Source organism: Zobellella aerophila (genome assembly GCF_039539325.1).
GTDB classification, from domain to species: Bacteria; Pseudomonadota; Gammaproteobacteria; order Enterobacterales; family Aeromonadaceae; genus Oceanimonas; species Oceanimonas aerophila.
This window is the reverse complement of sequence record NZ_BAABCX010000002.1, coordinates 400218-456729: the sequence shown is the minus strand read 5'-3', so window position 1 is coordinate 456729 and position 56512 is coordinate 400218. Positions and strand designations below refer to the sequence as shown.

Here is a 56512-nt window from a genome sequence, read left to right as displayed (position 1 = left end):
CGGCGGCCATCACCCGGGCGGTGAGGCTGCCGAAGCTGTCGGCATTGAGCAGCATGCAGCCCAGCGGATCCATGGCGCTGGCATCATAGCCGCAGGCGACCAGGATCAGCTCCGGCTGGAAACGCTCCAGCGCCGGGATCACCAGCTGATCCATGGCCGCCAGGTAACAGCCGATGCCCGAGCCGGCAGGCAGGGGAATATTGAGGTTGTTGCCCCAGCCACTGCCTTCGCCGCGCTCCTCAATACCGCCCGAGTCCAGCGGATAATTGTTGTCGTGATGCAGCGAGATGGTGAGTACCTCGGCGTCGCTGTAAAACGCCTGCTGGGTGCCGTTGCCGTGGTGCACATCCCAGTCGATTACCGCCACCTTGCGTACCAGGCCCTTGGCCTGGGCGGCCTTGATGGCGATGGGAATATTGCCGAGCAGGCAGAAGCCCATGCCCCGATCGGCCTCCGCATGGTGCCCGGGGGGGCGTGACAGACAATAGCCGTTGTCGAGTTCTCCCCTGAGTACCGCCTCCACCGTGGCCATCGCCAGACCGGCCGACTGGCAGGCGATGGGGAAGGCGTCCTGGCGGAAGGGGGCATACTGGCCGGCATTGCCGAAGCCCCGTTCGCTCATGGCCTCGAAGGCGTTTATGTAGCGCTCGGTATGGAAACGCAGCAGATCATCCCGGGTCGCCGGCGCGCCCTTTACCGGTACCAGTTGCTCGTGCAGGCCGCTTACCTCCAGCAGGTTGCGCAGTCGGCGTTTGGTTTCCGGATGCTCGGCGGCGGCACCGGGCTGGATAAAGCCGCCGGGCTGATCAAAGACGGAGCAGGGGCCGGCATCGTGCCACATACAGTGTTCGTGGAAGGCAAATCCGGTGCGTTTCATGATGTTCTCCTTGTTAATGGGTTCAGGCCAGCAACCAGAGCAATAAGGTGGTGATCGCTGCCGCTATCAGGGTGTAGGGCAGTTGGGTCAGGGCATGTTGCATGGGGGTAATACCGCAGCCTTTGGCGGATATCACCGTGGAATCCCCGAAGAAGCAGGCGTGGCTGCCGAAGGCGCCGGCGGAGATCAGCGCGCCCAGGGTCAGCGCCATATCGGCATTCAGCGCCTGGGCCAGCGGCACCATGATCGGAAAGGCGATGGCGTAGACACCCCAGAAGGAGCCGGTGGCAAAGGTCAGTGCCGCCAGCACCAGGAAGCTTAGGGCCGGCAGCCACTGGGCATTCATATAGGGGGTGATGGTGTCTATCAGGTAAGGTGCCAGGCCCAGCTGTTCGTTGACCGTTTGCAGCACAAAGGCGGCGAAGACGATGCCCAGTGGCAGCAGCATGGTGCCGACCCCATGGATGATTTCATCGAACAGCCGGGGCAGGCTGGCCAGGCCCTGGACCCGGTACAGCACCAGGCTGACCACCAGGGCGCAACCCACGCCCATCAGTGCATCGATATCGAAATACCAGGTGGCCAGCAGCAGGGTCAGTACCGGCAGGATAAAGTTGATGAGCTGGGGCGGCTGTCGGGTGCCGTCATTGTCTTCCCGCAGGTGAGTTGCGGTACCGTTCGACGCCCGGGTTTCCGCCTGTTTCATGGCGCCAAACGTGGGCACCAGGCCGTAGGCCACGGCGGGTACCAGCAACAGCGCGACCCAGGGATAGATCAGGTAGGGCAGCAGGCCGAGGTAATAGTTGAAACCGGTACCTTCCGCCGCCAGGCCATTGGCTTCGATCAGCCCCGCCAGATAGATCACCCAGGTGGAGAAGGGCACGATCAGGCACACGGGTGCCGAGGTGGAGTCCACCACATAGGCCAGCATTTCCCGGGAGACTTTGAGCTGATCCGACAGCTTGCGCATGGCGGTACTGACCGTGAGTGCATTGAGATAATCATCGATAAAGATGGCGATGCCCAGCAGCCAGCTGGCCATCAGGGCGTGCGAACGGTGTTTGATGTAGCGGCCGAGCGCATCGCTGAACGCCAGGGTCGAGCCGGAAAATTGCAGCAGGGCGATCAGGCTGCCCAGCAGGCCGCAGACCAGGATCAGCCAGCCCATGATGGGCCCTTTCATCACCTCCAGCGAACTGGCGACAAAGTTTTGCAGGGCGTGGTCGGGAGCAACCATGACAAATCCGACCAGGGTACCGGCGAGCAGGGGCTCCAGGGTCCTGTGGGTGAGCAGTGCCAGGCCGAGCACCACCAGGGTGGGCAGCAGCGCGAACCAGCCAAAACCGGTATCACTTGCGCCGGTCTTGGCACCCAGCAGGGTGAGCAGCAGCAGGGCACCGCCAAATACTGCCAGCTTGAGCCAACCGATCGGCAGCCGATCTGTTTTGGGGGTAAGTATCTTTTCCATGTGGTTTCCTTGTCTTCCAGTGACGATTCATCATAGGTGCCGGCCGGTAGGCCGAACCATGTCCCCTAGGGGACATTCGTTGTGATGAAGGTCAAGGAAAGGGCAGGAAACCAGAGCGTACGGGTCAGGCGTCTTTATGGACGGTGCCGACAGGGCCGATTTCGGTCAGTTAACGGGATGGGTTGGCTTTTTAGCCGACCTTCTGCGCCATGGATGGCGCAGCAGAGTCCCCAGGGAGGGGGCTACGGCGTGTCGGTGGGAAGCCAGCTTATCCCGTTCGCTGCTGCTACTTAGCGGATAGGCATTGCCCATAGGGTGCGCCTTGCCGCGGCCACGCCAATATCGCCAGCCGATAAAGCCGGCACCCAGCGCCAGCGCATAGGCGGCTTCCAGCCCCAGCGACACGAATACTCCCAGGCACAGCAGGCTGCCGAGCAGCGCCAGCCCGCGGTAAACGCCGCTCAGCAGCCGGACACCGGCCAGCATCGCCAGCAGGTAAACCAGGATAAAGTTGCCGTTGGCGTAGCGGATCAGCACCTCCAGCGGCAACCGGAACAGCCAGGCGGCGAACACGCACAGGGCGCAGGCGCCAATCACCCAGGCCAGCGCGGCAAAAGGCGCGCCATGGCGGTTGCGTCGTGCCAGACCGGCCGGCAGCTTGCCTTCGTCCGCCAGGCTCCACAGCAGCCGGGCAAAGCCCTGGACATAGATATTGATGCTGGCAAAGCAGGCCAGATAGCCGACCAGCGCCGCGGCCCACCTGGCCTGCTCGCCGAGCAGCCCGGCCATCAGCACGGGAATGGAGGTGGTGTTGGTCAGTTCATCGCCGAATACGCCGAACTTGATCACCGCTAGGGCACAGCCCAGATAGACGAGCCCGGCCAGCAGCACCCCGAACAACAGCGCCAGAGGAAAGTCCCGCTGCGGATTCCTGAATTCCTCGCCCATATGGGCAAAGGCTTCCAGCCCCACATAGCACCAGAACATCACCGCCAGCGCCGCCGGAATCAGGCCCCATTGCACCCGGGGCAGGGTGGGAAAGGCGGGCATGGCGGGCAGCAGCTCGCCCGCCCACCAGATGGCCAGTAACAGCAGTATGATGGCCAGGGCGATCAGCAATTGTACCAGGCCCGAAGCGCTGGTCTTGCGGCTGCCGAGCAACAGGATGAGCCCGAGGGTGCCGACTTGTACCAGCAGATCCTGGGCATCCGACAGCGCGAACAGCGCATGCCAGAACCCGGCGGTCAGGGTCAGCGCGGCCGGCAGGCCCACCGGCAGCACGGCGAGAAACAGGAAGGCGGCCAGTTTTTCCATCGCCGGGCCGAGCGCCCGGCCGATCAGGTGCGGTGCACCGCCCGCGTGGGGATAGGTCTGGCCCAGGCGGGCAAAGGTGAAGGCCACCGGCAGCACCAGCACCATCAACAACAGCCAGGCCCACAGGGAGCTGGCTCCCGCTATGCTGGCGGCCACCGCCGGGACCACGAAGATCCCCGTGCCCAGCAGGGAGGTCGCCATCATGCCCGTGCCCTGCAGTAACCCCAGCTCCTTGTTCAAACGGCCCATTTTGTTTCGATTCCATGTCTGAGAATTCTGTTATATTAGCGCCAAACAATGTCAATTCAGCTTGGCAGAATGCCGCTTGAGCACGGCGATCCGTCGCTTTTTACCTGCGTTTGTCGGGTTTCCGGGAAGAGGGATAGGAGTGGATAAGTTCGACCAGAAGATCGTGTCCTTGCTGACAGAAAACGCCCGCATGGCGGTGGCCGGCATCGCCCGCGAGGTGAACCTGTCACGCTCGGCGGTGTCGGAGCGGATCAGGAGCCTGGAAGAAAGGGGGATCATCAGGGGCTACCACGCCCGCATCGGCAGCCCCAATGCGCCCATCCGGGCCTATCTGGAGCTTTACTACCATATTCATCGTTGCGAGCAATATGCGGCTATCCTGCGCACCATACCCGAAGTCAAACTCTGTTATAGCATCAGCGGCGATACCGACATGTTGGTCTATGTGGAGGCCGAGTCCATGTCCCGTCTGGATGCGGTGCGCCTGCAGATTGAACAGATGCCGAACATCAGGATGGTCAAAACCCATATGATTCTGGGCGAGCTGATCAACACCCTGATATGAGGCGGCATCATGCAGATCTACCGGGCCCACTGGCTGGCCCCCCTGTTTCATCACCCCTTCCTGGCCACCGAGTTGCGGACGGACGGCCTGCTGCTGCACCTCAAGGGTGAACGGCACCGCCTGGGCTGGGATGAGTTGACCGCGGCCCCGGTTTGGTTGACCGGCCCCCTGTTCTGCCGGTTGCGGCTGCATTGCACCCAGGGCGGGATAGAACTCGACTGGTTGCCCAAGCCGCAGTCGAAACGCCTGGCGCTGGCCATCACCCAGGGCTGGTACCGGCACCATCTGAGCCGGGTCGAGCCCCTGGCCGAGTCTTGTCTGGCATTGCTGGAACAGGGTTATCTGCGCCAATCCCGTTGGTTTAAGCTTAAGGCGCAGGCGGAAGCCGAACTGAGCCGCTGGCGGCGGCCGCCGGCCGAGGGCGTGCTGGAAGACAAGCAAAGGGCGGCGTTCGAGCTGATCTATACCCTGGCGCGGGCCGATGACGACTGGCGGCAGGCCCGTTTGCAAGAGTATACGGAACAGGCGCTGGCCCGTTTTTCAGGCTTGTTTGATAGCCTCGAAGCCCACCCCCTGACCGGGCGCCAGCGGCTGGCCTGCGTCACCGATGAGGATCACAACCTGGTGCTGGCCGGTGCCGGCTGCGGCAAGACCAGCGTCATGGTGGCGCGGGCCGCGTTTTTGCTGGCCTCGGCTCAGGCCGAGCCCGACCAGTTGCTGATGCTGGCCTTCGGCACCGAGGCGGCGGCGGAAATGAACGAGCGGCTGACGGCTCTGGCGGCCACCCGGGAGGTCAAGGTCAGCACCTTTCATGCCCTGGGGCTGATGATCGTTGCCCGTGTGGAAGGGCAGGCGCCCGCGCTCAGCCCGCTGGCCCAGGATGAGGCGCTCCGGCAGGCCCGCCTGGCCGGATGGCTGGCGGAGCTGTGTACTGATAAAGACTATCTCGAACGGCTGTTGAGCTGGCTCAGCCGGCAGCAGGGCAAACCGGTGTTGGCACCCGAACCGGGACAGCTGGCCCGGGAATGGGCGCCGCTGGTGGCGGCACTCAAGGTGTATGGCGAGCCCGAGCCGGGTAGGCTTACCCCGTCGCAGGCCGGCCAGCTCGGGCTGGTGCGGCCCTTGCTGGCCCGCTATCGGGAGGAATTGACGGCGGCCGGGCATATCGATTTCGATGACATGATAGCGCGTGCCACCGATTATGTGCAGGCCGGCCGTTTCGAGGTGCCCTGGCGGCATATCCTGGTCGATGAATTCCAGGATATCTCCCGGCCCCGGGCCGAGCTGCTGAAGGCCCTGCGCGATGCCGCCCCCGGGCTCTCGCTGTTCTGCGTGGGGGATGACTGGCAGGCTATCTACCGCTTCAGCGGCGCCGATGTCGGGCTGACCACAGGTTTTGCCGACTATTTCGGCGCCACCGCCATCACCTGCCTCGACAAGACCTTCCGCTTCAACAACCGCATCGAAGCGGTGGCCAGCCGGTTCGTCACCCGCAACCCGGCCCAGCTAGCCAAGCGGCTGAGTACCCACAGCCGTACCGAGGCGCCCTGTGTGCATGTGCTGCCCTGTGCCAACCGGCCGGAGGCACAACAGGCGCTGTTGCTGCGCCTGCTGGGACAAATCGCCAGCCGCTCGCCCGAGGCCCGGGTGTATCTGCTGGCCCGTTTTCGCTTCAGCCTGCCCGATCAACAGCGGCTGGCCGAACTGCGCCAGGCCTATCCCGGCTTGAGGCTGAGCGCCCTGACCCTGCATGGCGCCAAGGGCAAGGAGGCGGATGCGGTGGTGATCCTGGGATTGACCAGGGGCAGGTACGGTTTTCCGGCCGAGCAAGCCGGCCAGGAGCTGCTGGAGCTGTTGCTGCCGGAGAGCGAATCCTTCGCCCATGCGGAAGAGCGGCGGCTGTTGTATGTCGGCCTGACCCGGGCCCGGGAGCAGGTGTGCTTGCTGGCCGATGACCAGCAGCCCTCCGCTTTTGTGAACGAGTTGCTGGACGGCAGCTACCAGGGGATCAGCCGCTGGGGCTGAACGCTTGTTCTGGTCCCCCTGGTCAGCTTTTGTTAACATTATTCCCCATTAACAGCGGTGTTTTTTGGTGTGTTGGAGCGACCATTGTCAACTGCAAAGAAAAAGGAAATCCGTCGTATCGTCGCGGCGATAGGCCAAGCCATCCTGGAGCAACGGCTTGCCCCCGGCACTCGCCTGGTCGAACTCAAGCTCTCCGACGCCCTGAATGCCAACCGCAACCATGTACGCGCCGCCTTGCTGGAGCTCAGTCATCAGGGACTGGTGAGCATAGTGGTCAACAAGGGGGCCATGGTCGCCTGTCCCAGCCAGCAGGAAGCAGCCGAGGTATTCGTGGTGCGTCAGCTGCTGGAGGCGGAGGCGACGGCCTTGGCGGCGGGCCGGGCCAGTAAGGCCGATTTGGCCGTGCTCAAAAAGCTGATCGAAGACGAAAGACAGGCGGTGGAAGAGGGCAAGCGGCCCGTGGCGGTGCAGCTGGCGGCGCGTTTTCATATCGAGCTGGCGCGTATCGCGGGCAATCGGGTGTTATCCGAGATGCTGGAGCGGCTGGTGGCCAGGTGTTCGCTGATCGTCAGCATGTATCAGAAAGACAGCCGGGCCCATGAATGCCATTGTGAGGAGCACGGCCATCTGGTCGAGTTGCTGGCCGCGGGTGATGTCGAGGCGGCGGTGTTGTCGATGCGCCAGCATCTGGAGAACCTGGAGTCCAGCCTGGATTTGACCCAGGAAGAAGAACGAGTCACCGACTTTGTGGCCCTGTTTGCCGAACAGCGGACTGGCTGAGAACGACCTCGAACGAATGATCTTTCTGTAAACATGCCCCTGTCGGGGCATGTTTTTTCAGCCCCGGCTGGTCGGGAACGAGGGCGGGAAGATCTCCGCCAGCGGCGGGTGCTGGTGGCAACGCTCCGGGTAGCTGGCGATAAAGCCCTCGAACTGTTGCTGGGCCTGGTGATGCAGCTGCTGCAGATCCAGCCCGAGTTTCACCAGCTGGCCGTCCCACACCACCTTGTCGCCGTTGACGATCACCCCCTTGATATCCCGGCCGTTGCCGTTGATCACCAGGGTGGTGATGGGATCGAATACCTGGCCGGTGTGGATGCGGTCGAAGTCGAGCACCATGATGTCGGCCTTGGATCCCGGGCAGAGCCGGCCGATATCCTCCCGGCCCAGGGCCCGGGCCCCGCCCAGGGTGGCCATGTTGTAATAGTCCGCCGCCGAAGCCTCGGTGATATCGCCGCTGCTCACCCGGCTGAGCATGGCACCCACATGCATGTTCTGGATCATGTCCGGCGGGAAGGTATCGGTGCCCATACTGATGTTGATCCCCGCCTCCCGGAAGCGGCTGACGCCGTTGAAGTATTTGCCATGGCGGCCGGCCACCAGTGGGCAGATCACCGCACTGGCACCGCTCTGGCCTAGCAATTCCAGCTCCCGCTGGATTTTCTCCGGGGTGGCATGCTTGCCGCCCAGCAGCTGCAGGTGGGGCAGCAGCAGGCGGTGATCGAGCAGACCGTTTTCTGCCATCAGTTCCACCGACGACATGCCGTTGTGCAGTTGGTGTACCATCTCCAGTTCGAACTCACCCTGGCAGCTGTGCAGCCGGACAGGGCAATCCAGAGCGCGCATGGCCTTGGCGGTCTGGCGCAGCAACTCGGGGGTACAGCCTTCGATACGGTCCGGGGCCAGCATACCCTTGATGGTGTCGCCGTACTGGTGGAGCTGCTCGACATAGCGTATCGCCTCTTCCAGCCCCTTGAGCCCGCGTTGTTCGTCGAAGCACATGGCGAAGCTGGCATCCGGGTTGACCACGCCGTAACCGGACATATAGGCCGGGCCCAGGTAGGCGCGCACCCCCAGGTCGGCGGCGATGTCGGCGGCGCGGCGGAATTCGTCGGCGGTTTCGGCCCACTCCCGGTACAGTATGGAGGTGATGGGCGCGATGGTGGTGATGCCGTTCAGCAGCAGCTGGCTGAAGGCATAGCGTTTGTTGAAGTCCAGCTCGGCGTCGCTGTAGGTTTCGCGGCGTTGCCAGTCGCAGGCGGGCAGGCGACCTTTTTTCCAGCCGGGCTGGTGGTCGAAGGCGAGCACGGTGGAGTCCAGATCGGCGACCGCGTCCAGATCGATAAAGCCGGGGCCGACCAGGGCGTTGCCCATGTTGAGGGTTTCATCGACCGGTTCCTGATAGCCGTGGCCGACAAAGAGCACGCTGTCGCCGCGATAGACCAGCTCGCCCTGTTCATAAATATGGTGGCCGCCGTCCTTGAAACCGATAACGTACTTGGCGGTGATCTTGGTGGTTTTCATTAATTTGGGTTCCGTCAGTGTCTGGTGAGGGAGGATGGGGAGATCCTCTAAGCCGGCCGTTGGCGCCATGGATGGCGCCGTCGAGCCCCCAGGGAGGGGTTTACGGCGAGTCGGCGTGAGGACTCCCTATCCGCTCTTGCGCGCCATTAAATGGCATGGTGGCTAACGTATGAGTCTGCTCAAAACAGGCATTCGCCCCGGTCGGCGACCAGCCTGCCGGCCTTGAACACGGTGCGGGCCAAAGGCGGCTCGACGATGGCCTCGGCCGCGACCCTTGTATCCAGCAATACCAGATCCGCCTGACAGCCCACCGCCAGGCCGTAGTCGGTCAGCCCCATCACCTCGGCACCGCCATAGGTGATGGCGTGCAGCGCCTGGGTCAGTTCCTTGTCCTGGCGCCAGCGGTACTTGAGCCCCATCAGCATGGCCCGCTGCAGCATGTCCCCATTGCCGTACGGGCTCCAGGTGTCGCGGATGCCGTCGTTGCCGGCGGTGACCCTGATGCTGGCGGCGCGCAGTTTTTCATAGGGGGGCACGCTGCGGTTGGCCGGTGCTGTGGTGGCGATGGCGATATCCGCCCTGGCCAGCCCCTCGATCAGCCGATCCTGATAGGCGGGATCCACCTCGCCCAGGCAGAAGGCGTGGCTGATGGTCACTCTGCCCTGCAGGCCCAGGGCCAGGGTCCGTTCGATCATCAGCTCGACCGAGAAGGCGCCCAGCTCTCCGGCCTCATGCAGGTGCAGATCGACGCCTTTGCCGTATCTGGCGGCCAGCTCGAACACCGCATCGAGATGGGCCACAGGGTCGCGCTCGAAGGAGGAGGGGTCGATGCCGCCGACGTAGTCGGCGCCCAGCCTGACCGCCTCTTCCATCAGTGCCAGTGTGCCGGGGCGGCCTAGCATGCCGCTCTGGGGGAAACAGACCGTCTCTATGTAGAGCTGCTCGGCCAGCTTGTCCTTGGTGGCCAGTACGCCTTCCATATGCTTGAGACCAATTTCCGTATCCACATCGATATGGGTGCGGATATGGGTGGTGCCCTTGGCGATGGCCAGCCGGGCGATGCGCTCGGATTGTTGTTGGGAGTCGAAGTCATGGTGGCGGCGGAAGTTGCGCTCGTTTTCGATGATGGCGGGCAGCTCTCTGGGCACCTGATTTTCATACCAGTCCATGCCCCACAGGGATTTGTCGATATGGGCGTGACCATCGATAAACCCCGGCAGCGCCAGCCGGTGATGGCCTTCCCGCAGGGTGGCGCCGCTCGGTAGCGGAATATGCGGCTCGATACGGGCTATCTTGCCCTCTTCAATCAGGATATCCCGGCTTTCCTGGTCGCCGCTGAGACGAACCTGTCTGATCAGTGTGGCTGTCATACTTGCTCCCTGTTGGTCCTATAAACGCCGAACTGTCTATGCTCGACTGTCCTTGCCGATGAACTCACTAACATGTGGGTTGAATCTTACCGGGAGGAAAGGGGCTATTTTGGGATTGTTATCACAAATAAATTAAATCGTTAGCAATTTATCTTATTATTTGATCTCAATTGTAATATTAATGTTAACTGTAATTGCGACTGCAGGTTTAACCACCTGCTTTTCGATTGACGGCTGCACTGATGGGCCGTGATGTTTTCACTCAAAGGGATGATTGATGATGAAATTAAAGACGATTACCGCCTGCCTGCTGGCCGCCAGCTGCAGCCTGACCGCCCAACAGGCTCAGGCCGAGAATGTGGTACGCTGGGCCCAGCAGGGAGATATTCCCACCCTGGACCCCTATGCCTTTGCCTCCACTCCGGCGCTGGCGTTCCAGAACCATATCTATGAAGGCCTGGTGCAATGGAACGAGCAGCTGGAGATGTCACCGGCCTTGGCGACCCACTGGGAACAGCTGGACGATACCAGCATCCGTTTTTACCTGCGCGAAGGGGTGACCTTCCATAACGGCAACGGCTTCAATGCCGATGACGTGGTCGCTTCCATCGCCCGGGTCACCCATCCGGATTCGGGTATTCGCGGTAATGCTTCTTCCATCAGGGACGCCGTCAAGGTGGATGACTATACGGTCGACATTCGCCTCAGTGGCAAGTCACCCATCGCCCTGAACGAGCTGACCGGCATCCTGATGATGGACAAGGAATGGCTGGAAGAACACAAGGCGACCGCCCCCACCAGCATGAGCAAGGGCACCGAGGGTTATGCGACCAACCACACCAACGGCACCGGCCCCTTCATACTGGAAAGCCGGCGTCGTGATGCGGAAATGGTGCTGGTCAAGAACGGGGACTGGTGGCAGGCCGACCAGAGCAGTCATAACATCGACCGTATCGTGTTTAGTCCGGTTGCGTCCGAATCTACCCGCCTGGCGGGCATGCTGGCCGGTGAGTTCGATCTGGTCAGCGACATTCCCCTGCAGGATCTGCCCCGGCTGGAGCGGGAAAAGGGTATAGACGTCAAGGTCCGGCCTTCCCTGCGGGTCATGTTCCTTACCCTGAACATGAATGACGAGCTCAACGCGGGTAATGTGGACGGCAAAAACCCTTTGCAGGATCAGCGTGTGCGCCAGGCGTTGCATATGGCCATCGACCGGGAGGCCATCGTCAAGAAGATCATGCGCGGCATGACCGAGGTAGCCAACACCTATGTGGCGCCGGCCATTGCCGGCTATGACGCAGAACGGGCCATTGCGCATGGCTATGATCCCAAGCAGGCGAAGGCGCTGCTGACCGAAGCCGGCTATCCGAATGGTTTCAGGCTGGCGTTCGACTGTGAGCAGGGCTATTACCTGAATGCGGAACAGTGGTGTCAGGCGGTGCAGCGCTACTGGTCCAAGGTCGGTGTCGAGACCAACCTGAACATGCACACCCGCAGCGTCTATTCCCAGATCCGCGATAACGGCCGCACCGACGTAGGGGTGTTGGGCTGGGCCAACCTGCCGCTTTATGATGCCTACAGCATCAACCAACAGCTGCTCCATTCCAAGGATGGGGGCATCTACGGCGCCTTCAATATTCCCCGTTATCAGAATGACACCATCGACACGCTGATCGAGCAGTCTTCCTCGGAGCAGGATCAGCCGACCCGGACCAAGCAGATGGCGGATGTGCTGGCCATGGCACAGCAGGAACTGCCGTTCCTGCCCCTGCACTTCGAGCCCATGGCCTGGGCGACCTCCGACAAGCTGACCATCACCCAGAATCCCGACAACGTGGTACGGCTCTGGTACGCGAGCATCGAGGAGAGCTAAGTTTCCGCCGGCCCCCGAATCACGGGGGCCGGCAGTGAAAGTGGCTTTGCAATTGCGAATCAAAGGAGTGAGATGATGTTGGCTTTTATCATACAGCGGCTGCTTCAGGCCTGCGGGCTGATGCTGACGGTGGCGCTGATTGCGTTCACCATGTTTCAGTTTGTCGGGGATCCTATCGACGGCATGTTGCCCGAGAGCGCAACCCAGCTGGAACGGGATCAACTGCGAGAGGAGCTGGGCCTGAACGACAGCGTGATTACCCAGTACGGACGCTTTGTCGGTAATATCGCCCAGGGGGATTTCGGGATCTCCTACTACAACAAGATGGAGGTGCTCAACCTGATCCTCGAACGACTGCCCGCTACCCTGGAACTGGTGTTCGTGGCGGTGGTCATTTCGCTGGCGGTGGGCCTGCCGGCTGGGGTCTGGGTATCCCTGTCGCGCAACAAGTGGCTGACCAGCCTGGTGCAGACCATTTCCCTGATCGGCGTGTCCCTGCCCAGCTTTATCGCCGGTATTGTGCTGATCATCGTGTTCTCGGTCTGGCTGGGCTGGCTGCCTTCCCATGGCCGGGGCGACATAGTGGAGTTCGGCTGGTGGAGCAGCGGCCTGTTCAGCAAATCGGGCTGGGCGTCGATTATCCTGCCGGCATTGTCACTGGCGCTGTTCATGATCACCATGGTGATGCGTCTGGTGCGCAGCGAGATGAAAGAGGTGCTGCGCACCGACTACATCAAGTTTGCCAAGGCCAGGGGCATCAGGCAGCGCAGTATCAATTACACCCATGCCCTGCGCAATTCCCTGCTGCCGGTGATCACCATCATCGGCCTGCAGATTGGGGGTCTGATCGCCTTTGCCGTGGTGACCGAGACGGTGTTCCAGTGGCCGGGCATGGGGCTGTTGTTTATCCAGGCGGTGAACTATGTGGATATACCGGTGATCTCCGCCTATCTGGTGTTTATCTCCCTGATATTTATCTGCATCAATACCCTGGTCGATATTCTCTATCGGGTGATCGATCCGCGCCTGAAAACCGCTGACCGCTAAGCACAAGGACGAGGAAACCTATGGAAATCAACACCACCAAGGCGGCCCTGACCGGCCGCAACAGTTCCCGGCCTGGGGGGCTGCAAAAGATATGGCAACGACTGCTGGCGGCCTGGGACAGCGACATCGCCTATAACTTCAGGACTTCCCGGCTGACGGTGTTCGCCACCGGGGTGCTGGCACTGCTGCTGTTCGCCGGCATAGGCGCGTCCCTGCTGGCCCACTACGATCCCTTCGATATGGCGGCCTTCGACCTGATGGACTCCGAGCTGCCCCCTTCCTGGGTGGAAGGCGGTGAGGCCCGCTTCTGGTTGGGTACCGACATTCAAGGGAGAGACGTCTATTCACTGATCCTCCACGGTTTACAGGTGTCGCTGATCGTCGGCTTTATCAGTGTGCTCTGTGCCATGGCCCTGGGGGTGACCCTGGGCGTGGTCAGCGGCTACTTCGGGGGCATTATCGACGCCCTGATCATGCGCCTGGCCGACGCCATGCTCAGCTTTCCCACCATCATGTTCGCCCTGCTGGTGAGCGGCGCGGCGCGGGGCCTGCTGCCCCAGGAAATGCATGATCAGATGGCGGTGTACATCATCGTTATTTCCATCACCCTGACCGGCTGGATGCAGTATGCCCGTACCGTACGCGGTTGCACCCTGCTGGAAGGCAACAAGGAGTATGTGCAGGCCGCCAAGGTGATGGGCAGTAACAACATACGCATCATGTTTCAGCATATTTTGCCCAACGTGCTCAGTCCGGTCCTGGTGCTGGCCACCCTGCACCTGGCGCTGGCGGTGCTGACCGAGGCGACCCTGTCGTTCCTCGGGGTCGGCATGCCACCGCATCAGCCCTCGCTCGGCACCCTGATCAACGAAGGCAACAAATACCTGTTCTCCGGTCAGTGGTGGGTGGTGCTGTTCCCGTCCCTGGTGCTGGTGGTGCTGGCCCTGTCGGTCAACCTGGTGGGTGACTGGTTGCGTGACGCCCTCAATCCCAAGCTGCGTTAAGGAGCAAGACAATGGAAAATGCGAGCAATAAGCGCGGTGAGGTGATCCTGGAAGTCGATGATCTGTGCATCGAGTTCACCCATCGCAAGGGCAACTTGAAGGCGATACAGCATGTGTCGTTCGAGATGCGGCAGGGCGAGATCCTCGGGGTGGTGGGCGAGTCGGGGGCCGGCAAGTCGCTGACCGGCTCGGCGATTACCGGACTGCTGGAGGCGCCGGGACACATCGCCGGCGGCGAGATCCGCCTCCATGGCGAGCGCATCGACAACCTGGACGAAGATCGGCGGCGTCTGCTGCGCGGCAAGGAAATCGGCGCCATCTTCCAGGATCCCCTGACCAGCCTGAACCCGGTGCTGACGGTGGGCAAGCAATTGATCGAAACCATTCAGACCCACCTGCCCCTGTCTTATGAGCAGGCCAGGCAGAAGGCGCTGAACCTGATGAAGGAAGTGGGCATACCGGCGGCCGAACAGCGCATCGATCAGTATCCCCACCAGTTTTCCGGGGGCATGCGCCAGCGTATCGTGATTGCCCTGGCGCTCTGTGTCGAGCCCAGGGTCATTATTGCCGATGAGCCGACCACGGCGCTGGACGTGTCGGTGCAGGCCCAGGTACTGCAGCTGCTGCGCCGGCTGTGCAAGCAGCATCAGGCCTCGGTGATGCTGGTGACTCATGACATGGGGGTTATCGCCGAGATCTGTGACCGGGTGGCGGTGATGTATGCGGGCCGGCTGGTGGAGATAGGTCCGGTCGAGGCGGTGCTCAAGTCGCCCAGTCACCCCTATACGGTCGGGCTGATGGGCTCGATCCCGCGTATTGGCGTGCGTGAGCCGCGGCTGTCGCAGATCCCCGGGTCCATGCCCCGGCTCAATGCCATTCCCACTGGCTGCGCCTTCAATCCGCGCTGCCCCAACAGCAGTGCCGAATGCCGGCAGCATGAGCCGGCACTGAAAGCGGTGGGTGACTCCCGGGTTGCCTGTCTGAAAGTGATGGAAGAGGAGCTGGTGTGATGAGTGAGATTGTCGAGGAAAGAGGCCTGCTGGAGGTTCGCGACCTGCATATCAAGTTCGATATCTCCAAACCCCTTGTACACCGGCTGCTGAACCGGGCGGAAAAAACCTATGTGCACGCGGTGCGCGGCATCGACTTCAGCATCCGCAAGGGGGAGACCTTCAGCCTGGTGGGCGAGTCCGGTTGCGGCAAGTCGACGGTGGCCCGCCTGCTGTCGGGCTTGTACCAGCCGACCGACGGCGATATCAGCTATCAGGGCACCGTGCTGGCCGAGGCCAGCCGTGAGCAGCGGCAGTATATCCGCCGCCGCTGCCAGATGATCTTCCAGGATCCCTTCGCCAGCCTGAATCCGCGTTGGAAGGTGGAGCGCATCATTGCCGAGCCGCTGGTGCTGTTCGGCATGATAAAAAGCCGGGAAGAAGGTCGGCGGCGGGTGGGCCAGCTGCTGGAGCAGGTGGGTCTGGCGGCGTCGGATATGGACAAGTTTCCCCATGAGTTTTCGGGCGGCCAGCGTCAGCGTATCTCCATCGCCCGGGCGCTGGCCGGCGAGCCCGAGTTCCTGATCTGCGATGAACCGACCTCGGCGCTGGATGTCTCGGTGCAGGCGCAGGTGCTCAACCTGATGAAGGATCTGCAGGATGAGTTGGGGCTGACCTATCTGTTTATCAGCCATGATATGTCGGTGGTGTCCCACTTCTCCGATCGGGTGGGCATCATGTACCTGGGCCGGCTGGTGGAAGTGGGCACGGTGGAGGAGGTGTTCAACCGGCCCCGGCACCCCTACACCCGCATGCTGATGGACGCCATCCCCAGCATGGATGTGATCCACAAGGAGCGGACGCCGGTGACTGGCGAGGTGCCCAACCCGATCTCGCCGCCCTCCGGTTGTGCCTTTCACCCCCGATGCGCCTTTGCCACCGACCAGTGCAAACAGGCCACACCGGCGACGCAGGGTATCAGTGCCACCCAGCAGGTGGCCTGTCATTATCCCTTGTCTATCAGTTGAATAAGGGTGCCTGAACGCCGTTTTATCATCGGCATTTTTGGGTAGCATCCATCTTGAACATTTAAATATCTGTCGTCTCTTTGCCGATAATGGCGGAGAGACGACACCGCTTTCCTTCCTTTCTATCGCTGCAATGGCCCGCCCGGGCCCGGATGAAGGAGCCGACTGTTTCCCCTGGTACCCGAGTGGGCCGGTATGGCCGCCGGGTATTTCCCCGATACAGCCGATAAACGGGCAGGTTGAGGCACTTGCGCCGCTTTCCGCGTGTTTCTCGCGATACGGCCCCTAGATACGCAACATTCGCGCAAAACCATCAACTTATTAGTAACATATTGCAAACAAATTATGTTCTCCATGCTTTATGCTGTTTCCGTCTTGTAATTTGGCATGCAGATGGATGCCTTTGGCTATTACGGAGAATAATGATGATGACAGATACCCTGGTTCAGACAAAAACGGCTATATGGGATAACCCCTTGGGCACGGACGGATTCGAGTTCGTGGAGTACGCCTCTAACCAGCCGGAGCAGCTGGCGATACTGTTTGAACGCATGGGCTTTGTGGCCATCGCCAAACACAGGAGCAAGGATGTCACCCTGTATCGCCAAGGCGACGTCAACTTCATCCTCAATGCCGAGCCGAACAGCCAGGCCCACCGGTTTGCCGGTGCCCATGGTCCCTGCGCCAACGCTATGGCGTTTCGGGTCAAGGACGCGGCGGGCGCCATCAAGCGGCTGGCGGCCAACGGGGCCAAGGTGGTGGCCTCCGGCGCCGGCCCCATGGAGCTGCATATTCCGGCCATCGAGGGCATCGGCGGTTCGCTTATCTACCTGGTCGACCGCTACGGCGAGCAGAGCATCTATGACGTGGATTTCCGTCCCATCCCCGGTGTGGATCAGCATCCCCGGGGCGTGGGCCTGACCTATATCGATCACCTGACCCACAATGTGGCCATGGGCAACATGGATGTCTGGTCCGGCTTCTATGAAAAACATTTCAACTTCCGGGAAATCCGCTACTTCGATATAGAAGGCAAGCTCACCGGCCTGAGATCCCGGGCCATGACCAGCCCCTGCGGCAAGATCCGCATCCCGATCAACGAATCTGCCGATGAAAAGAGCCAGATCGAAGAGTTCCTGCAGCAATACAAGGGTGAGGGCATCCAGCATATCGCCCTGGGCACCCAGGATATCTATCGGACGGTGGAAACCCTGCGGGCCGGCGACATGAGCTTTATGGCCACTCCCGACACCTATTACGACAAGCTCGACGCCCGCCTGCCCGGTCACGGCGAGGATGTCGCCCGCCTGCGGCGGAACCATATCCTGATGGACGGCGCGCCGACCCAGGGCCAGGGACTGCTGCTGCAGATCTTCACCGATACCGTGATCGGCCCCATCTTCTTCGAGATCATCCAGCGCAAGGGCAACGAGGGTTTCGGCGAGGGTAACTTCCAGGCGCTTTTCGAGTCTATCGAGGAGGATCAGATCCTCCGCGGCGTGCTCAAGGCCGAATAAGCTCTTGTTTTGACCACAGCCACTTTTTCATGTTTGAAAACAGTGGCTAATCAGTGGGGCAGGAGAACGACCGCTTCCGGAATGTCAATCCGGGGCGGCGCCTGCCCCGGTACAGCGAAAAGGAGGATAAGCTGTGTCTGTGGTAGCAACGAATGTTCAGGGTAAAACACAAGCCGGGGCAAGCCCCGCATTATGGTCCGGCCGGTTCGCCTTTATCATGGCGGCAGTGGGGTCGGCGGTGGGACTCGGCAATATCTGGAAGTTTCCCTATATCACAGGCGAGAACGGCGGCGGCGCCTTCGTGCTGGTGTACCTGGCCTGTATCGCCGTGATCGGCCTGCCGATCATGATGTCCGAGGTGATGCTGGGGCGGCGGGGCGGCAAGAGCCCGATCGGCGCCATGGCGGCGGCGGCCGATGGTGAGGGCCGCAGCCGTGGCTGGGCGGGTATCGGCATCATGGCGACCCTGGCGGCATTTATCATCCTGTCCTTTTACAGCGTGATCGCCGGCTGGACCATGCCCTATATCGCCGAGGCGTTCGGCGGCGGCTTCGAGGGCATTGCCGCCGAGGATTCCGGGGCCCTGTTCGGCGGCCTGCTGGCCTCGCCGGGCCAGCTGTTGCTGTGGCACACGGTGTTTATGGGGCTGACGGTGCTGGTCTCCGCCGGCGGCGTACGGCACGGCCTGGAACGGGCGGTCACCTGGTTGATGCCAGCGCTGTTCGTGCTGTTGCTGATCCTGGTGGGCTATGCCATGACCACCGGCCATTTCGGCGCGGCGGTCGGCTTCCTGTTCAAACCCGACTTCTCCAGCCTGACCGCCGAGTCCATCCTGGTCGCGCTCGGCCATGCCTTTTTCACCCTGAGCCTGGCCAGTGGTGCCATGATGGCCTACGGCGCCTATCTGAAGAAAGATATCTCCATCGCCCGTACCTCGGTGACGGTGGCGGTGATGGACACGGGGGTGGCGTTGCTGGCGGGGCTGGCGATCTTCCCCATCGTGTTCGCCCATGGCCTGGAGCCGGGTGCGGGGCCGGGGCTGATCTTCGTCACCTTGCCGGTAGCCTTCGGGCAGATGCCGGGCGGCAGCTTCTTCGCCACCCTGTTCTTCGTGCTGCTGCTGTTCGCAGCCTGGACCTCGTCGATTTCCATGCTGGAGTCGCTGGTCAGCTACCTGAACGAAAAAGGCGTGAGCCGGGTCAAGGCCGCTGTGGGCGGCGGCATAGCCGCCTGGCTGGTGGGCATCACCACGGTGCTGTCGCTCAACCTATGGTCGGACCTGACCCCGCTGGATATGTGGGCGCAGTTCGAGGGCAAGACGCTGTTCGATATCTATGACTACCTGACCGCGAACATCATGATGCCGCTCGGCGCCCTGCTGACCGCCCTGTTCGTCGGCTGGAAGATGAAGCCGGTACACTCGGCTGCCGAGCTGGGCCGCTGGCACGCCGTCTGGTTCCCGGTGGTGCGCTATCTCTCGCCCATCGCGGTACTGATCGTGTTCTATTTCAACCTGAGCTGATCCTCAATGCCATTCATCCCGTTTACAGCTGACTGGCATCGGAACCTCTCTCCCTGTTGTTAATGACTCTTCGGGCCGCCCGGCGGCGGCCCCGCCTTTCCTTATACCCATTTTTGAGGTCGTCATGAAAACCTTGCTGAATCAGTTTGAACAGAAAAAGCCGGAAATCGTCTTCGAGTGGCACGACAGCGAAACCGAAGCCAAGGGCTGGGTGGTGATCAACTCGTTGCGCGGCGGCGCCGCCGGTGGCGGCACCCGCATGCGCAAGGGCCTGGATCGCCATGAAGTGGAATCCTTGGCGAAGACCATGGAAGTGAAGTTTGCGGTGTCCGGCCCGGCCATCGGCGGCGCCAAGTCGGGGATCGACTTCGATCCCCAGGATCCTCGCCGGGACGGGGTGCTGGACCGTTGGTTCAAGGCGGTGGCGCCCCTGCTCAAGGCCTATTACGGCACCGGTGGCGATCTCAATGTCTGTGAAGTGCAGGATGTGGTGCCCCTAACCGAGCGCTATGGCCTCTGGCATCCCCAGGAAGGGGTGGTCAACGGCCATTATCATCCGGGGGTAAGCGGGCAGATCCAGAAGCTGGGGCAGCTGCGCCTGGGGGTGGCCAAGATAGTGGAAGACGGCCGCTATACCCCCGAGCCCCAGCGCAAGTACAAGGTGGCCGATCTGATCACCGGCTGGGGGCTGGCCGAGTCGGTACGCCATTATTACGGTATCTATGGGGGCGAACTGGCCGGCAAGCGGGTGATAGTGCAGGGCTTTGGCAATGTGGGGGCGACGGCCGCCTATTACCTGGCCCGGGAAGGCGCCAGGGTGGTCGGCATCATCGACGCCACCGGCGGGGTGATCTGCCAGCAGGGATTAAGCTTCGAGCAGCTCAAGAGCCTGTATCTGAACAAGCAGGGCAACAAGCTGGTCGGACCCGAGGTGATCGGCTTCGAGCAGGCGCAGGACGCCCTGTGGCGGCTGCAGGCCGATATCTTCCTGCCGTGCGCCGCCTCCCGGCTGGTCAGCCAGGCACATCTGAATACCCTGATCGAAGGGGGGGTCGAGCTGATTTCATGCGGCGCCAATGTGCCTTTCCAGGATCAGGAGATCTTCTACGGTCCCGTATATCAGGATGCGGATGAACGGCTGAGCGTGATCCCCGATTTTATCGCCAACTGCGGCATGGCCCGCGCCTTTGCCTTCCTGATGCAGACGGACGGCGACATCACCGATGAGAGCATTTTCGAGGATGTCTCCAAACGCATCGGCGATGCCTTGCAGCGGGTACACAACAACAGCAGCAAGCGCACCCGTATCGCCGCCACCGCCTTTGAGGGCACCCTGCGGGAACTGGTGGACTAAGCCATCGGGAAGCGATTGTACTGCCGGGCTGGGTCAGACCCCTACCGGCAGCACGGTAGTGCATTTCAGCTGGTCCAGCAGGATATTGGAGCGGATGTTGGACACCATTTTCAGGTTCAACAGCTGGTACATCATGAAATCTGACAGGCTTTTCAAATCGGTGGCCACCACCTTCAGCACATAGTCCGCATCGCCGGTCACGCTCCAGCACTCCAGTACCTGGGGATAGTGCACTATGGTGTGGCGAAACTCTTCGGCGATACGCTCGCCGTGCCGGTCCAGGGTGATGTTGATCAGCGCGGTCACATGCAGGCCGATCTTTTCCGGGTCCAGGTGGGCGACATACTTCTGCACTACCCCCAGCTCTTCCAATTTTTGCCGCCGTCGCTGGCACTGGGACGGCGACAGATGCACCAGCTCGGACAGTTCCACGTTGCTGAGCCGGCCATTTTCCTGCAGTGCCTGCAGCAACCGGGCGTCCTGGCGATCCAGTTCTACTTCCTGCGAGTTTTTCACGATAAATCACACCTGTGCGCAACATACGTGCAAAAAACTAAACTTATGTATAGCAAGTTGCAAATAAATTATCCGTCCAGGCGTTGTGCTGCGACACGCAGATAGATGATTTTGGCTATGAAGGAGAATAATGATGATGACTGATCCCCATACTCCGGCAAAAGCGTCTATATGGGAGAATCCCATGGGTACCGACGGCTTTGAGTTCGTGGAGTACGCCTCCAACCAGCCGGAACAGCTGGCACAACTGTTTGAACGCCTGGGTTTTGTGGCCATCGCCAAACACCGGAGCAAGCAGGTGACCCTGTATCGTCAGGGCGACATCAACTTTATCCTTAATGCCGAGCCCAACAGTCAGGCTGAGCAGTTTGCCAGGGTGCACGGCCCCTGTGCCAACGCCATGGCGTTCCGGGTCAGGGATGCGGCCGGCGCCATCAAGCGGCTGGCGGCCGGGGGGGCCAAGGTGGTGGCCTCCGGCGCCGGCCCCATGGAACTGCAGATCCCGGCCATCGAGGGTATCGGCGGTTCGCTTATCTACCTGGTCGACCGCTACGGCGAGCAGAGCATCTATGATGTGGATTTCCGCCCCATCCTGGGGGTGGATCAGCACCCGTCAGGGGTGGGGCTGACCTATATCGATCACCTGACCCACAATGTGGCGATGGGCCATATGGATCTCTGGGCAGGCTTCTATGAACGGCATTTCAACTTCCGGGAAATCCGCTACTTCGATATCGAAGGCAAGCTCACCGGCCTGAGATCCCGGGCCATGACCAGCCCCTGCGGCAAGATCCGCATCCCGATCAACGAGTCCGCCGATGAAAAGAGCCAAATAGCCGAGTTCCTGCAGCAATACAAGGGGGAAGGCATCCAGCATATCGCCCTGGGTACCGACGATATTTATTGTACGGTGGAAACCCTGCGGGCCGGCGGCATGAATTTCATGAGCACGCCGGATACCTATTACGACAAGCTGGATGCCCGCCTGCCCGGCCATGGGGAGGATCTGGCCCGTCTGCGTAAAAATCGTATCCTGATGGACGGCGCACCGATCCAGGGCCAGGGGCTGCTGTTGCAGATCTTCACCGATACCGTGATCGGGCCCATCTTCTTCGAGATCATCCAGCGCAAGGGCAACGAGGGCTTCGGCGAGGGTAACTTTCAGGCGCTCTTTGAGTCTATCGAGGAGGATCAGATCCGCCGCGGTGTGCTTAAGCAGGGCGACCCCGGATAAAATTGGGTGATGAGACCGGCATAAATCTGATTTTTCCAGTGGTTGCCATTTTTTATTTTATCCATAAATGGCAAACTAGCAGGACATACTGTCAGCCATCCTTTACACCTGGTGCGAGGATGGCTGATATTTTTTGTGGCCAGTGACAGGAGTAGCAGTTTCCGTGGCGGAGAATAATCAGCGGGCGGGTAACCCGGCCCAGTGGTCCAGCCGTTTTGCCTTTATCATGGCGGCGGTCGGCTCGGCGGTCGGCCTGGGCAATATCTGGAAGTTTCCCTATATCACGGGTGAGAACGGCGGCGGCGCCTTCGTGCTGGTGTATCTGGCCTGTATCGCCGTGATCGGCCTGCCGATCATGGTCGCCGAGGTGATGCTGGGTCGCCGCGGCGGCAAGAGCCCGATCGGCACCATGGCGATGGTAGCCGGTAACGAGGGGCGTTCCCGGGGTTGGGCCGGGGTCGGCATCATGGCCACCCTGACCGCCTTTATCATACTGTCGTTCTACAGCGTGATCGCCGGCTGGACCATGCCCTATATCCTGGCGGCGGTCGGCGGCGATTTCAGCAACATAGCGGCGGAAGAGTCCGGCGCCCTGTTCGGCGGCCTGCTGGCCTCGCCGGGCCAGCTGTTGCTGTGGCATACGGTGTTTATGGGGCTGACGGTGCTGGTGTCCGCCGGTGGCGTACGGCACGGCCTGGAGCGGGCGGTCACCAAGCTGATGCCGGCCCTGTTCGTGCTGCTGCTGATCCTGGTGGGCTATGCCATGACCACCGGCTATTTCGGCGAGGCAATCGGCTTCCTGTTCCGTCCCGACTTTTCCGCGCTGACCGCCGAAGCGGTGCTGGTGGCCCTGGGCCATGCCTTCTTTACCCTCAGCCTGGCCAGCGGCGCCATGATGGCCTACGGCGCCTATCTGCAAAAAGACGTCTCCATCGCCCGCACCTCGGTGGTGGTGGCTATCATGGATACCGGCGTGGCGCTGCTGGCGGGGCTGGCCATCTTCCCCATCGTGTTCGCCCACGGGCTGGAACCCGGAGAGGGTCCGGGTCTGATCTTCGTCACCCTGCCGGTGGCCTTCGGCCAGATGCCGGGCGGCAGTTTCTTCGCCACCCTGTTCTTCGTGCTGCTGCTGTTCGCCGCCTGGACTTCGTCCATCTCCATGCTGGAATCGCTGGTCAGCTACCTGAACGAAAAGGGCGTGAGCCGGGTCAAGGCAGCGGTCGGCGGCGGCCTGGTGGCCTGGCTGGTGGGCATCACCACAGTGTTGTCGCTCAACGACTGGTCCGGCTTTACCCCGCTCGCCATGTTCGAGCGCTTCGAGGGCAAGACGTTGTTCGACCTCTACGACTTCCTCACCGCCAATATCATGATGCCGCTCGGCGCCCTGATGACCGCCCTGTTCGTCGGCTGGAAGATGAAACCGGCTAACTCGGCCGTCGAGCTGGGCCGCTGGCACGGGCTCTGGTTCCCGGTGGTGCGTTACCTCTCGCCCATCGCCGTGCTGATCGTGTTTTATTTCAACCTGAAGTAACGGCGGATACCAGAGAACCATGGGGGCGGGGCCGCCCCCATATTATTCAGTAAGCGACTATCACATCTTCTTATCAAGGTAGCCGGAGATTTTTATGTGGAAACGGGCAGGGCCGATTACCTGGTCTACAGCACGGCAAAACCCTTGTCGGCCTCGGCCTGCACCTTTCGTGACTGGCTGCTGAATGATGCCGAGGCGGATATAGGACGGCTGGATGTCATCGTCAACAATACGGATGTGCGGGTTGACTGAATCTGTTACCGGGTAGTTTGCTTCATTGCCTGTACGAGAGGGCCCGCCTGCGGACCCTCCGAGTCATGGGACATACGACTCAACCTTGTGGTGTTGCGAGCGCCACGGCCTGTGCCTCGATCAGGTATCCGGGGGCGGTCAGTGCCGACTGGACAAGAAGACGAAATCATTCGCCGCCACCGCCTGGCTCATGCGCGGGCCGCTTTCTCTACGCTGGATAGTCGTCATGCTGTTCTCCAATGGGATTCGTTGACTGAATGCTGCAATAAATGGGGGCGGGAATCATTCCGCCTGGGTTCAGGCCACGTTATCCTGGGCGTTGGCGGTTTGCCGTTTGGCAAAGGCGGATTTGAGGGTACCGACACACATCAGTATCATGCTCACCGAGAAGGGCAGGGCGCCGATGACCATTGCCTTCTGGATGCCCCCAGGTCGCCGATATAGGTTGAGAACGCAAAGCCGGTGGATCCGAACAGGATAAATACCGCCAGCAGAATAAAGGACGGCGTCAGGTTGATGTTACTCAGCCATTTGACGCCCTTGCCGACGCCGGTCATGGCCGACAGGGTGGACAGGCTATTCCGGCTTTGATTTGATCAACAACGCCGCAGGAATGTGTTGTGCACTTGGCTGGTGGTGGGGAGCAGGCGGGGAGATAGATGTAACACAAGCACTTTTGAACTCTATATCAAAAACAGGAGGGATATGATGACGGCGCCTTCCATCCAGCATACGAAACGGATGCCGACGGTGCCGTGATGATTTATCGCCCGCAGGCGCCCCACGGGGCGCCTGCGGGCGAATATGACGTCGTTAGCGACATTGACACGGGTTATTTAACGGGCCAGCGGCAGCCAGCCGCCGAGCAGCACGAACAGGCTGGCGCAGACGCGGTTGAAGCGGCGTCCGCTGCGGGCCAGCCAGGTGCGGGTGCGCTGGGCAAAGCTGGCAATCAGTACTTCGGTGACAAACTCGGTGAGCGCGAAGGTGGCCGCCATCACCACGAACTGGATGAGCAGCTGGCGCTCGGGGTCGATGAATTGTGGCAGAAAGGCGGCGAAAAACAGCACCGCCTTGGGGTTGGTCAGCGCCGACAGCAGGCCCTGGCGAAACAGGGGGTAGCCGCCGCGATAGCCGGCCTGGTCGCTCTGCTCGGCGGTGGGGGCGGGGGCCCGCCAGAGCTGGATGCCGAGCCAGATAAGATAGCCGCCGCCGATGATTTTCAGGGCCATAAACAGCGTCGCCGAGGCCTGCAGCAAGGCGCCTATGCCGAACAGCGACAGGGCGATGACGATGGCGAAGCCGAGGGCGCCGCCGGCCACGGTAAACAGGGTCTTGCGCCGGCCGTAGAGGGCGCCGTGACTCAGCGCCAGCAGGCTGTTGGGGCCGGGGGTGAGTGACAGGCCGATCATGGCGGCCAGGTAGAGAAGCCAGGTGTCCAGGGCCATCGTTGTGTCTCGGATCAGGGTAAGGGGAGCAACAATATAGCAGCAATGACCGGCCTAATTCGAGTGGCCCCCGGAGGGGCAAGGCGGATTTTATTGCTTTTTCAGGCCGCAGGCATGGCTTTTCTTGCCCATGACTGGGTAAGCTAGCGGGTTGGTTATTCTCTGTTTTATGGGGCCGTTACCATGGTGCAAATGTTAGCCGCAATACCGCCGATGACGGCGCTGGTGATCGCGATTGTCTGCGAGGTGATTGCCACTTCCATGTTGCCGAAAACCGAGCAGTTTACCCAGCCGCTGGCCACGGCCATCGTCTTGCTGGGTTACGGTGCGGCTTTCCTGCTGCTGTCGGTCACGGTGAAAACGGTGCCCATCGGCATTGCTTATGCCATCTGGTGCGGTGCCGGTATCGTGCTGATCGCCCTGATCAGCTGGCTGTGGCATGGCCAGCAGCTGGACGGTTTCGCCATCCTGGGCATCGGCCTGATCCTGGCAGGCACGGCGGTGATCAACCTGTTCTCTTCGGCGGTGCAACACTGAGTCAGAAGCCTGGCGTCTGGCCATAACGCTGTCTGCGTTCCCATGCAGAGCATGGAAACGAGGGTCCCAAACTGCACACTAGGCGAGTGTTTACGGCTGCTCGCTTATGGCTTGCCTCTTGGTCACAAGTCTGTCGGTTTGTTATGGCGTACTCTGTGACGGTCGGCTGAGCTCCCAGGGAGGGTTTACGGCGTGTTGGCGGAGTAGTGCCCTTTGTCCTCTTTCGGGCTGTCATCAAAGCCAACAAAAACTTGTGACCAAGTGACAGGCCTACGGCTTTGTTTTAGCTCAAAGCCCATAGCGCTCTATCTTCTTCAGCAGTCCCTGGCGGGAAAGCCCTAACGCCTGGGCGGCGTGGGTGCGGTTGTTGTCGAAGCGCGCCAGGGCCTCGCCGATAAGCCGAATTTCCAGCGCCCGTACCTGGGCATCCAGGCTGTCGCCCGGCCGGGCGGAGGAGCCGGCGGTTTGCGACTGGGCATCGGGATAGAGCAGGGCGATGTCTTCCAGGCTGATGACGCCGCCCTGGGCGATGGCGGCCACGCTGTCGAGGGCGCTTTTCAGCTCGCGCACATTGCCCGGCCAGTCGCGGCGGATAAACCAGTTGAAGGCATCGGTATCGGGACGCAGGGAGGGCGCTCCGCCGTCCCTGGCCTGCAGTTCGAGAAAATGGGTGATCAACAGGGGAATATCTTCGGGCCGCTCGGCCAGGGGCCGGGTTTCTATGGTTACCCCCTTGATGCGATAGAACAAATCCTCGCGAAATTCTCCCCGGCTCACCTTGTCGGGTAAGTCCGCATTGGTGGCCGACACCAGCCGCACGTCTATGGTTTCCAGGCTGCGCCCGCCGACCGGGTAATAGCTGCCTTCCTGCAGCACCCTCAACAACTTCACCTGCATCGCCAGCGGCATCTCGCCTATCTCGTCCAGGAACAGGGTACCACCGTCGGCCAGCTTGAGCAGGCCGTCGCGGGCCTTGTCGGCGCCGGTGAAGGCGCCCTTGGTATGGCCGAACAGCTCGCTTTCCAGCAGCTCGGCGGGAATGGCTCCGCAGTGCACCGAGATAAAGGGGGCGCCGGCGCGCTGGCTGAGATCGTGGATGGCCTTTGAGATCACTTCCTTGCCGGTGCCCGAGGGGCCGGTCACCAGCACCCGCACATCGGTGGGCGCGATGCGGCTGACCAGGGCGCGGATATTGTCCATCGACGGGGAGGCGCCGATCAGGGTGTCGAGCGCGGATTTCTTGCCCAGGTTATCTTTAAGCGCACTCAGCTCCCGGGCCAGCTGGTGCTTGGTCAGCGCCCGTTTGACCACCACCGCCAGCATGTCCGGATCTATGGGTTTGGTGAGGAAGTCCCAGGCGCCCTGGCGCAGGGCTTCCAGCGCCAGTTCCCGTTCGCCGTGGCCGGTGAGGATGATCACAGGCCGATCGGCAAACTGGGGGACCGCCGCCAGGGTGTGCATGGGATCGAAGTGGGGCGGCAGCGACAGGTCCAGCAGGATCAGATCGGCGTCGAATGACTGCAGCTGACCCTGCAGGGCGTTCAGATCGGCTCCGCTTCTCACCTCATAGCCGGCCGCCTTCAGCCACTGATCACAGAGGGTACGGAAGGCCGGTTCATCGTCGATCAACAGTATGCGTGCCTGGTTCATGTGTGGTCTCCCTCGGGGAAAAGCAGTTCAAAGCTGACGTTCCAGCCCAGATCGTTGCGGTAGCGGATACGGCCGCCATGGGCATCCATGATACGGCGCACTATCGCCAGACCCAGCCCGCTGCCGCCGCTGCGTTTGCTGACGAAGGGACGGAACAGGCTGTGGCGCATCTCGGGCGCAAGCGCGGGGCCATTGTTATGCACCCGTATGCTGCCGGCACGCTCCCCCGCCTCGATACGGATGATGCCGCCGTCCTGGTTGCGGACAAAGGCCAGGGCATTGTCGATCAGGTTGGTAAACACCTGCTGCAGCCGGTAGGGATCGGCGTTGATGACCAGCTCGGCGGGCAGGGCGCACTCGAGGCGGGCCTGCTGCCAGTCAAACTGGTGGCTCAGGCTGTCGATCAGGTCTTTCAGCCGTACCGGCTGGCGCTGGATCTGGATTCGGCCGGAATAGGACAGCATATCGGAGATCAGCCGGTCGGCACGCTTGAGCTGGTTCTGGATCATCGCCTTGCGATCGGGATCCAGGCCTGCCGAGGCCATGGAAATAATATTGAGCGGGTTGCGCATTTCATGGGCCATGGCGGCGGACAGGCCGCCTAGCTCAACCAGGTGTTGTTCCGCCAGCCGCTTGCGCTCGGCTTCGGCCAGCTGCAGGGAGCGCTCCAGCACGCCGCAGCGGGTCGCCAGCAGCGAGGCGAACACCTCGGCGGCCAGGCGCAGCCCGGGAGTGACGTCGTCCCAGCCCGCCAGCTGGGAGCGCCAGCCCTGGGGCTGATGGTGGCAGATCAAGCGGGGGGCCGGATTGATGCCCGTGCGGTGGGTGAGGGCTTCCCCCTGCTGATAGAGGTGCACCGAGACGGGCTGGCCCATCTGGCGGGAGATCAGGGTTTCGGCGATGGTTACCAGCTCGGTCCAGCTGTTAGCCTGGCGTAACCGGGCCAGCCACATATCGAGCAGCTGTTCGTTGAGGTGGATGCCCGGATAGATAAGCCGTTCGACCAGCTTGCCGACCGGCTGATAGAGGGCCACGGCCAGGGTCAGCATCAGCATGGAATAAAGCCAGAGCTGCCATTTGGGCACATTGGCAAGGGCCTGCATGCCGAATTGTCCGGCGAGCGAGCTGAGCAGGGCGATCAGTCCCAGCACCAGCAGCGTCATTAGGGTCCATAACAGGGCCCGGTTGGCCCAGGCGTTGACTTCCAGCATCTGATAACGCACCACCCCATAGACTAGCAGCACTATGTATGAGGGCAGCAGCAGCATGGGGTAGGGATACCAATAGAGACCCATTGAGGGGAAGATAAAGCTGGTGGCCAGCCACAGTCCCCAGGCTCCGGCAGCAAACATGGCGGCGATGGAGCGGCGGCGGTTGCCCCTGTGGATGCCGAACCCCCACAGCAGGATGGCGTGGGCCAGGATGCCGATGACCACCGTATAGGCGATATTGAACCAGCCGGCGCCCTGGAATACGAAATAATGGCGGAAGTGGCCGAATTCGATCACCTTGCCGCCGGTGAGCAGCAGGCTCAGCAGAATCACCAGCAGGCTGGTCGAGTAGAACAGGCTCCGGCGGCGGGCCAGCCAATTCAGCCAGGGGCGGCTGCCCGGGCCCTGGTTGACGAAGCCGATGGCGAAGTCGAGGAAAAAGGTCGGCATCAGCGGATTGGTGAGGATCAGCGCGGCGCCCAGGGCCTCCAGGCCGTGAAAGACGGCGACATGGCCGGCGCACCAGAGTGCCATCATGATGCCGAAGCCGGCCAGCGCCTTCATGCTGCGCTGGCCGCGGGCACGCCAGAACAACCAGGCCGACACTATCAGCGCGCAGGCGCTGGTCAGTATCATCATCAATTCGAAGGCAATATCCAGCGCCATGGTATCGGATCCCATTCTGTAAACGTCGTTGACACTTAACGGCCCAGGAACTGTAAACCTTGTTGTCGATCGGGGCAAGTTTTCGCCACTTTTTTGATCCAAGGCAAGGCAGGGTAAGGCGTTTGTCTTTATGGCATGCTTTCTGCAGTTAAGTTGGTCATCATCAGATAAGGGAATGACTTACCATGGATATGACCGCGTTAGTAATTGAATTTTCTGCCATCTTTATTGTGCTGGGCCTGGCTACCCTGCCGGCCGCAATCAACCGTTACCATCGTCGCTAAGGGGGAGTAATGGAATTAGATGCCGCCATACTGTCGCGAATCCAGTTCGCCTTCACGGTCAGTTTTCATATTATTTTTCCGTCGATCACCATCGGCCTGGCCACCGCCATCGCCATCTGGGAAGGCCTGTGGCTGAAGACCCGCAATCCGCTTTATTTCCAGCTGGCGAAGTTCTGGATTAAGCCGTTCGCGATTACCTTCGGTATGGGGGTGGTCAGCGGCATAGTGCTGTCCTACGAGTTCGGCACCAACTTCTCCAAATTTTCCGAACTCACCGGTCCCGTGCTGGGGCCGTTGATGGCCTATGAGGTGCTGACCGCCTTCTTCCTGGAGGCCGGCTTCCTCGGCGTCATGCTGTTCGGCTGGCAGCGGGTCAGTGAAAGGCTGCACTTCTTCGCTACCTGCGTGGTCGCGGTGGGCACCTGGATTTCCGCCTTCTGGATCATCGCCGCCAACTCCTGGATGCAGACCCCGGCCGGCTACGAAATCATCGACGGCCGGTTCGAGGCCACCAGCTGGCTGGAGGTGGTGTTCAACCCCTCGATGCCCTATCGGCTGATGCATATGCTGCTGGCGGCGCTGCTTACCGGCACCTTCGTGGTGGCCGGGGTCAGCGCCTGGTATCTGCGTAACAACCGGGACCAGGACTTCGCCAAAAAAGGCCTGTCGATGGCCCTGTGGGCGGCGCTGATCCTGGCGCCGGTCCAGGCGCTGGTGGGGGACTACCATGGCCTGACGGTGAAGGAATATCAGCCGATCAAGCTGGCGGCGATGGAGGGCATCTGGCCCGAGCGGGAAGCAAGCGTGCCGCTGCTGCTGTTCGCCGTGCCCGACATGGAAAACGAAACCAACCACTTCGAGCTCAAGATCCCCAAGCTGGCCTCGCTGATCCTAACCCACAGCCTGGACGGCGAGCTGCAGGGGCTGAAGTCGGTGCCCGCCGACGAGCGCCCCAATGTGCCGCTGGTGTTCTACTCGTTCCGGGTCATGGTGGGCCTGGGGGTATTGATGATCTGGGTGGCGCTGCTCGGCCTGCTGCTGCGGCGCAAGGAGCGGTTGTATGAGCACAAGGGCTTCCTGGCCCTGGTCAACCTGATGATACCGGCGGGGGTGCTGGCCACCCTGGCCGGCTGGTATGTGGTGGAGGTGGGTCGCCAGCCCTGGCTGGTACAGGGGCTGGTGCGGACCATGGATGTGGTGTCGCCGCTGCCGGCGGAGCGGGTGCTGTTCTCGCTCACCCTGTTTGTGCTGACCTACAGCCTGTTGCTGTGCGTGTACCTCTATTTCATGGCCAAGCTGGTGCGTAAGGGCCCCCCGGATCGGGAGCACCTGGAGCAGCACCTGATCGGCGTGAATGCACCCGGCTTTGCCCTGGAATGGGTGAAAGATATCAAACACCAGAAGGCGGAGGCATAACATGGATCTGGCATTGTTTTATTACCTGCTGCTCGGCTTTGCCGTACTGATGTACGTGGTGCTGGACGGTTTCGATCTGGGTCTGGGCATCCTCTATCCCTGGTTCAAGGGTGAGGGGGAGCGGGATCATATGATGCGCTCCATTTCTCATGTGTGGGACGGTAACGAAACCTGGCTGGTATTCGGCGGCGTGGTGCTGTTCGCGGGCTTTCCCGCCGCCTATTCCGAGCTGCTGGCGACCATGTACACCCCGCTCATCATCATGCTGATCGGGCTGATCTTCCGTGGGGTTGCGTTCGAGTACCGGTTTAAGTCCCATAGATCCAAGCCCTGGTGGGATCTGTCGTTCTTCCTGGGTTCCACGGTGGCGGCCTTTTGTCAGGGATTGATCCTGGGGGCCGTGGTACAGGGTGTGGATGCCGGCGCGGGCGCGACCGGTGCCCTGGACTGGCTGTCGGCGTTCTCGGTGTTCACCGGCTTTGCGGTGATGGTGGCCTATGCCCTGCTGGCCTGCTGCTACCTGGTGCTGAAGAGCCGCGGCGCCATCATGGCCCGGGCCGCCCACCTGGGGCGGCAACTGGTGGTGGCCATCATGGTGATACTGGCGATCGTCAGCCTGTGGACCCTGATGGATAATGCCGAGGTACGGGCGCGCTGGTTCGACGGGCTCAACTTCCTGTTGTTGCTGCCGTTGCCGCTGCTCAGCGCGCTGTTCGGCTGGCTGCTGTATAAAGACCTGGACGGAAAGCCCCACGAAACCCGCCCCTTCTGGCTGGCGGTGGGACTGTTTATCATGGGCTTTATCGGCCTGGTGGTGGGGCTGTTCCCCTACCTGATCCCCCACCGGCTGACCCTGTGGCAGGCCAGCGCTCCCGATTCCAGCCTGCTGTTCCTGCTGCCGGGGATCTTGATCTTCCTGCCGCTGATTTGCGCCTACACCCTGTGGGGCTACCGCATCTTCGCCGGCAAGGTGGAAGACTTCGAGGAGGGCTACTGATGCAAACGCAAAAACGGCAGTGGCGCTGGTTCGCCGGTCTCTATGCGGTCAGCCTGCTGGCGCTGTTCGGGCTCAGCGGCCTGCTCAAGCTGCTGATGAGCATGCTGTAACTTTAAACAGGTCTCGCAAGAGGCCTTTTTATTGGCTGAAATAAAACGCCTCGTCTTTCTCCCCGAGGGCGCCCGGGGTCGGGCTATGCTTATTGGATGGGACACCCTGATGGCCGGGACTATGGTTGTCCGTGGCAGGGTGGTTCGCCGATGGGAGAGCAAAGATGTTCAGGTTTTCCTCTTTAATGCTGGGTACGGCCCTGATGGCAATGTCGGCGGCTGGGCAGGGCCTGGCCCAGGGTATGGACGGCGGTGATGCTGAGCTGATTGAGCGCGGCCGGTACCTGGTGAAGATAGCCGGTTGCAACGACTGCCATACGCCCGGTTATGCCCAGAGTGGGGGCATAGTCCCGGAAGCGCAGTGGCTGACGGGTGATCAGCTGGGCTGGCATGGATACTGGGGCACCACCTATCCGAGCAACCTGCGCCTCTATATGCAGGGCCTCTCTGCTGACGACTGGCTGCGGCTGGCCAAAACCAAACAACTGCGCCCGCCCATGCCCTGGTTTGCGCTGCGTGATATGACGGAGGCGGATCTGCTTGCCATCTACAGCCTGATCAGGCACCTGGGTCCGACCGGGGAGCCGGCACCGGCCTATGTGCCTCCCGGGCAGGAGCCTACTGAGCCCCTGGTCCGCTTCCCCGCCGCATCCCAATAGGCTTTCGGAGGGGACTAAAATTGACAGCTCCCCCTGGTGCTGATTCAGGAAGGGAATGAAGGTGGTAAAAAACGCAAACCCAGGCCAAGGCCTGGGTTTGCGTTTTTTAGTGGTGTGTTGAGGATAATTCAGGTCAGCCAGAAGCCGCCGATCAGCAGGGCCGTCAGGGTCAGCACGCCGCCGATCAGCGCATAGGGCAGCTGGGTCAGGGCGTGATCCATGGTGTCACAACCCGCCCCCTGTGCCGACAGCACGGTGGAGTCGCTGAAGAAACAGGCATGGCTGCCGAAGGCCGAGGCCGACAGCAGGGCACCCACCACTAGCGGCATGGGCACATCCATGGCCAGCCCCAGGGGCACCACTATCGGCAGGGAGATGACGAATACCCCCCAGCTGGATGCGGTGCTGAACACCACCGCCGCCATCACCAGGAAGATCAGCGCCGGCAGCAGCGCCGGGGTCAGGATCGGGGTGACGGTGTCGATGATATAGCTGGTCATGCCCAGCTGATCGTTGACCTCCTTCAGGATAAAGCCGGCACAGACGGTGGCCAGGGGATGGAGCATCACCTTGAAACCGTCCAGGGTCGCCTCAACCTGCTCGGTAAAGGACAGCAGCCGCTGGGCCGAATAGAGCAGCATGGTAAAGCCCAGCGCCACCAGTACCCCCTTGAGCAGGTCGATCTCGTAATAGACGCTGGCAAACACCAGCACCAGCATGGGCAACAGGAAGTTGAGCAGGCTCAGCCAGGTCGCTACCGGCCGGCTGGGTACATGATCCGCTTCGTCCTGCCAGCCCTCGGGGATCGGCTGACCGGCACGGGCGCGGGCCTCCGCCTGCTTCATGGCGCCCAGGTCGGGCAGACGATTGAAGGCGACCAGCGCCACCACCAGCAGGGCGGCCCAGCCGTACATCATGTAGGGAATGCTCTGGATATACAGTGACATGCCCTGGCCGGCGTCGGTCGCCCCTGACTCTTCCAGCAGGGAGGCAAAGAATACCGCCCAGGTGGAGACCGGCACCAGGATACAGATAGGCGCGGCGGTGGAGTCGACGATATAAGCGAGCTTTTCCCGGGAGATCTTGTAGGTATCGGTGATCTTCTTCATCGACGAGGAAACCGCCAGTGAATTCAGGTAATCATCGATAAACACCACCAGGCCCAGGCCCACGGTGCTGACCATGGCGCCGCGCCGCGAGCGGATCAGCCGGGTCATGACGCTACCGAAGCTGAACACACCGCCGCCCCTGGCCAGCAGGTTGATGAGCCCGCCCATCATGCCGCACACCAGAATAAGCCAGGCGATGGTTTCATCCATCATCACCTTCAGGGTGACATCGGCCAGCGGACTGACCAGATCCGTGGGATCGATCAACAGCAGCCCGACCAGGCTCCCCGCCAGCAGGGATTCCACCGTCTTGCGGGTCAGTACCGCCATGGTGATGACCGCGGTAGCCGGCAACAGGCTTAAAAAGCCGTAATCGCCGCCGTCCTGGTGATTCAGTCCGAGGAAGGCAAAACCGACAATCGCCGCCGCACAGACCGCCAAGCCGAGCCACAGGGACGGCCACTTCTCATTCCGGCCGAGGGCCAGGGTGTTATCTTGACTCATTAGCTTCTTCCTTTTATGGCATATCATCCCACCTGCCGATGGGATCTGACTCATCACTTCCTTATGAATAACGCCCTTGTCTGTTGTCGCATCTTGACCCGCCTCAGGCGTTTTTCAGCATCCACTCCAGTTCGATATCGGTCACCCGGCGCTCAAACTCGATCAGTTCATCGTATTTACAGGTGTGGTACACCCGCACGAATTCTTCTCCCAGATAGCGTTTCATCGGCTCGCTTGCGGCAAACACCTGCAGGGCGTCGCTCTGGCGGGTCGGGAAGGGCACGCCTTCCTGCTCCAGGCCGTTGCCGATCACGGGCGCAGGCAGCGGCAGGCTGTTGTCCAGACCATGTAGCACGCCGGCCAGCACCGCCGCCATTACCAGGTAAGGGTTGGCATCGGCCCCGGCAACCCGGTATTCGATGCGGCGGGCGTCGTCGTCACCACAGGGAATACGCAGGGCCACGGTGCGGTTGTTGTGGCCCCAGGACGCCTGGGTCGGCACATACATGCCCGGCTGGAAGCGGCGGAAGGCGTTGATATTGGGAGCCAGCAGCGCCATGGAGTCGGACATCAGGCCGAGCAGGCCGGACAGGGCCTGATGCAGCAGCGCCGAGTCTTCCCCGTCGGCGTCGGCGAACAGGTTGTTACCGGCCCCATCAACCACACTGATATGCACATGCAGGCCGCTGCCCGCATGCTGCTCATAGGGTTTGGCCATAAAGGTGGCATCCATTTCATGCTGTTCGGCCACCAGGCGGATCAGTCGCTTGATCGCCAGGGCGTGATCGCAGGCGGCGAGTACATCGTCGGTGTGGAACAGGTTGATCTCGAATTGGCCCGGGGCCGCCTCGGCGACGGCACCATCCGCCGGCAGCCCCTGCAGTTCCGCCAGATGGTCGATTTCCGCCAGTATGTCGGCGAAGTTGTTGAGGTTGTCGACAGAATACACCTGGCTGTGGGTATCCCGTTTCTGGGTCAGCGGCGAGCGTGGTGGCTGCAAGGCGCCTTCTTCATCCCGTTCCCGATCCACCAGGTAGAACTCGACTTCCATCGCCACCACGGGGTGCAGGCCACGGGCCTTGAGCATGTCCCATACCCGGGCCAGCACATTGCGCGGCTCCAGGGGGAAGGGTTGCTCGTCTTCGGTACTCATGGTCAGCAACACCTGGGCCACCAGCTCGGGATCCGCGGCCGAAGGCACTAGGGTGCCGGGGATCGGGAAACAGGGGAGATCCGGCTCGCCCAGATCCTGGCCGATACCTGTTTCCTCCACCACGTTGCCGCGCATATCCATGGCGAATACCGAGCCCGGGAAGAAGCAACCATATTCCAGTTTCTCCAGGGCCGACACCGGCATCCGCTTGCCCCGGAAAATGCCGTTCAGATCGGTGAGCAAGACATCCACATACTGGGTCTCGGGATAAGTAGCCAGATAGGCGGCCACTTCCTGCTCAAAAGGGCTGGCCTCGGCTGTCGTCTCGGGTAACGACATCGGTTTTGTTGAAGTCCGTTCTAAAAGTTCTGCTTGCATGATAGCACCGCTATTTTTACTGTTAAGAATAATCACCAAGAACAACATAGTTTTGTTTAATTTGTTTTTCAAGTGTTAATTATTATTGAGTGATTGAATGTTGGGTGCTAGATTTATTCATTATATTGAACGCTAATCCATGATTAAGCGTTTTTTGTTCAGAATATAGAGCAGGAGCAGAGAGAGTAGATGGTTTATATTTCGAACATGCCTGTGGTTGGTGTCATCATGTGCCGGCAGCCGGTGAAGGGCCATCCGTCCCATACGGTGCAGGATAAATACCTGAACGCCCTGCTCGATGCGGGCGCCATTCCACTGCCGCTGGTGCACGGCCTGCTGCAGGATGATCATCACCTGCAGCAGTTGCTGCCGTTGCTGGATGGCGTCCTGCTGACCGGCAGCCCGAGCAATATAGAACCCCACCACTATGGCGAGAGTGGTGATGAGCCCCATGTAGATCCGGGGCGGGATCGCCTGAGCTTCCGGCTCATCGATGAGTCCCAGCGGTTAAACATGCCGCTGTTGGGTATCTGCCGCGGTTTTCAGGAAATGGTGGTGGCCACCGGCGGCACCCTACATCGGCGGCTGCACGAGGTAGGCGGTTTTATCGAGCATCGGGAAGACAAAGATCAACCCCTGTCGGCGCAATATGGTCATGCCCACGCCGTAACGGCCTTGCCGGACAGCCTGCTGGCACGACTCAGCGGTGCCACCGAACACAGGGTGAACTCCCTGCATATGCAGGGGGTAAAGAGCCTTGGCGCCGGGTTGGTCGAGGAAGCCCACGGCCCCGATGGCCTGGTTGAGGCGGTGCGGCTGGTCGATCATCCTTTTGCCCTCGGCGTACAGTGGCATCCGGAGTGGCAGAGCCGTGACAACCCCCTGTCCCGCACCCTGTTCGACGGCTTTATCGGTGCCTGCCGCCGATATAGGGAGGAAAAATGACCGCCGCCCGTGATACCGGCCTCGCGCCGGGCAGCCGGCTGGCTCAGATACGCCAGCAGATGGGCCTTAGCCAGCGCCGAGTGGCCGAACTCTCCGGCCTGACTCACAGTGCCATCAGCACCATAGAGCAGGACAAGGTCAGCCCGGCTGTCAGCACCCTGCAAAAACTGCTGAAGGCCTACGGCATGTCCTTGTCGGCATTTTTTGCCGAGCAGGCGCAACCCAAACGCTCCCAGGTGGTGATCAATCCGGAACAGCTGATCGAAATCGGCAGCCGGGGGGTATCGTTCAAGCTGGTGCACAACGGCAACAATAGCCGGGGGCTGGGCTTCCTGATTGAAACCTACGAGGCCGGCACCAGCACCGGGGGCCTGTTGAAACATCAGGGTGAAGAGGTGGGTACCGTGCTGGAGGGGGAGATCGAGCTGATCGTCGATGGCGAGACCCATACACTGACGGCTGGCCAGAGTTATGTGATCGACACCGGCCTGCCCCATAACTTCACCAATAAGTCCGATCGGGTGTGTCGCATCATCAGCGCCCATACCCCGGCCAATTTTTAAGGAGTGCAGGGAGAAAATGATGGCATACCAAGACAAAGCCTATTGGGCAAGCAAGGCCGACGGGCTCAAGATAGAGCACCGGCTGTTTATCGACGGCCGGTACCAGGAAGCCGATGACGAAGGGTGTTTCCCGGTGAGCAACCCCGCCAATGAGCAGCTGTTGACCCAGATCAGCCGGGCCCGGGAAGTGGATGTCGATGCGGCCGTGCGCGCCGCTCGCCACCGTTTCGAGCAGGGCGACTGGTCGCAGGCGTCTCCCTCCGCCCGCAAGCAGGTGTTGTTGCGCCTGGCCGAGTTGATGGAACAGCACAAAGAAGAGCTGGCCCTGCTGGAGACCCTGGATACCGGCAAGCCCATCCGCCACAGCCTGCGGGATGATATTCCCGGTGCCATCCGCACCATTCGTTGGTATGCGGAAGCGGTCGACAAGGTCTACGGTGAAATCGCTCCTACCGGCAACGAGGCCCTTGCGCTGATCACCCGCGAACCGATCGGCGTGGTGGCGGCCATAGTGCCGTGGAATTTTCCGTTGTTGCTGGCCTGCTGGAAACTGGGCCCGGCGCTGGCGGCGGGCAATTCGGTGGTGCTCAAGCCCTCCGAGAAATCGTCGCTCACCGCCATTCGTCTGGGCGCACTGGCCCAGGAAGCCGGCCTGCCCGACGGCGCGCTGAATATATTGTCCGGCTTTGGCCACGAGGCGGGCAAGGCCCTCGCCCTGCATGGAGATGTTGACTGCCTGACCTTTACCGGTTCGACCGGGGTAGGGCGCCTGTTACTGGAATATGCCGGCCGTTCCAATATGAAACGGGTGTGGCTGGAAGCTGGCGGCAAGAGCGCCAACATCATCTTCGCCGACTGTCCGGATCTGGCCAAGGCCGCCCGCGCCTCCGCCGCCGGCATTTTCTATAACCAGGGCCAGGTCTGTATCGCCGGCACTCGCCTGCTGATCGAGCACAGCATCAAGGATGCCTTCCTGAGCGAACTGAAAAAGGCCGCCGCCGACTTCAAGCCGATGGATCCCCTGGATCCCGAATCCACCATGGGCACCCTGATCGACAGCGATCACCATGGCAGTGTCTGCCGCTATATCAGCGAGGGCCTGGAAGAAGGCGCCTTGCTGGCACTCGACGGCCGGGATCAGACCGGCAATTTCATGGGCCCGACCGTGCTGGAAGGGGTGCGGCCCAATATGGCGGTGTCACGGGAAGAAATCTTCGGCCCCGTGCTGGCGGTGACCACCTTTACCACCGAGCAGGAGGCGTTGACGCTGGCCAACGACTGCAAATACGGTTTGGGCGCAGGCGTCTGGACCCGGGACCTGAACCGGGCGCACCGCATGGCGCGCCGGCTCAAGGCGGGCTCGGTATTTATCAACAACTATAACGACGGCGATATGACGGTGCCCTTCGGCGGCGTCAAGCAAAGCGGCAATGGCCGGGACAAGTCCCTGCATGCCCTGGAAAAATTCACCGAACTCAAGACCACCTGGTTGGCCCTGGACTAAGGATATCATCATGGAACACGTAAACAGTTATTATGCAGCCTCGGCCAACCGGCACGTGCCCTATTCCCAGCTTACCGAAGCCATCAGTTGCGATGTCTGTGTAGTCGGCGGCGGTTATACCGGGCTGTCCACCGCCCTGTTCCTGACCGAAGCCGGCTTCGATGTGGTGCTGCTTGAAGCCAACCGTATCGGCTTCGGTGCCAGCGGCCGCAACGGCGGCCAGCTGGTCAACTCCTACAGCAGGGATATCGACGTCATCGAGTCCCGCTATGGCCATGATACCGCGAGCATGCTCGGCAGTATGATGTTTGAAGGCGGCGATATCATCCGCAGCCGGATAGAGCAGTATCAGATCGACTGCGACTACAAGCCGGGCGGTATCTTCGCCGCCCTCAACCAGCGTCAGCTGAAAGAGCTGCAACACCAGAAAGCCAATTGGGAACGCTATGGCCATAACAGGCTGGAACTGCTCGATAAGGCGGGGGTACGTGCTGAGGTGGAAACCCAGGTTTATGAGGGGGGCCTGCTGGACCACTGGGGCGGCCATATCCATCCGTTGAATCTGGCCTTGGGCGAGGCCGAGGCGATCCGCAAACTGGGCGGGCGGCTGTTCGAGCAATCCGCGGTGACCCGCATCGAGTATGGTGATCCGGCGGTAGCTCATACGGCCCAGGGCCGGGTGCAGGCCAAGTTCATGGTGCTGGCCGGTAACGCTTATCTGGGGAATCTCGAGCCCAAGCTGGCCGCCAAGGCCATGCCCTGCGGTACCCAGATAGTGGTGACCGAGCCGCTGAGTGAGGCACAGGCCGCCAGCCTGCTCCCCAACAACCATTGTGTCGAGGACTGCAACTATTTGCTGGATTACTTCCGCCTGACCGGGGACAACCGGCTGTTGTACGGCGGTGGCGTGGTCTACGGCGCCCGCGATCCGGACGACATCGAGCGGTTGGTACTGCCCAAGCTGTTGCATACCTTCCCGCAGTTAAAGGGCATCAACATCGATTATCGCTGGAGCGGTAACTTCCTGCTGACCCTGTCGCGGCTGCCCCAGTTCGGGCGGTTGGAGCCGAATGTCTACTATATGCAGGGCTACAGCGGCCACGGGGTGACTTGTACCCATCTGGCCGGCAAGTTGCTGGCGGAAGTGCTCAAGGGGCAGGCGGAACGGTTCGACGCCTTCGCCAGCCTGCCGCATCTGCCGTTCTTCGGTGGCCGCCGCTTCCAGGTGCCCTTTACCGCCATGGGCGCGGCATACTACCGGCTGCGGGACAAGCTGGGGGTCTGATCCCCCGCTCAGAAGGTCGGCGGGGAATTGGCGGAGATGATCACCAGTTCTTGCTCGCCTATGCTGATGAATCGGTGCGGCTTCTGGCTGTCGAAATAATAGCCGTCGCCCTGTTCCAGCACGAACTCCTGCTCGCCGACGATCAGCCGTAGCCGGCCCTGGAGGACGATGCCGCATTCCTGGCCGGTATGGCTGATGGGCTCGGGGCCGGTATCGGCTCCCGGCGCCATGGTCTCGTGCATCATGCCGATGGTCCTGCCCGGGTGGCTGTGCCCGATCAGCCGATAGTTGACGCTGTCAGAGCTTATTTCCGGCTGTTCATCGGCCCGGTATACGATCTGCGGGGCATCTTCTTCCGGGTCGGCGAAGAAGTCGGCGAGGGACATGGGAATGCCGTCGAGCAATTTCTTGAGCGAGCCGATGGAGGGGCTGACCTGGTTTTTTTCCACCTGGGAAATAAAGCCGTTGGTCACGCCGGAGCGCTTGGCCAGCTCACGCTGGGAGAGATCGGCTTTCTTGCGTACGGCTTTCAGGCGATAGCCTATGTCCATCGATATGCTTCCTCCTTGGGATGCGACTGGTGCTAGTTCGGGCGGCCGGTCCGGGCTCGGGTTAGAGCAGAGCCTGCTCGATGACATGACCACAGGGCCGGGACGGCGTCCAATCAGGGTGGCGTATTCTATATCAGCAATCAGCTCCGGGATAAGGATAGACATAAAAAATCTTCATTTTCTACCGGGGAGAGATGTTTGCCTGTTCCGGCCTGGGTACGTCCGAATCGCTGATAGGGCAGGATATTAGCTTGTTGTCACGGCAATTCTTATAAGATGACCGCCATTTATGGGGTCATCTTGGTCAGTTATTATGTTGTCAAACTTTACAGCAGATGGTCCGTCTTTGCGGCCATGATAAAGTCGTTGCGGTGCAGGCCGTTGATGGCGTGGGTCCACCAGGTGACGGTGACCTTGCCCCATTCCAGGGTAATGGTGGGGTGATGAAAGGTTTCCTCCGCCAGTGCCGCCACCTTGTCGGCGAAGGCCCAGGCCAGTTTGAAGTTCTTGAACTTGTATTCCCGCTCCAGCTGCATCACAGCGTTGCGTACGACCGGCACCCAGTCGGGGATCTCCTTGAGCAGGCTCGCCAGCTCCTCTTCAGACACCTTGGGGGCATCGGCTTGGCAGGCTTCACATTGTTGTTGGGCAAGTGCGGTCATAGATTGGCTCCTTAGCTGGCTTGTTTTTCTTTGGGGGGAAAGGTAGGGGCGAACAGTCCCAGGGCCTTGGCTTCTTGGATGTTGCCCATGATGTCCATCTCGGCGATGTGAAACAGCTCGTCGATGGAGTCCAGTACATAATAGATCGGTTGCATGATATCGATGCGATAGGGTGTACGCAGCACATCGAGCAGCTCGAAGCGACGGAACTCGGGTTTGGGCGATTTAAAGGCATAGCCGGTTTCGCCCGGCGAAGAGAGGATACCACCTCCGTAGATGCGTCGGCCATCCGGGGTGTTGAGCAGGCCGAACTCCACGGTAAACCAGTATAAGCGTGCCAGGAACACCCTGTCCTGGGGGCTGGCGTCCAGGCCCAGCTGGCCGTAGGTATGGGTAAAGCGGGCGAACGCCGGGTTGGTGAGCAGGGGACAGTGGCCGAAGAGCTCATGGAAGATATCCGGCTCCTGCAGATAGTCGAGCTCTTCCCGGGTACGGATAAAGGTCGCCACAGGGAAACGCTGGCTGGCCAACAACTCGAAGAAGTGATCGAATGAGATCAGCGCCGGTACCCGCGATACCTGCCAACCGGTGGCCGGCATCAGCACCTGGTTGATTTCGTCCAGCTGGGGAATGCGTGCCTTCGGCAGATTCAGCCGGGCCATGCCGTCGATATATTCCTGGCAGGCGCGGCCTTCAAGGTGGCCGAGCTGGCGCTCGACCAGGGTCTGCCAGATGGCATTTTCTTCGGTGCTGTAATGGATCAGGCCATCGGGCCCGGGTTTATGTGCAACATACTGGGTAGCCTTCATTTTGCCTCCCTTCGTTTAAGACCGGCCCTACTCTAGATAGCCCGCCTAGAATTTAGAAGCTGGCGGCCGGCCTTTGGTTTCATCCTTTAGTAACAATAAGTTTACACTTTCCCGGCGCCGACGGAGCCGGCTGTTTATTTGGATACCTTAAATACCCGTGCCAGATAGGTGAGATAGGCTTCGTCCTGGCACATGGTCTTGCCCGGGCTGTCGGACAGCTTGGCCACCACCTGGCCGTTACAGGCGGTCATCTTGATCACTATGTTGATGGGGGCAGGGCCCAGGTCATTGGTCAGGTGGGTACCGATGCCAAAAGACATGACACAGTCCTGCCGGAAGCGCCGGTAAATCTCCAGGGCCTTGCTGATGGTCAGGCTGTCGCTGTATACCAGGGTCTTGGTGTGGGGATCTATCCTAAGCCGGCGGTAATGTGCCAGGGCTTTCTGGGTCCAGGCGATGGGGTCGCCTGAATCCTGGCGCAGGCCATCGAACAGCTTGGCAAAGTAGAGGTCGAAATCCACCAGGAAGGCGTCCATGCCCACCACGTCGGTCAGGGCGATGCCCAGACGGCCCCGGTATTCATGCACCCAGGCTTCCAGTGCCGCCTTCTGGCTGTCTACCAGGCGGGGGCCCAGGGCCTGGAAGGCCTGTAAAAACTCATGGGCCATGGTGCCGACGGGACGCAGTCCCAGGCGCCGGGCCAGATCCAGGTTGCTGGTGCCGGCGAATTGCTGCGGAAGTTGGCTGGCCAGCTGCTCCGCCACTTCCTTTTGCCAGGCCCGGGAGAAGCGGCGCCGGGTGCCGAAGTCGGAGAAATGAAAGTGCTGGTTTTCAAGGCTGTTGGCGACCAGTCCAATCTTGTGCTGCAGCCGGCGGCGGCCCTCCTGCCAATCCGGGGCCGGGCTGTGATGGCGAAAATACACCTCGTTGATGATGGCCAGCAGCGGGACTTCAAACAAGATGGTGTGCAGCCAGGGCCCCCTGATGTACAGCTGTAGTTCACCCTGTTGGTAATCCAGATGCACGAAGCGCTGATCCAGCTGGAACAGCCGCAGGAAATGGATAAAGTCGGATTTGATGTAGTCCAGCCCGGCCAAGTAGGCCAGCTCGTCTTCGGTCAACCGCAGTTGGCACAGGGCGGCGATTTCCCGGCGGATATCCTCGAGACAGCCGCTGAAATCGACCCCCGGGGTACGGCACTTGAACCTGTATTCCACCGGCGCGGCCGGGTACTGATGCAATACGGTCTGCATCATGGTGAACTTGTAGAGATCGGTATCCAGCAGCGACTGGATGATGGGATCAAGCATCGGTTTGCTCCAGGGCGGCGCTATTGGTGACAAAAATGGCGCCCATCTGGATCATCTCGGCCATGGCATGGCGGCTGGACTCATCAGCGACCCCACGAATCGCCGCCCGGTTGACCACCACGCTGAAGCCGGCATTCAGCAGCTGTTCCACCGTGTGCCTGACACAATAATCGGTGGCCAAGCCGCCCACCAGCACGGTGGACACCTGTTTGCTTTCGAGGAATTCAATCAGCCCCGTGCTCATGCGCTGTTGCAGATCGTGGTAACAGGCGCCATAGGGATGCATGTCCGGCTCTACCCCTTTCCAGACAAAGAAATCATAGTCGGACGGGTGGGGCAGGCCGGCCAGCAGCTCGAAGCCTTTGGTGCCGGGCACCGCATGGGGCGGCCAGCGGATGTCCATGTTTTTGCCTTCGATGGGGCTGTAGGCGGGGTCTTTGTCGGTGCAGACCCATTCGGCTTGGGGGGAATGGGCGTCTTTGGATCCCAGCCGCCAGGCGGCGAAGGTGGACTGGCGGTTCAGCTCCTCGGCGATCTCATCGCCGCCGGGGACCGGCAGTTCATCCGGGCACCGCGGGGTAAAGGTGTACTGGGCATCGACGTCCAGGCTGGCAACCTGAGTCTTGGTGGGCAATTTCATAAACCACCTCCTTTTATTCGGTCTCGGTCATGGCCCTTGCGCGGGTTTGTATTATGCTGTTTTCATTGAGTCTAGGAGGGATTTGGGTCAGTATCGCCCCATTCAGGGGATTTCCCTGTTATCAGCCAAAGGTGAATACAATGAGCGACAGCCACCAGCAGAACTATCAACGTTTTATCGACGAAGTAACAGCCAACCGGATAATGTGGGGCCTGCGCTTCGGCGATGAATGGGTTGTGTGCGATTCAAATGAATTTGAAGACACCGAAGTGATGCCGCTGTGGTCGACCGAGGCGGAGGCCAAGGTCCAGTGCGTGGATGAATGGGCCGACTATGAACCCTTCGAAATCGCCCTGGGGGAGTTCCTTGAAATCTGGGTTGAAGACCTGTCCGAAGACGGCGTGCGCATCGGTCCCAACTGGGACGAAGAACTGGACGGCATAGAGGTGGATGTGCTCAACCTGGTGAAAGATCTGGCTTGATCACCGCAAGGTTTCGCTGTGAACCATGGCCCGGCAATCGTCGGGCCATGCCTTTATTGCCCCTCCTCTTGCTGGCCTTGTGGTTTTCAGAGCAATAACTCCCGCTCGATGGGGATAAATTCGTTGGCGGCATCCATCAATGCCTTGGCGGTCAGTTTGGGGATGCCATATACCTCTACCCGGCGACCGTAACCCCGGCGCAGCTTGTCCACCAGGATGGCGAAGTCCCCGTCGCCGGAGACCAGCACCAGGGTGTCGGCCTCGGCGGCAGATTCCAGCATGTCGATGGTGATACCCACATCCCAGTCGCCCTTGGCCGAGCCGTCGGCGCGCTGGATAAAGGGTTTGAGCCTGATCTCGAAGCCGATGGCCCGGAGGATGTTCTGGAACTGGCGCTGCTTGTCGTCGCCCCGGTCGACGGCATAGGCATAGGCGGCCACCAGTTGCCTGCCCGCCGTTACCCGGGCCCAGAAGGCGTTATAGTCGAAGTTGCCGCAGTAGGCCTGGCGACAGGTGTAGTAGACATTCTGTACGTCGACGAAGATAGCGACTTTTTCCATGATTCTGGTATGACTCATTAGCTGCAGGCGGTTTTATCCGGAGCTCACTCTAGCATAATTTCGCGGCCACCGATGAGCCTATACTTGCGGCGCTGCTCTCAGGCATTAGAATGGCGCGTCCGGAAATCAAAGAGATTCTATATTCATGCTGTTGATGATCGATAACTACGACTCCTTTACCTACAACCTAGTGCAGTATTTTGGCGAGCTGGGGCAAGAGGTGGTGGTACGCCGTAACGATGACATCAGCCTGGATGAGATCGGCGCCTTGCGGCCCGCCGGGCTGGTGATTTCTCCCGGTCCCTGTACCCCCAATGAAGCCGGTATTTCCCTGGCGGCCATCACGTACTTTGCCGGGCGTTTGCCGATCCTGGGGGTGTGCCTCGGCCATCAGGCCATCGCCCAGGCCTTCGGCGGCAAGGTGGTGCGCGCGCGCCAGGTGATGCATGGCAAGACCTCGGCGATTCGCCACCTCGGCCAGGGGCTGTTCAGCGGGCTGCCTGAGCCGCTGACCGTTACCCGCTATCACTCCCTGGTGGTGGAGCTGGACAGCCTGCCGGACTGCTTTGAGATCACCGCCTGGAGCCAGACCGGGCAGGGTGGGATGGACGAAATAATGGCGATGCGTCATCGTACCCTGGCCATGCACAGTGTGCAGTTCCATCCGGAAAGCATCCTCACCCAGGGCGGCCATCAGTTGCTGCAGAACTTTCTGCATTTGCTTTAACGCCGCGCCGCTTACTCTCGGCTCCCGCAGCCAAACCACCAGCGGGCCGGTAGGTCTGGCCCCGATGGCGATTCTCCTGCCGCAATATCAAGCTGATCCTTGGTCCGTATGACGGCGCTGTCCGTGCTTCCTATTGCCTTTTGAGCAAGGGCTGTCCGTATTTCCCATTAGTTTAACTTATTGGGGTTATCAGTGTTTTTCGTTCGTAACTTCCGTTTATCGCGGGAATAATGGTCCTTCCGAGGGAGGCACTGTTCGCTCTTTGCTACGGGCAAAAAATTTTTTCATTGCTCATTTATGCAAGACAGAGAGAGTGCCGGGCCTGCCGGAGCGACCTTAATGCGAGCTTATGCAATATAAATGACTATTTTTCCCTTTGTTGGCAAATAAATACCCTGTTATTTTGTGAATAATAAAGACAAGTAACCGTTTGTTTGTAATAATGCTTGCGTATTTACATGGATTTAACCTTTATCGCAGAGCAAACTGCGGTAACCGGAGGAGATTAAGCATGTCTGATATGACAGTAACCCGCGATTTATTCGATCAGGTAATGGTCCCCAACTACGCTCCGAGCGAGGTGATCCCGGTGCGTGGCCAGGGCGCTCGTATCTGGGACCAGGCCGACAACGAATATATCGATTTTGCTGGCGGAATTGCGGTGAACTGCCTGGGCCACTGCCACCCGGCGCTGGTCTCTGCCCTGAAAGAGCAGGGTGAAAAACTCTGGCATCTGAGCAACGTCTGGACCAATGAGCCGGCTCTGCGCCTGGCCAAGAAAATGGTCGACGCCACCTTTGCCGAGCGGGTGTTTTTCTGCAACTCCGGTGGTGAAGCCAACGAGGCCGCATTCAAGCTGGCCCGCCGTTATGCCATCGACCATTTCGGTCCGGAAAAAACCCAGATCATCGCCTTTAAGCAGGGATTCCATGGTCGTACCTTCTTTACCGTGACCGTGGGTGGTCAAGAAGCCTACTCCGACGGTTTCGGTCCCAAGCCGGGCGATATCGATCATGTGCCTTATAACGATCTGGCCGCGCTGAAAGCAGTCATGTCCGATCGCACCTGTGCCGTGGTCATGGAGCCACTGCAGGGTGAAGGCGGCATCATCAGTCCGGATGCGGACTTTGTTAAAGCTGTGCGCGAGCTGTGCGATCAGCACAATGCCCTGCTGGTATTCGACGAAGTGCAGACCGGCGTGGGCCGTACCGGTGCCCTGTTTGCCTACATGGAACTGGGCGTCACCCCGGATATCCTCACCAGTGCCAAGGCGCTGGGCGGTGGCTTCCCCATCGGCGCCATGCTGACCACGGCCGAGATTGCCGCTTCTCTGAAGGTCGGTACCCACGGCTCCACCTATGGCGGTAACCCGCTGGCCTGTGCCGTGGCCGAAGCCGCCTTCGATACCGTCAATACGCCTGAAGTATTGACCGGCGTCACCGAGCGGGAAGCCTGGTATCGGGAAGGTCTGGCCGCCATCAATGCCAAATACGATTGCTTCTCTGAGGTTCGTGGTAAGGGCCTGCTGCTGGGCTGTGTGCTCAACGAGCAATTCAAGGGGCGCGCCCGTGACTTCCTGATGGCCGCCATGGACGAACAGTTGATGGTACTGGTGGCTGGTGCCAATGTGGTCCGTTTCGCCCCTTCCCTGGTGATCACCAAGGAAGAAGTGGCGGAAGGCCTGGCCCGCTTTGAACGTGCCGTGGCCCGGGTAGTAAACGGTTAAGTAACAAACGGCGGCCGATTTAGGAGTGGGGCAGGGTCGCCTCACTCTTGCCGCCTATCGTATTAAGGAGTCCTGCATGTTGGTGATCCGCCCCATCGAGCAGAGAGATTTCCCCGCCCTCAAGCTGATAGCCATTGAGTCAGGTCATGGATTTACCTCCCTGCCGGTCAATGACGAGTTGTTGCAAAACAAGATTAATCATTCCGAAGCCTCCTTCCGCAGCCGTCCGGCGGCTAAGGGAGAGCACCTGTACTTTTTTGTGGCAGAGGACACAGAAACCGGGGAAGTGGTGGGCACAACGGCACTGGATGCCGCAGTCGGGCTGTCTTCACCTTTTTATACCTATTTGTTGGGCAAACAGGTGCACAGCTCACCCAAGCTGGGCATCTACAATGTGGTTGAGACCCTGACCCTCACCAACGATTACACCGGGGTCAGTGAGTTGTGCACCCTGTTTTTGCGTGAGCAGGCCCGGCAAGGTTTAAATGGCCGCTTGTTGTCCAAATGCCGCTTCTTGTTTCTCGCCGAGTTTTCCGAGCTGTTCGATCGCCGGGTACTGGCGGAGATGCGCGGTGTCTCCGACGATAATGGCAACAGTCCTTTCTGGAGCTGGCTGCAAGAGCACTTTTTCTCCATGGATTTCCCCACGGTCGATTACCTGACCGGGATTGGCCAGAAAGGCTTCATCGCCGATCTGATGCCCAAGTACCCCATTTATGTGAACTTGCTGTCGAAAGAGGCGCGGTCGGTGATTGGCAAGACCCATGACAAGACCCGCCCGGCACTGCGGCTGCTGGAAGAGGAAGGTTTCGCCTGGCGTGGCTACGTGGACATTTTCGATGCCGGGCCTTCGGTGGAATGCGATCTAAAGCATATCCGCTCCGTGCACAACAGCCGCCGGCTGACGGTACAGATAGGTCACCCGGTGCATACGTCCAAGTATCTGGTCAGCAACACCCATTTCAGCAGCTTCAGGGCGTTGATCGGTGAGCTGGCGATCAATGAAGAAAAAGCCCAGGCAGTGATAACCCGCGAGGTTGCCTGCTTGCTCAAGGTAGAAGACGGCGACACCATACGGGTAGTGGAGATAGGTTGATGACACAGGCAATTCAATACATTAATGGTCAATGGCTGGCGGGTGAGGGCGCGTTGTTCGGCTCCACGGATCCGGCTAAAAACGAAGAGATCTGGGCTGGCTGTGCCGCCTCGGCTGAGCAGGTGGACGCCGCCATCCAGGCTGCCCGCAATGCCTTTGTCGCCTGGGCCGAGTTGGGAATCGAAGGGCGCCTGGCCATCGTCAAACGCTACGGCGAAGAACTGGGCAAGCATAAAGAAGAGCTGGCCCTGGTGATCGCCCGGGAAACCGGCAAGCCCATCTGGGAAACCCGTACCGAGGTCGCGGCCATGGTCGGTAAGGTGGGCATCTCCGAAAAAGCCTATTTCGAGCGTACCGGCACGGTGGAAAATCCCATGCCCGGCGCCCGGGCCTTCGTTCGTCATAAGCCCCATGGGGTGGTGGCGGTGTTCGGCCCTTACAACTTCCCCGGCCACCTGCCCAACGGCCATATCGTTCCCGCGCTGATCGCCGGTAATACGGTGGTATTCAAGCCCTCCGAGCTGACCCCGAAAGTGGCCGAAGAAATGGTCAAGCTGTGGCACGCGGCCGGCCTGCCCGCCGGTGTGCTGAACCTGGTGCAGGGTGAGGTTGCGACCGGCAAGGCGCTGGCCTCCCATCCGGGGATCGACGGCCTGTTCTTCACCGGCTCGTCCCGCACCGGCCATCTGCTGCATAATCAGTTTGCCGGCCGGCCGGACAAGATACTGGCGCTGGAAATGGGCGGTAACAACCCCCTGGTGGTCACCGAGGTTGCCGATGTGGATGCGGCGGTGCACACCATAGTGCAGTCGGCCTTCGTCACCTCGGGTCAGCGCTGTACCTGTTCCCGCCGCCTGCTGCTGCCGGCAGGAGAGGCGGGCGACAAGGTACTGGCTCGCCTGCTGGAAGTGACCAGGGCGATCCGGGTCGGCCAGTATGATGCCGAGCCCCAGCCTTTCATGGGCTCCATGATCTCCGAGGCCGCGGCCAAGGGCATGGTGGCCGCCCAGGCGCATCTGCTGGCCCTGGGCGCGACCTCGCTGCTGATGCTCAAGCACTTGCAGCCGGGCACCGGCCTGGTTTCACCGGGTATTATCGATGTTACCAAGGTGGCGGATCTGCCCGATGAAGAGTATTTCGGCCCCCTGCTGCAGGTGATCCGTTATCAGGGTCTGGAGCAGGCGCTGGAAATCGCCAACAACACCAGCTTCGGTCTGTCGGCGGGCCTGTTGTCCGACCATCAGGCCGACTGGGATTATTTCTTCCGCCGCATCCGTGCTGGCATCGTCAACTGGAACAAGCCTATCACCGGCGCTTCCAGTGCGGCGCCGTTCGGCGGCATCGGCGGCAGCGGTAACCACAGGGCCAGCGCCTATTACGCGGCCGACTACTGTGCCTATCCGGTGGCCTCGGTAGAGGATGACAAGGTGTCCATGCCGGAGACCTTGTCGCCCGGCCTTCGGTTTTAATTAATGGCCGCCCGTGGGCGGCCTTATGCGTAATGAATGGAAGTGCCCTCATAATAATTAAAAGGATGAAATTATGCATAGCTCGCTAAATGAGTTGTTTGACGCCCTGTGGCAGGATTATCTGGTCCTGACCCCCAGTGCGTTGGAAATACACAGGTTGTTGGGAGAAGGTGAAGCGATCCTCAACGATCATGTGGCGTTTCGCACCTTTAACCACCCTAAGGTGGGCCTGGATAAGCTGGCGGCCCATTTCCTGGTCCTGGGCTATGAACAGAAAGGCGAATACCACTTCGAAGCCAAGAAGTTGTATGCCAGGCATTTTGAGCACAAGACGGATCCACTGGCGCCCAAGGTCTTTATCAGCGAGTTGTTGCTGGAGCAGTGCTCGCCCGAGCTGCAGGCCATAGTGGTCGGCATGCTGGAACAGGTCGACGAGCGGCTGACCGGGCAGAGCAACTTCCTCTATTCGGGAACCCCCTGGCAGGTGAGTTACCAGGACTATCAAGCCCTGCTGGAAGAAAGCGAATACGCCGCCTGGCTGGCCGCTTATGGCTTTCGTGCCAACCACTTTACCGTGAGCGTGAATGAGCTGTCCGGCTTCGACAGCCTCGAAGAGGTCAACAGTGCCTTGAAGAACGCCGGTTATCGCCTGAATACCTCAGGCGGCGAAATCAAGGGCTCGCCCGAGGTGCTGCTGGAGCAGTCGTCGACCATGGCCGATACCGCCATCGTGGAGTTCAGCGACGGCAAGGCCGAGCTGCCCAGCTGTTTCTATGAATTTGCCCTGCGTTATGCCAAGCCGGACGGCAGCCTGTATACCGGTTTTGTGGCTGCCTCTGCCGACAAAATCTTCGAAAGTACCAATGTGCGTTGATTAACCGGGGGCGGCCCTCGCACGCCGGGCATGGCGATGAATGACCAACAGCTCAGCTCACCGATCCGGTGGGCTGTTCTTTTCCCGCGTTTGTTTGTATCCCGACCGTGTTCGGAGCCCGAATAGTTCCTTCATTCCTCCCGTTACCAACGGTTGTCCTTCTGCGCCAGGCATGTGATGATTTCCTCTGTGTGTTCAATCGGTTGTCGTGGCTATCGGGTCGTTGGCAACATACGGGAGTCATATATGAAACTGGCATTTATCGGATTAGGTGTGATGGGTGGCCCCATGGCGGGACATTTGCAACGGGCCGGCCATCAGCTGTGCGTGTATAACCGTAACACCGAAAAGGCTGAGGCCTGGGTGGCGCGGTTTGGCGGCGAAAGGGCCGACACCCCGGCACAGGCCGCCAAAGGCGCCGACATCGTCATGCTGTGTGTCGGTAATGACGATGATGTCCGCGCCGTGGTTTACGGTGAACAGGGCATACTGGCCGGCATGAGCCCCGGCGCCCTGCTGGTGGATCACACCACCACCTCCGCGGAGCTGGCCGAAGAGCTCTATCAGGCGGCGAAAGAGGTCGGGGTCCGCTTTATCGATGCTCCCGTGTCCGGTGGCCAGGCCGGGGCCGAAAACGGCGCCCTGACGGTGATGATAGGGGGTGACGAAGCGGACGTTGCCCAGGCTCAGCCGGTATTGGCCGCTTACGGCAAAAAAGTGACCCGTCTGGGCCCGGTCGGGTCGGGCCAACGCTGCAAGATGGTCAACCAGATCTGTGTGGTGGGTGCGGTGCAGGGGATTGCCGAGGGTCTGCTGCTGGCGAAAAAAGCCGGGCTGGATATCGCCACCCTGGTGGAGGTGCTCGCCGGAGGGGCGGCCCAAAGCTGGCAGTTGGAGAATCGGGCCCTGACCATGGCCGAGGGCAAGTTTGACTTTGGCTTCGCCGCCCAATGGATGCACAAGGACCTGACCATCTGCCTGCAAGAAGCCGAGCGTCAGGGAATCAAGCTGCCGTTGATCGAACAGGTGAACCAGGCCTATGCGGAGTTGATCGAGGAGGGGTATGGGCGCTGTGACTCCACGGTGGTGATTAAAAAGCTCGGTGCCTGACATCGGCCCGGATAGCTGACCCCTGGCGGCAAAATTCGCCCTGATACCGGGCTTGAGGCTTGGCAGGGCAAGGGGTCGTCGGCTATGCTGGGCGAGCCTTGTGTAGCGCAGGCGCCCATGTCCGGTGTTTCCTGTGCGTCAGTGTGATGTTTTCCGCAATTTCTGAACAAAACTAAGGCACTTAAGGTAAGGTCCAGGGACAAAGGCTTTGCTTGAGACCTAAATTTGAATAGAGTGGACAACCAACAGCTTAATGCCAAGTGAGAAAGGATATCCTATGAACAAGACTCAGCTTGTCGATGCAATCGCAGCCAAAGCAGATCTGACTAAGACTCAAGCCAAGGCAGCATTGGAAGAAGTGCTCAGTGGCATCACCCAAAGCCTGAAAGAAGGTGACCCGGTACAACTGGTCGGCTTCGGCACTTTCAAGGTGAGCCATCGTGCAGCCCGTACTGGCCGTAACCCCCAGACTGGTAAAGAAATCCAGATCGCGGCGGCGAACGTACCCAGCTTTGTCGCAGGCAAGGCCCTGAAAGACGCAGTTAAGTAACGCATTTCCAAAACCCGGCCCGGCCGGGTTTTTTTTCGCCCCGACTTGCCCCCTTTACTCCCGGACTGTTATAACTGATTCAGACCCTTACCCGGATCAGGGAGGTCGTTATGGAACTTAATGCAATTCGACAAGTGGCTGTGCCATGGGCTGGCGCCCGGGGGCTGACCACCGGCCTTATGTTAACCGCACTGTATCAGGATGTCTGGAATGGCAATCTTGTGCTCTCAATGGGGATCCCGACCGATATCGATAGCCCACCGCAGGTATTGTACCAGCTGGTGTTTGAGCATCTGTATGGTTACCGGGTACTGGAAGGTGCCGATGTATTGGAGCTGATGGATGACGACGAGGAGGATATCGACAGTCAGATCCAGCTCATCACCCCGTCCCGCTTCCTGACCTGGTTTCACCAGGAAACCCATGGTACCCACCTTGACGAGGATATTCAGCATTACCGTATATCCAGCTGGGATTTTTGCGTGGATGTACTGACCGCTCAACCACCCGAGATAAATCTGCAACAGGAGTGATATGAAGGGGTTTATACTGGTAGCCCATGGCAGTCGCCGGGCCGCCGCTAATGACGAGATAGCCCGCTTTTCCCGGTCCCTGAACGGGGGCCTGGCCCACAAATTTGATCTGACCGGGCATGCGTTTTGGGAGCTGGCAGAGCCCGGTCTGGCGCAGGCGATCGACGGCCAGGTGGCGGCGGGAGCAAACTGTATCCGCCTGTTTCCTTATTTCCTGGCCGAGGGCAAGCATGTGGTGACGGATCTGCCTTCGGTCATCGCCGAGAAGCAACGGCAATATCCCGAGCTGGATATTGCCCTGTTGCCCCATCTGGGGGCCCTGCCGGGCTTTGCCGACTGGCTGGGACAACAGCTATGAAAAGAGCCCGTTCAGGGCTCTTTATCTTTACGGACGGGCCAGGTGCCAGACCTCTTTAACGCCGTCCCCCGTGGTATCGCCGGCTGCCTGGTCCTTCACCCACAAGTACAGCGGCTGGCCCTGGTAGCTCCATTGCCGGCTGCCATCGGCCCGGGTCACGATGCCATAATCGCCTTCGGCTTGGTCATCGGCACCGGCGGCCAGGGGCGGCCAGTTGACGGCGCACTGATCGTTACAGTTACTCATTCCCTGGGCATCCTTATCAAACACATATAAGCTCATACCCGCTTCATTGGTGAGGATGTCGCCATCCTGGCTGTTGGCCACCTGTACCGGGGCCGCCAGGGCGTGCAGGCTGAAAGTCAGGGTTAAACCGAGTAATGCTTTTTTCATCATCTGTTCCTTTCCTTGAAGTGTAGGGTTCAGGATAAATACGCATGACGGTCGCACATGGATGCATCTTTTTTCGGGGTTCGGGCGTTTTTTATAAAAATGGCAGATAAAAACGTGAGTGGAGCAAACATCACCGAGTTACTGGTCGCGATTGGTCGAGGGGAAAAAGTCGCGCTGGAGCAGCTGTACCGGGTCCAGGCGCCGGCCCTGCTGGGGGTCTTGCTGCGGTTGACGCAAAACCGGGCCCAGGCGGAGGATCTGCTGCAGGAAGGCTTTGTCCGGCTCTGGCATAAGGCGGAACTGTTCGATCCCGGCCAGGGATCGGCGGAAGCCTGGCTGTTCAGCCTGTTCCGGCATTTGGCGTTGGATCAGCTGCGCCAGCAGGGGCGTCGGCGGGCATTGTTGCAGCAGGTCATCGAGCCGGAGCCGGAAGAGGAGATGGCTCTGCCATCGCAACACCCTAGGTTGCAGCACTGCCTGGCGCAGCTGAGCGGCGAAAGCCGGCAGGCGCTGGAGCTATGCTATCGCCATGGTTTGACCCATGAAGAGGTCAGCAGCCACCTGAGGACACCGTTGGGCACGGTGAAATCCTGGCTGAGACGGGGACTGGAGAGGTTAAAAACATGTCTGTGCCGTTAAGATATCAACATCCGTCAATCGTGGCGCACCTGGCCCAACGTTATGTGCTGGGGGTGCAGACGTTCAGGGTACGCCGGCGCTGCCAGGTATTGAGCCGGCGGGTTCCCGCCCTGGCGCTGGCCGTACGGCAATGGCAGGAACGACTGCATCCCTTGGCCGAGGGCTCGGCGGTACAGCCTGCCGCCGCGCTCTGGTCGGGCATAGAGCAGAGGCTGTGGGGGCCGAGCCAGCAGGCTCAGCTGCGGCTGTGGCGTTCGTTGTTTGCCCTGGCGGCCAGCCTGTTGCTGACCGTCACCGTCTGGCTGTGGCAGTCACCGGCATTGCCGCCCGGCCCTCATTACATTGCGGCGTTAAATGGGTCGACGGAGCCGGTCCAGTGGGTGGTCAATGTCACCCGACTTAAACCCGGGGTGGTTCGTCTGGGGATCGAAGGTGAGCATTGGGCCGAGCAGCCGATGGCGTTGTGGGCCCAGGGCAGGGACGGCAACTGGCGGCTGTTGGGCAAGCCCAGCAGCCGCAACAGGGAATGGCCGCTGGATAAGGCGCGCTGGCTGGCGGTGGCGGAAGCAGAGCGGCTGGTGCTGACCACCAGCGTTGAGCAAACACCGGAGCAGAGCGGCTGGCTGTCGGAGGGGCCCTGTCTACAGCTCAGGGAATGGTTATAAAAAAAGCGGCCGGAAGGCTAATGCCGGTCAGTTAACGGGATTGGTTGGCTTTTAAGCCGGCCTTCTGCGCCTCTGAGCGCCATGGATGGCGGGAATGCCGACAATGCAGGAGCAATTTTCGGCCCTGGCGCGTATGGTCGGTTGAGCAGATCCCTGTGTCCTCCTTCAGGATTAGATATCGTCAGCCTTAATCGCCAGCAGCTGATTTCTTGTTCCTATGCTCTGCGTGGGGATGCAAAGATTTGTGACCAAGAGACGTCTAAAGCTTAAAAGTAAAGAGGGGCCATGATCGGCCCCTCTTTTTTCCTGATAGTTTATCGCTGATAGCTGTTATTTCTGCTGTTCGCGTTCGATGGCGCGGTAGGCGATATCGTTGCGATAGAAGACCCCATCCCAGTTGATCTGGCGGGTCACTGCGTAGGCATTTTGCTGCGCTTCGGTCACTGTATTGCCCAAGGCGGTGGCGCACAGCACCCGCCCGCCGGAGGTCAGCAGCTCGCCGTCCTTGAACTTGCTGCCGGCATGGAACACCTTGGCTTCATCAGTTTCGGCGGGAATACCGGTGATCGGGTCGCCCTGTCGGTAGTGGCCGGGATAACCACCCGCCGCCAATACCACGCCTACGCTGGCGCGTGAGTCGAAATCGGCGGTCACCTTGTCCAGAGTGCCGTTGCAGCCGGCCAGGCAGAGCTCGACCAGATCGGACTGCAGGCGCAGCATGATCGGTTGGGTTTCCGGATCGCCGAAGCGGCAGTTGAACTCGATCACTTTGGGCTGACCTTCGGGGCTGATCATCAGCCCGGCATAGAGGAAGCCCTTGTACACATGGCCTTCTTCCGCCATGCCTTGCACGGTCGGCATGATCACCTGCTCCATGATGCGCTGATGCACCTCGGGGGT

General features: G+C 60.5%; 54 protein-coding genes (2 of these 54 only partly in view). 34 read left to right on the top strand and 20 right to left on the bottom strand.

Annotated features, from left to right (window positions below):
* The 3 genes from ABD806_RS09760 to yjeH all read right to left on the bottom strand — a co-directional run.
* Positions 1-877 carry the 5' portion of a class II histone deacetylase gene (locus ABD806_RS09760; RefSeq protein WP_344957363.1) on the bottom strand. Its footprint begins 227 nt before the window's first position, so 877 of the gene's 1104 nt are visible here — the first part of the coding sequence; its start codon is at positions 875-877; its stop codon lies off the left edge, out of view.
* 22 nt (positions 878-899) lie between these two features.
* Positions 900-2345 (bottom strand): Na+/H+ antiporter NhaC family protein, encoded by a 1446-nt coding sequence (locus tag ABD806_RS09755; RefSeq protein WP_344957361.1) that lies wholly within the window; start codon positions 2343-2345, stop codon positions 900-902.
* 165 nt (positions 2346-2510) lie between these two features.
* Complete coding sequence (yjeH, locus tag ABD806_RS09750) at positions 2511-3908, bottom strand: L-methionine/branched-chain amino acid transporter (protein WP_344957359.1); 1398 nt, start codon at positions 3906-3908, stop codon at positions 2511-2513.
* A 139-nt stretch (positions 3909-4047) separates the two neighbouring features.
* Here yjeH and ABD806_RS09745 point away from each other — a divergent pair, with 139 nt between their 5' ends.
* The 3 genes from ABD806_RS09745 (at position 4048) to ABD806_RS09735 (ending at position 7278) form a co-directional block, all read left to right on the top strand.
* Positions 4048-4473, top strand: coding sequence for an Lrp/AsnC family transcriptional regulator (locus tag ABD806_RS09745; protein ID WP_344957357.1), 426 nt, complete (start codon positions 4048-4050; stop codon positions 4471-4473).
* A 9-nt stretch (positions 4474-4482) separates the two neighbouring features.
* Positions 4483-6498, top strand: coding sequence for a UvrD-helicase domain-containing protein (locus ABD806_RS09740; protein ID WP_344957355.1), 2016 nt, complete (start codon positions 4483-4485; stop codon positions 6496-6498).
* 84 nt (positions 6499-6582) lie between these two features.
* Positions 6583-7278, top strand: coding sequence for a GntR family transcriptional regulator (locus tag ABD806_RS09735; RefSeq protein ID WP_344957353.1), 696 nt, complete (start codon positions 6583-6585; stop codon positions 7276-7278).
* A gap of 57 nt (positions 7279-7335) precedes the next feature.
* Here the strand turns inward: ABD806_RS09735 and ABD806_RS09730 are convergent, their stop codons facing one another.
* Positions 7336-8802: a chlorohydrolase family protein gene (locus ABD806_RS09730; RefSeq protein ID WP_344957351.1), complete on the bottom strand. Its 1467-nt coding sequence runs from the start codon at positions 8800-8802 to the stop codon at positions 7336-7338.
* A 179-nt stretch (positions 8803-8981) separates the two neighbouring features.
* Positions 8982-10172 carry an amidohydrolase family protein gene (locus ABD806_RS09725; RefSeq protein WP_344957349.1) on the bottom strand — a complete coding sequence of 397 codons (1191 nt, stop codon included), beginning with the start codon at positions 10170-10172 and terminating at the stop codon, positions 8982-8984.
* A gap of 277 nt (positions 10173-10449) precedes the next feature.
* Between ABD806_RS09725 and ABD806_RS09720 the strand changes: the two genes are divergently transcribed.
* From ABD806_RS09720 to ABD806_RS09685, 8 genes are all read left to right on the top strand, one after another.
* Positions 10450-12045 carry an ABC transporter substrate-binding protein gene (locus ABD806_RS09720; RefSeq protein ID WP_344957346.1) on the top strand — a complete coding sequence of 532 codons (1596 nt, stop codon included), beginning with the start codon at positions 10450-10452 and terminating at the stop codon, positions 12043-12045.
* A 72-nt stretch (positions 12046-12117) separates the two neighbouring features.
* A complete protein-coding gene (locus ABD806_RS09715) occupies positions 12118-13092 on the top strand; it encodes an ABC transporter permease (protein WP_344957344.1) in 975 nt (324 codons plus the stop codon).
* A 20-nt stretch (positions 13093-13112) separates the two neighbouring features.
* Positions 13113-14096, top strand: coding sequence for an ABC transporter permease (locus ABD806_RS09710; protein ID WP_344957342.1), 984 nt, complete (start codon positions 13113-13115; stop codon positions 14094-14096).
* A gap of 11 nt (positions 14097-14107) precedes the next feature.
* Positions 14108-15106, top strand: a complete 999-nt coding sequence (locus ABD806_RS09705) for an ABC transporter ATP-binding protein (protein WP_344957340.1) — start codon at positions 14108-14110, stop codon at positions 15104-15106.
* A complete protein-coding gene (locus ABD806_RS09700) occupies positions 15106-16113 on the top strand; it encodes an ABC transporter ATP-binding protein (protein WP_344957337.1) in 1008 nt (335 codons plus the stop codon). The genes ABD806_RS09705 and ABD806_RS09700 overlap by 1 nt, the downstream gene beginning before the upstream one ends.
* A gap of 422 nt (positions 16114-16535) precedes the next feature.
* Entirely contained in the window at positions 16536-17630 is a 1095-nt protein-coding gene (hppD, locus tag ABD806_RS09695; protein ID WP_425583096.1) for a 4-hydroxyphenylpyruvate dioxygenase, read from the top strand.
* A gap of 133 nt (positions 17631-17763) precedes the next feature.
* Positions 17764-19152, top strand: a complete 1389-nt coding sequence (locus tag ABD806_RS09690; RefSeq protein WP_344957335.1) for a sodium-dependent transporter — start codon at positions 17764-17766, stop codon at positions 19150-19152.
* A 124-nt stretch (positions 19153-19276) separates the two neighbouring features.
* Complete coding sequence (locus ABD806_RS09685) at positions 19277-20506, top strand: Glu/Leu/Phe/Val dehydrogenase dimerization domain-containing protein (RefSeq protein ID WP_344957333.1); 1230 nt, start codon at positions 19277-19279, stop codon at positions 20504-20506.
* A 33-nt stretch (positions 20507-20539) separates the two neighbouring features.
* Here ABD806_RS09685 and ABD806_RS09680 read toward each other — a convergent pair whose 3' ends face one another.
* Positions 20540-21022, bottom strand: coding sequence for an Lrp/AsnC family transcriptional regulator (locus tag ABD806_RS09680; protein WP_344957331.1), 483 nt, complete (start codon positions 21020-21022; stop codon positions 20540-20542).
* A 130-nt stretch (positions 21023-21152) separates the two neighbouring features.
* Between ABD806_RS09680 and hppD (ABD806_RS09675) the strand changes: the two genes are divergently transcribed.
* The 3 genes from hppD (ABD806_RS09675) to ABD806_RS09665 all read left to right on the top strand — a co-directional run bounded on the left by hppD (ABD806_RS09675) (position 21153) and on the right by ABD806_RS09665 (position 24039).
* Positions 21153-22256, top strand: coding sequence for a 4-hydroxyphenylpyruvate dioxygenase (gene hppD / locus ABD806_RS09675; RefSeq protein ID WP_425583095.1), 1104 nt, complete (start codon positions 21153-21155; stop codon positions 22254-22256).
* A 163-nt stretch (positions 22257-22419) separates the two neighbouring features.
* Entirely contained in the window at positions 22420-23787 is a 1368-nt protein-coding gene (locus ABD806_RS09670) for a sodium-dependent transporter (protein WP_344957329.1), read from the top strand.
* A gap of 96 nt (positions 23788-23883) precedes the next feature.
* Positions 23884-24039 carry a hypothetical protein gene (locus tag ABD806_RS09665; RefSeq protein ID WP_344957327.1) on the top strand — a complete coding sequence of 52 codons (156 nt, stop codon included), beginning with the start codon at positions 23884-23886 and terminating at the stop codon, positions 24037-24039.
* A gap of 380 nt (positions 24040-24419) precedes the next feature.
* On the opposite strand, the gene ABD806_RS18025 is transcribed toward ABD806_RS09665, so the two are convergent.
* Both ABD806_RS18025 and ABD806_RS09660 read right to left on the bottom strand, forming a co-directional pair.
* On the bottom strand, positions 24420-24605 hold the full coding sequence (locus tag ABD806_RS18025; RefSeq protein ID WP_425583110.1) for a BCCT family transporter: 186 nt from the start codon (positions 24603-24605) through the stop codon (positions 24420-24422).
* Positions 24606-24875: 270 nt separating this feature from the next.
* Positions 24876-25487 (bottom strand): LysE family translocator, encoded by a 612-nt coding sequence (locus ABD806_RS09660; protein ID WP_344957325.1) that lies wholly within the window; start codon positions 25485-25487, stop codon positions 24876-24878.
* Positions 25488-25679: 192 nt separating this feature from the next.
* On the opposite strand from ABD806_RS09660, the gene ABD806_RS09655 reads away from it, so the two are divergent.
* Positions 25680-26024 carry a DMT family transporter gene (locus tag ABD806_RS09655; protein ID WP_425583094.1) on the top strand — a complete coding sequence of 115 codons (345 nt, stop codon included), beginning with the start codon at positions 25680-25682 and terminating at the stop codon, positions 26022-26024.
* 288 nt (positions 26025-26312) lie between these two features.
* On the opposite strand, the gene ABD806_RS09650 is transcribed toward ABD806_RS09655, so the two are convergent.
* Together ABD806_RS09650 and ABD806_RS09645 are read right to left on the bottom strand one after the other, a co-directional pair.
* On the bottom strand, positions 26313-27674 hold the full coding sequence (locus ABD806_RS09650; protein WP_344957322.1) for a sigma-54-dependent transcriptional regulator: 1362 nt from the start codon (positions 27672-27674) through the stop codon (positions 26313-26315).
* Positions 27671-29566, bottom strand: a complete 1896-nt coding sequence (locus tag ABD806_RS09645) for a sensor histidine kinase (protein ID WP_344957320.1) — start codon at positions 29564-29566, stop codon at positions 27671-27673. Before ABD806_RS09645 ends, ABD806_RS09650 begins: the two co-directional genes overlap by 4 nt.
* 278 nt (positions 29567-29844) lie before the next feature.
* Between ABD806_RS09645 and ABD806_RS09640 the strand changes: the two genes are divergently transcribed.
* The 3 genes from ABD806_RS09640 (at position 29845) to ABD806_RS09630 (ending at position 33017) form a co-directional block, all read left to right on the top strand.
* The gene (locus tag ABD806_RS09640; RefSeq protein ID WP_344957318.1) at positions 29845-31251 is read left to right on the top strand and encodes a cytochrome ubiquinol oxidase subunit I; all 1407 of its coding nucleotides are present in this window, start codon (positions 29845-29847) and stop codon (positions 31249-31251) included.
* Position 31252: 1 nt separating this feature from the next.
* Complete coding sequence (gene cydB / locus ABD806_RS09635) at positions 31253-32248, top strand: cytochrome d ubiquinol oxidase subunit II (protein WP_344957316.1); 996 nt, start codon at positions 31253-31255, stop codon at positions 32246-32248.
* A gap of 274 nt (positions 32249-32522) precedes the next feature.
* Positions 32523-33017 (top strand): hypothetical protein, encoded by a 495-nt coding sequence (locus tag ABD806_RS09630; protein WP_344957314.1) that lies wholly within the window; start codon positions 32523-32525, stop codon positions 33015-33017.
* A 128-nt stretch (positions 33018-33145) separates the two neighbouring features.
* Here ABD806_RS09630 and ABD806_RS09625 read toward each other — a convergent pair whose 3' ends face one another.
* Positions 33146-34630 carry a Na+/H+ antiporter NhaC family protein gene (locus tag ABD806_RS09625; protein ID WP_344957312.1) on the bottom strand — a complete coding sequence of 495 codons (1485 nt, stop codon included), beginning with the start codon at positions 34628-34630 and terminating at the stop codon, positions 33146-33148.
* Between the two features lie 103 nt (positions 34631-34733).
* Complete coding sequence (locus ABD806_RS09620) at positions 34734-36161, bottom strand: glutamine synthetase family protein (protein WP_344957310.1); 1428 nt, start codon at positions 36159-36161, stop codon at positions 34734-34736.
* A gap of 189 nt (positions 36162-36350) precedes the next feature.
* On the opposite strand from ABD806_RS09620, the gene puuD reads away from it, so the two are divergent.
* The 4 genes from puuD to ABD806_RS09600 are packed head-to-tail and all read left to right on the top strand — an operon-like array spanning position 36351 to position 40458.
* On the top strand, positions 36351-37106 hold the full coding sequence (gene puuD, locus ABD806_RS09615) for a gamma-glutamyl-gamma-aminobutyrate hydrolase (RefSeq protein WP_344957308.1): 756 nt from the start codon (positions 36351-36353) through the stop codon (positions 37104-37106).
* Entirely contained in the window at positions 37103-37669 is a 567-nt protein-coding gene (gene puuR / locus ABD806_RS09610) for an HTH-type transcriptional regulator PuuR (RefSeq protein WP_344957306.1), read from the top strand. Before puuD ends, puuR begins: the two co-directional genes overlap by 4 nt.
* A gap of 19 nt (positions 37670-37688) precedes the next feature.
* Entirely contained in the window at positions 37689-39173 is a 1485-nt protein-coding gene (puuC, locus tag ABD806_RS09605) for an aldehyde dehydrogenase PuuC (protein ID WP_344957304.1), read from the top strand.
* A 7-nt stretch (positions 39174-39180) separates the two neighbouring features.
* A complete protein-coding gene (locus tag ABD806_RS09600; protein WP_344958048.1) occupies positions 39181-40458 on the top strand; it encodes an NAD(P)/FAD-dependent oxidoreductase in 1278 nt (425 codons plus the stop codon).
* An 8-nt stretch (positions 40459-40466) separates the two neighbouring features.
* Here the strand turns inward: ABD806_RS09600 and ABD806_RS09595 are convergent, their stop codons facing one another.
* The 5 genes from ABD806_RS09595 to ABD806_RS09575 form a co-directional block, all read right to left on the bottom strand.
* Positions 40467-41009 (bottom strand): cupin domain-containing protein, encoded by a 543-nt coding sequence (locus tag ABD806_RS09595; protein ID WP_344957302.1) that lies wholly within the window; start codon positions 41007-41009, stop codon positions 40467-40469.
* A 326-nt stretch (positions 41010-41335) separates the two neighbouring features.
* Positions 41336-41671, bottom strand: coding sequence for a 4a-hydroxytetrahydrobiopterin dehydratase (locus ABD806_RS09590; RefSeq protein WP_344957300.1), 336 nt, complete (start codon positions 41669-41671; stop codon positions 41336-41338).
* An 11-nt stretch (positions 41672-41682) separates the two neighbouring features.
* On the bottom strand, positions 41683-42480 hold the full coding sequence (gene phhA, locus ABD806_RS09585) for a phenylalanine 4-monooxygenase (RefSeq protein ID WP_344957298.1): 798 nt from the start codon (positions 42478-42480) through the stop codon (positions 41683-41685).
* Between the two features lie 134 nt (positions 42481-42614).
* A complete protein-coding gene (gene pncB / locus ABD806_RS09580; RefSeq protein WP_344957296.1) occupies positions 42615-43790 on the bottom strand; it encodes a nicotinate phosphoribosyltransferase in 1176 nt (391 codons plus the stop codon).
* Positions 43783-44430, bottom strand: coding sequence for an isochorismatase family protein (locus ABD806_RS09575; protein ID WP_344957294.1), 648 nt, complete (start codon positions 44428-44430; stop codon positions 43783-43785). Before ABD806_RS09575 ends, pncB begins: the two co-directional genes overlap by 8 nt.
* Positions 44431-44570: 140 nt before the next feature.
* Here ABD806_RS09575 and ABD806_RS09570 point away from each other — a divergent pair, with 140 nt between their 5' ends.
* Positions 44571-44912: a DUF2750 domain-containing protein gene (locus ABD806_RS09570; protein ID WP_344957292.1), complete on the top strand. Its 342-nt coding sequence runs from the start codon at positions 44571-44573 to the stop codon at positions 44910-44912.
* Between the two features lie 86 nt (positions 44913-44998).
* On the opposite strand, the gene ABD806_RS09565 is transcribed toward ABD806_RS09570, so the two are convergent.
* Positions 44999-45490: a LabA-like NYN domain-containing protein gene (locus ABD806_RS09565; RefSeq protein WP_344957290.1), complete on the bottom strand. Its 492-nt coding sequence runs from the start codon at positions 45488-45490 to the stop codon at positions 44999-45001.
* Positions 45491-45617: 127 nt separating this feature from the next.
* Here ABD806_RS09565 and ABD806_RS09560 point away from each other — a divergent pair, with 127 nt between their 5' ends.
* From ABD806_RS09560 to ABD806_RS09520, 9 genes are all read left to right on the top strand, one after another.
* Positions 45618-46199, top strand: coding sequence for an anthranilate synthase component II (locus tag ABD806_RS09560; RefSeq protein ID WP_344957288.1), 582 nt, complete (start codon positions 45618-45620; stop codon positions 46197-46199).
* A gap of 511 nt (positions 46200-46710) precedes the next feature.
* The gene (locus ABD806_RS09555) at positions 46711-47925 is read left to right on the top strand and encodes an aspartate aminotransferase family protein (protein WP_344957286.1); all 1215 of its coding nucleotides are present in this window, start codon (positions 46711-46713) and stop codon (positions 47923-47925) included.
* A 76-nt stretch (positions 47926-48001) separates the two neighbouring features.
* Complete coding sequence (gene astA, locus ABD806_RS09550) at positions 48002-49021, top strand: arginine N-succinyltransferase (RefSeq protein ID WP_344957284.1); 1020 nt, start codon at positions 48002-48004, stop codon at positions 49019-49021.
* Complete coding sequence (astD, locus tag ABD806_RS09545) at positions 49021-50490, top strand: succinylglutamate-semialdehyde dehydrogenase (RefSeq protein WP_344957282.1); 1470 nt, start codon at positions 49021-49023, stop codon at positions 50488-50490. Before astA ends, astD begins: the two co-directional genes overlap by 1 nt.
* 73 nt (positions 50491-50563) lie before the next feature.
* Positions 50564-51364, top strand: coding sequence for a DUF1338 domain-containing protein (locus tag ABD806_RS09540; RefSeq protein ID WP_344957280.1), 801 nt, complete (start codon positions 50564-50566; stop codon positions 51362-51364).
* A gap of 246 nt (positions 51365-51610) precedes the next feature.
* Positions 51611-52474, top strand: a complete 864-nt coding sequence (locus tag ABD806_RS09535) for an NAD(P)-dependent oxidoreductase (RefSeq protein ID WP_344957278.1) — start codon at positions 51611-51613, stop codon at positions 52472-52474.
* 277 nt (positions 52475-52751) lie between these two features.
* Positions 52752-53024, top strand: a complete 273-nt coding sequence (gene hupA, locus ABD806_RS09530) for a nucleoid-associated protein HU-alpha (RefSeq protein ID WP_116474126.1) — start codon at positions 52752-52754, stop codon at positions 53022-53024.
* 110 nt (positions 53025-53134) lie between these two features.
* Positions 53135-53557, top strand: a complete 423-nt coding sequence (locus ABD806_RS09525; protein WP_344957275.1) for a hypothetical protein — start codon at positions 53135-53137, stop codon at positions 53555-53557.
* 1 nt (position 53558) lies between these two features.
* Positions 53559-53915, top strand: coding sequence for a sirohydrochlorin chelatase (locus ABD806_RS09520; protein WP_344957272.1), 357 nt, complete (start codon positions 53559-53561; stop codon positions 53913-53915).
* A gap of 27 nt (positions 53916-53942) precedes the next feature.
* On the opposite strand, the gene ABD806_RS09515 is transcribed toward ABD806_RS09520, so the two are convergent.
* A complete protein-coding gene (locus ABD806_RS09515) occupies positions 53943-54308 on the bottom strand; it encodes a COG4315 family predicted lipoprotein (protein ID WP_344957270.1) in 366 nt (121 codons plus the stop codon).
* Positions 54309-54422: 114 nt separating this feature from the next.
* Between ABD806_RS09515 and ABD806_RS09510 the strand changes: the two genes are divergently transcribed.
* On the top strand, positions 54423-54947 hold the full coding sequence (locus ABD806_RS09510) for an RNA polymerase sigma factor (RefSeq protein WP_344957268.1): 525 nt from the start codon (positions 54423-54425) through the stop codon (positions 54945-54947).
* Entirely contained in the window at positions 54932-55612 is a 681-nt protein-coding gene (locus ABD806_RS09505) for a hypothetical protein (RefSeq protein WP_344957266.1), read from the top strand. The genes ABD806_RS09510 and ABD806_RS09505 overlap by 16 nt, the downstream gene beginning before the upstream one ends.
* 330 nt (positions 55613-55942) lie before the next feature.
* On the opposite strand, the gene purD is transcribed toward ABD806_RS09505, so the two are convergent.
* Positions 55943-56512, bottom strand: the 3' end of a protein-coding gene (gene purD, locus ABD806_RS09500) for a phosphoribosylamine--glycine ligase (RefSeq protein WP_344957264.1). It continues 717 nt past the right edge of the window; the window shows 570 of its 1287 coding nt (coding positions 718-1287); its start codon lies off the right edge, out of view — the gene reads right to left on this strand; it ends in the stop codon at positions 55943-55945.

What these genes read in the sequence shown, in the direction of transcription:
- cydB (WP_344957316.1), top strand. Translation starts at nt 31,253, where the DNA reads ATGGATCTGGCATTGTTTTATTACCTGCTGCTCGGCTTTGCCGTACTG.
- ABD806_RS09655 (WP_425583094.1), top strand. Translation starts at nt 25,680, where the DNA reads ATGTTAGCCGCAATACCGCCGATGACGGCGCTGGTGATCGCGATTGTC.
- ABD806_RS09595 (WP_344957302.1), bottom strand. Translation starts at nt 41,009, where the DNA reads ATGGACATAGGCTATCGCCTGAAAGCCGTACGCAAGAAAGCCGATCTC.
- ABD806_RS09575 (WP_344957294.1), bottom strand. Translation starts at nt 44,430, where the DNA reads ATGAAATTGCCCACCAAGACTCAGGTTGCCAGCCTGGACGTCGATGCC.
- ABD806_RS09685 (WP_344957333.1), top strand. Translation starts at nt 19,277, where the DNA reads ATGAAAACCTTGCTGAATCAGTTTGAACAGAAAAAGCCGGAAATCGTC.
- ABD806_RS09660 (WP_344957325.1), bottom strand. Translation starts at nt 25,487, where the DNA reads ATGGCCCTGGACACCTGGCTTCTCTACCTGGCCGCCATGATCGGCCTG.
- ABD806_RS09700 (WP_344957337.1), top strand. Translation starts at nt 15,106, where the DNA reads ATGAGTGAGATTGTCGAGGAAAGAGGCCTGCTGGAGGTTCGCGACCTG.
- ABD806_RS09515 (WP_344957270.1), bottom strand. Translation starts at nt 54,308, where the DNA reads ATGAAAAAAGCATTACTCGGTTTAACCCTGACTTTCAGCCTGCACGCC.
- yjeH (WP_344957359.1), bottom strand. Translation starts at nt 3,908, where the DNA reads ATGGGCCGTTTGAACAAGGAGCTGGGGTTACTGCAGGGCACGGGCATG.
- ABD806_RS09520 (WP_344957272.1), top strand. Translation starts at nt 53,559, where the DNA reads ATGAAGGGGTTTATACTGGTAGCCCATGGCAGTCGCCGGGCCGCCGCT.
- ABD806_RS09620 (WP_344957310.1), bottom strand. Translation starts at nt 36,161, where the DNA reads ATGCAAGCAGAACTTTTAGAACGGACTTCAACAAAACCGATGTCGTTA.
- ABD806_RS09640 (WP_344957318.1), top strand. Translation starts at nt 29,845, where the DNA reads ATGGAATTAGATGCCGCCATACTGTCGCGAATCCAGTTCGCCTTCACG.
- puuC (WP_344957304.1), top strand. Translation starts at nt 37,689, where the DNA reads ATGGCATACCAAGACAAAGCCTATTGGGCAAGCAAGGCCGACGGGCTC.
- ABD806_RS09725 (WP_344957349.1), bottom strand. Translation starts at nt 10,172, where the DNA reads ATGACAGCCACACTGATCAGACAGGTTCGTCTCAGCGGCGACCAGGAA.
- hupA (WP_116474126.1), top strand. Translation starts at nt 52,752, where the DNA reads ATGAACAAGACTCAGCTTGTCGATGCAATCGCAGCCAAAGCAGATCTG.
- phhA (WP_344957298.1), bottom strand. Translation starts at nt 42,480, where the DNA reads ATGAAGGCTACCCAGTATGTTGCACATAAACCCGGGCCCGATGGCCTG.
- ABD806_RS09560 (WP_344957288.1), top strand. Translation starts at nt 45,618, where the DNA reads ATGCTGTTGATGATCGATAACTACGACTCCTTTACCTACAACCTAGTG.
- ABD806_RS09555 (WP_344957286.1), top strand. Translation starts at nt 46,711, where the DNA reads ATGTCTGATATGACAGTAACCCGCGATTTATTCGATCAGGTAATGGTC.
- ABD806_RS09705 (WP_344957340.1), top strand. Translation starts at nt 14,108, where the DNA reads ATGGAAAATGCGAGCAATAAGCGCGGTGAGGTGATCCTGGAAGTCGAT.
- pncB (WP_344957296.1), bottom strand. Translation starts at nt 43,790, where the DNA reads ATGCTTGATCCCATCATCCAGTCGCTGCTGGATACCGATCTCTACAAG.
- ABD806_RS09570 (WP_344957292.1), top strand. Translation starts at nt 44,571, where the DNA reads ATGAGCGACAGCCACCAGCAGAACTATCAACGTTTTATCGACGAAGTA.
- ABD806_RS09505 (WP_344957266.1), top strand. Translation starts at nt 54,932, where the DNA reads ATGTCTGTGCCGTTAAGATATCAACATCCGTCAATCGTGGCGCACCTG.
- puuD (WP_344957308.1), top strand. Translation starts at nt 36,351, where the DNA reads ATGGTTTATATTTCGAACATGCCTGTGGTTGGTGTCATCATGTGCCGG.
- ABD806_RS09590 (WP_344957300.1), bottom strand. Translation starts at nt 41,671, where the DNA reads ATGACCGCACTTGCCCAACAACAATGTGAAGCCTGCCAAGCCGATGCC.
- astD (WP_344957282.1), top strand. Translation starts at nt 49,021, where the DNA reads ATGACACAGGCAATTCAATACATTAATGGTCAATGGCTGGCGGGTGAG.
- ABD806_RS09540 (WP_344957280.1), top strand. Translation starts at nt 50,564, where the DNA reads ATGCATAGCTCGCTAAATGAGTTGTTTGACGCCCTGTGGCAGGATTAT.
- ABD806_RS09565 (WP_344957290.1), bottom strand. Translation starts at nt 45,490, where the DNA reads ATGAGTCATACCAGAATCATGGAAAAAGTCGCTATCTTCGTCGACGTA.
- ABD806_RS09740 (WP_344957355.1), top strand. Translation starts at nt 4,483, where the DNA reads ATGCAGATCTACCGGGCCCACTGGCTGGCCCCCCTGTTTCATCACCCC.
- astA (WP_344957284.1), top strand. Translation starts at nt 48,002, where the DNA reads ATGTTGGTGATCCGCCCCATCGAGCAGAGAGATTTCCCCGCCCTCAAG.
- ABD806_RS09525 (WP_344957275.1), top strand. Translation starts at nt 53,135, where the DNA reads ATGGAACTTAATGCAATTCGACAAGTGGCTGTGCCATGGGCTGGCGCC.
- ABD806_RS09730 (WP_344957351.1), bottom strand. Translation starts at nt 8,802, where the DNA reads ATGAAAACCACCAAGATCACCGCCAAGTACGTTATCGGTTTCAAGGAC.
- hppD (WP_425583096.1), top strand. Translation starts at nt 16,536, where the DNA reads ATGATGATGACAGATACCCTGGTTCAGACAAAAACGGCTATATGGGAT.
- ABD806_RS09710 (WP_344957342.1), top strand. Translation starts at nt 13,113, where the DNA reads ATGGAAATCAACACCACCAAGGCGGCCCTGACCGGCCGCAACAGTTCC.
- ABD806_RS09715 (WP_344957344.1), top strand. Translation starts at nt 12,118, where the DNA reads ATGATGTTGGCTTTTATCATACAGCGGCTGCTTCAGGCCTGCGGGCTG.
- ABD806_RS09630 (WP_344957314.1), top strand. Translation starts at nt 32,523, where the DNA reads ATGTTCAGGTTTTCCTCTTTAATGCTGGGTACGGCCCTGATGGCAATG.
- ABD806_RS09535 (WP_344957278.1), top strand. Translation starts at nt 51,611, where the DNA reads ATGAAACTGGCATTTATCGGATTAGGTGTGATGGGTGGCCCCATGGCG.
- ABD806_RS09625 (WP_344957312.1), bottom strand. Translation starts at nt 34,630, where the DNA reads ATGAGTCAAGATAACACCCTGGCCCTCGGCCGGAATGAGAAGTGGCCG.
- ABD806_RS09650 (WP_344957322.1), bottom strand. Translation starts at nt 27,674, where the DNA reads ATGAACCAGGCACGCATACTGTTGATCGACGATGAACCGGCCTTCCGT.
- puuR (WP_344957306.1), top strand. Translation starts at nt 37,103, where the DNA reads ATGACCGCCGCCCGTGATACCGGCCTCGCGCCGGGCAGCCGGCTGGCT.
- ABD806_RS09755 (WP_344957361.1), bottom strand. Translation starts at nt 2,345, where the DNA reads ATGGAAAAGATACTTACCCCCAAAACAGATCGGCTGCCGATCGGTTGG.
- ABD806_RS09645 (WP_344957320.1), bottom strand. Translation starts at nt 29,566, where the DNA reads ATGGGATCCGATACCATGGCGCTGGATATTGCCTTCGAATTGATGATG.
- ABD806_RS09720 (WP_344957346.1), top strand. Translation starts at nt 10,450, where the DNA reads ATGATGAAATTAAAGACGATTACCGCCTGCCTGCTGGCCGCCAGCTGC.
- hppD (WP_425583095.1), top strand. Translation starts at nt 21,153, where the DNA reads ATGATGATGACTGATCCCCATACTCCGGCAAAAGCGTCTATATGGGAG.